The organism is Variovorax sp. 770b2, from assembly GCF_900115685.1.
GTDB lineage: Bacteria > Pseudomonadota > Gammaproteobacteria > Burkholderiales > Burkholderiaceae_C > Variovorax.
This window is the reverse complement of sequence record NZ_FOXJ01000001.1, coordinates 229153-282479: the sequence shown is the minus strand read 5'-3', so window position 1 is coordinate 282479 and position 53327 is coordinate 229153. Positions and strand designations below refer to the sequence as shown.

Annotated in this window: 64 protein-coding genes (2 of these 64 only partly in view); 25 read left to right on the top strand and 39 right to left on the bottom strand. The window is 68.0% G+C overall.

What is annotated here, in order from left to right:
- From BM133_RS01245 to ylqF, 6 genes are all read right to left on the bottom strand, one after another.
- On the bottom strand, positions 1-1139 hold the 5' portion of the coding sequence (locus BM133_RS01245) for an ABC transporter permease subunit (protein ID WP_093434941.1). Its footprint begins 343 nt before the window's first position; 1139 of the gene's 1482 nt are visible here — the first part of the coding sequence; its start codon is at positions 1137-1139; its stop codon lies beyond the left edge, outside the window.
- 16 nt (positions 1140-1155) lie between these two features.
- Positions 1156-2556: an ABC transporter permease subunit gene (locus BM133_RS01240; protein WP_177224680.1), complete on the bottom strand. Its 1401-nt coding sequence runs from the start codon at positions 2554-2556 to the stop codon at positions 1156-1158.
- Positions 2557-2558: 2 nt separating this feature from the next.
- Entirely contained in the window at positions 2559-3266 is a 708-nt protein-coding gene (locus tag BM133_RS01235) for an ABC transporter ATP-binding protein (protein WP_093431086.1), read from the bottom strand.
- A gap of 127 nt (positions 3267-3393) precedes the next feature.
- Complete coding sequence (ykgO, locus tag BM133_RS01230; protein WP_013542562.1) at positions 3394-3543, bottom strand: type B 50S ribosomal protein L36; 150 nt, start codon at positions 3541-3543, stop codon at positions 3394-3396.
- Between the two features lie 91 nt (positions 3544-3634).
- A complete protein-coding gene (locus BM133_RS01225) occupies positions 3635-4084 on the bottom strand; it encodes a Fur family transcriptional regulator (protein ID WP_093431085.1) in 450 nt (149 codons plus the stop codon).
- Positions 4085-4139: 55 nt separating this feature from the next.
- Entirely contained in the window at positions 4140-5096 is a 957-nt protein-coding gene (ylqF, locus tag BM133_RS01220) for a ribosome biogenesis GTPase YlqF (protein ID WP_093431084.1), read from the bottom strand.
- Between the two features lie 226 nt (positions 5097-5322).
- Between ylqF and bamE the strand changes: the two genes are divergently transcribed.
- The 3 genes from bamE (at position 5323) to BM133_RS01205 (ending at position 6974) form a co-directional block, all read left to right on the top strand.
- Positions 5323-5922 carry an outer membrane protein assembly factor BamE domain-containing protein gene (bamE, locus tag BM133_RS01215; RefSeq protein ID WP_093431082.1) on the top strand — a complete coding sequence of 200 codons (600 nt, stop codon included), beginning with the start codon at positions 5323-5325 and terminating at the stop codon, positions 5920-5922.
- A gap of 134 nt (positions 5923-6056) precedes the next feature.
- A complete protein-coding gene (locus tag BM133_RS01210; RefSeq protein WP_093431080.1) occupies positions 6057-6485 on the top strand; it encodes a CBS domain-containing protein in 429 nt (142 codons plus the stop codon).
- A gap of 129 nt (positions 6486-6614) precedes the next feature.
- Positions 6615-6974 (top strand): HPF/RaiA family ribosome-associated protein, encoded by a 360-nt coding sequence (locus tag BM133_RS01205; protein ID WP_093431078.1) that lies wholly within the window; start codon positions 6615-6617, stop codon positions 6972-6974.
- Positions 6975-6984: 10 nt separating this feature from the next.
- Here the strand turns inward: BM133_RS01205 and BM133_RS01200 are convergent, their stop codons facing one another.
- From BM133_RS01200 to BM133_RS01180, 5 genes are all read right to left on the bottom strand, one after another.
- Positions 6985-7464 (bottom strand): MerR family transcriptional regulator, encoded by a 480-nt coding sequence (locus BM133_RS01200; protein ID WP_093431077.1) that lies wholly within the window; start codon positions 7462-7464, stop codon positions 6985-6987.
- Positions 7454-7876: a nuclear transport factor 2 family protein gene (locus tag BM133_RS01195; RefSeq protein WP_093431075.1), complete on the bottom strand. Its 423-nt coding sequence runs from the start codon at positions 7874-7876 to the stop codon at positions 7454-7456. Before BM133_RS01195 ends, BM133_RS01200 begins: the two co-directional genes overlap by 11 nt.
- Positions 7877-7975: 99 nt before the next feature.
- Complete coding sequence (locus tag BM133_RS01190; RefSeq protein WP_093431074.1) at positions 7976-8902, bottom strand: SDR family NAD(P)-dependent oxidoreductase; 927 nt, start codon at positions 8900-8902, stop codon at positions 7976-7978.
- Positions 8903-9021: 119 nt separating this feature from the next.
- Positions 9022-9402 carry a response regulator gene (locus BM133_RS01185; RefSeq protein WP_093431072.1) on the bottom strand — a complete coding sequence of 127 codons (381 nt, stop codon included), beginning with the start codon at positions 9400-9402 and terminating at the stop codon, positions 9022-9024.
- Between the two features lie 223 nt (positions 9403-9625).
- The gene (locus BM133_RS01180) at positions 9626-10540 is read right to left on the bottom strand and encodes a LysR family transcriptional regulator (protein ID WP_093431071.1); all 915 of its coding nucleotides are present in this window, start codon (positions 10538-10540) and stop codon (positions 9626-9628) included.
- Positions 10541-10642: 102 nt separating this feature from the next.
- On the opposite strand from BM133_RS01180, the gene BM133_RS01175 reads away from it, so the two are divergent.
- Complete coding sequence (locus BM133_RS01175) at positions 10643-11665, top strand: aldo/keto reductase (protein ID WP_093431069.1); 1023 nt, start codon at positions 10643-10645, stop codon at positions 11663-11665.
- A 103-nt stretch (positions 11666-11768) separates the two neighbouring features.
- The gene (locus BM133_RS01170; RefSeq protein WP_093431068.1) at positions 11769-12659 is read left to right on the top strand and encodes a cyclase family protein; all 891 of its coding nucleotides are present in this window, start codon (positions 11769-11771) and stop codon (positions 12657-12659) included.
- Positions 12660-12680: 21 nt separating this feature from the next.
- On the opposite strand, the gene gshA is transcribed toward BM133_RS01170, so the two are convergent.
- The 3 genes from gshA to BM133_RS01155 form a co-directional block, all read right to left on the bottom strand.
- Positions 12681-14237: a glutamate--cysteine ligase gene (gshA, locus tag BM133_RS01165; protein WP_093431066.1), complete on the bottom strand. Its 1557-nt coding sequence runs from the start codon at positions 14235-14237 to the stop codon at positions 12681-12683.
- A 171-nt stretch (positions 14238-14408) separates the two neighbouring features.
- Entirely contained in the window at positions 14409-14720 is a 312-nt protein-coding gene (locus BM133_RS01160; RefSeq protein WP_093431065.1) for a putative quinol monooxygenase, read from the bottom strand.
- A 63-nt stretch (positions 14721-14783) separates the two neighbouring features.
- The gene (locus tag BM133_RS01155) at positions 14784-15446 is read right to left on the bottom strand and encodes an alpha/beta hydrolase (protein WP_093431063.1); all 663 of its coding nucleotides are present in this window, start codon (positions 15444-15446) and stop codon (positions 14784-14786) included.
- 134 nt (positions 15447-15580) lie between these two features.
- Between BM133_RS01155 and BM133_RS01150 the strand changes: the two genes are divergently transcribed.
- Complete coding sequence (locus BM133_RS01150) at positions 15581-15889, top strand: hypothetical protein (protein ID WP_143100049.1); 309 nt, start codon at positions 15581-15583, stop codon at positions 15887-15889.
- 9 nt (positions 15890-15898) lie between these two features.
- Here the strand turns inward: BM133_RS01150 and BM133_RS01145 are convergent, their stop codons facing one another.
- The 4 genes from BM133_RS01145 to BM133_RS01130 form a co-directional block, all read right to left on the bottom strand.
- On the bottom strand, positions 15899-16894 hold the full coding sequence (locus tag BM133_RS01145; RefSeq protein WP_093431060.1) for a Bug family tripartite tricarboxylate transporter substrate binding protein: 996 nt from the start codon (positions 16892-16894) through the stop codon (positions 15899-15901).
- Positions 16895-17006: 112 nt separating this feature from the next.
- Positions 17007-18182 (bottom strand): FAD-dependent oxidoreductase, encoded by a 1176-nt coding sequence (locus tag BM133_RS01140; protein ID WP_093431059.1) that lies wholly within the window; start codon positions 18180-18182, stop codon positions 17007-17009.
- 11 nt (positions 18183-18193) lie between these two features.
- Positions 18194-19129 carry a tryptophan 2,3-dioxygenase gene (locus tag BM133_RS01135; RefSeq protein WP_093431057.1) on the bottom strand — a complete coding sequence of 312 codons (936 nt, stop codon included), beginning with the start codon at positions 19127-19129 and terminating at the stop codon, positions 18194-18196.
- A gap of 146 nt (positions 19130-19275) precedes the next feature.
- Positions 19276-20262, bottom strand: a complete 987-nt coding sequence (locus BM133_RS01130; RefSeq protein ID WP_093431056.1) for an AraC family transcriptional regulator — start codon at positions 20260-20262, stop codon at positions 19276-19278.
- Positions 20263-20387: 125 nt separating this feature from the next.
- Here BM133_RS01130 and BM133_RS01125 point away from each other — a divergent pair, with 125 nt between their 5' ends.
- Entirely contained in the window at positions 20388-20864 is a 477-nt protein-coding gene (locus tag BM133_RS01125; RefSeq protein ID WP_093434937.1) for a Fur family transcriptional regulator, read from the top strand.
- Positions 20865-20870: 6 nt separating this feature from the next.
- On the opposite strand, the gene zigA is transcribed toward BM133_RS01125, so the two are convergent.
- The 3 genes from zigA to BM133_RS01110 all read right to left on the bottom strand — a co-directional run bounded on the left by zigA (position 20871) and on the right by BM133_RS01110 (position 23971).
- Entirely contained in the window at positions 20871-22064 is a 1194-nt protein-coding gene (zigA, locus tag BM133_RS01120) for a zinc metallochaperone GTPase ZigA (protein WP_093431054.1), read from the bottom strand.
- Positions 22065-22159: 95 nt separating this feature from the next.
- Positions 22160-23059 (bottom strand): SDR family NAD(P)-dependent oxidoreductase, encoded by a 900-nt coding sequence (locus tag BM133_RS01115; protein WP_093431053.1) that lies wholly within the window; start codon positions 23057-23059, stop codon positions 22160-22162.
- A 42-nt stretch (positions 23060-23101) separates the two neighbouring features.
- Entirely contained in the window at positions 23102-23971 is an 870-nt protein-coding gene (locus BM133_RS01110) for a helix-turn-helix transcriptional regulator (protein ID WP_093431051.1), read from the bottom strand.
- 68 nt (positions 23972-24039) lie between these two features.
- On the opposite strand from BM133_RS01110, the gene BM133_RS01105 reads away from it, so the two are divergent.
- A complete protein-coding gene (locus tag BM133_RS01105) occupies positions 24040-24699 on the top strand; it encodes a glutathione S-transferase (protein WP_093431050.1) in 660 nt (219 codons plus the stop codon).
- Here BM133_RS01105 and BM133_RS01100 read toward each other — a convergent pair.
- A complete protein-coding gene (locus BM133_RS01100) occupies positions 24696-25598 on the bottom strand; it encodes a LysR substrate-binding domain-containing protein (RefSeq protein WP_093431048.1) in 903 nt (300 codons plus the stop codon). The genes BM133_RS01105 and BM133_RS01100 overlap by 4 nt on opposite strands.
- A gap of 158 nt (positions 25599-25756) precedes the next feature.
- On the opposite strand from BM133_RS01100, the gene BM133_RS01095 reads away from it, so the two are divergent.
- Both BM133_RS01095 and BM133_RS01090 read left to right on the top strand, forming a co-directional pair.
- Positions 25757-27070, top strand: a complete 1314-nt coding sequence (locus tag BM133_RS01095; RefSeq protein ID WP_093431047.1) for an MFS transporter — start codon at positions 25757-25759, stop codon at positions 27068-27070.
- Between the two features lie 38 nt (positions 27071-27108).
- Positions 27109-28212 carry a M14 family metallopeptidase gene (locus BM133_RS01090; protein WP_093431045.1) on the top strand — a complete coding sequence of 368 codons (1104 nt, stop codon included), beginning with the start codon at positions 27109-27111 and terminating at the stop codon, positions 28210-28212.
- 16 nt (positions 28213-28228) lie between these two features.
- Here the strand turns inward: BM133_RS01090 and BM133_RS01085 are convergent, their stop codons facing one another.
- From BM133_RS01085 to BM133_RS01065, 5 genes are read right to left on the bottom strand one after another with little or no spacing between them, the layout of a single operon-like run.
- Positions 28229-29026: an enoyl-CoA hydratase/isomerase family protein gene (locus BM133_RS01085; protein WP_093434935.1), complete on the bottom strand. Its 798-nt coding sequence runs from the start codon at positions 29024-29026 to the stop codon at positions 28229-28231.
- Positions 29027-29086: 60 nt separating this feature from the next.
- A complete protein-coding gene (locus BM133_RS01080) occupies positions 29087-29515 on the bottom strand; it encodes a hypothetical protein (protein ID WP_093431044.1) in 429 nt (142 codons plus the stop codon).
- A 57-nt stretch (positions 29516-29572) separates the two neighbouring features.
- The gene (locus BM133_RS01075) at positions 29573-30397 is read right to left on the bottom strand and encodes a hypothetical protein (protein ID WP_093431042.1); all 825 of its coding nucleotides are present in this window, start codon (positions 30395-30397) and stop codon (positions 29573-29575) included.
- A 2-nt stretch (positions 30398-30399) separates the two neighbouring features.
- Positions 30400-30672, bottom strand: a complete 273-nt coding sequence (locus tag BM133_RS01070; protein ID WP_093431041.1) for a DUF2164 domain-containing protein — start codon at positions 30670-30672, stop codon at positions 30400-30402.
- Complete coding sequence (locus BM133_RS01065) at positions 30669-31178, bottom strand: GNAT family N-acetyltransferase (RefSeq protein WP_093431039.1); 510 nt, start codon at positions 31176-31178, stop codon at positions 30669-30671. The genes BM133_RS01070 and BM133_RS01065 overlap by 4 nt, the downstream gene beginning before the upstream one ends.
- Positions 31179-31286: 108 nt before the next feature.
- On the opposite strand from BM133_RS01065, the gene BM133_RS01060 reads away from it, so the two are divergent.
- Positions 31287-32492: a lactonase family protein gene (locus BM133_RS01060; protein WP_093431038.1), complete on the top strand. Its 1206-nt coding sequence runs from the start codon at positions 31287-31289 to the stop codon at positions 32490-32492.
- A gap of 31 nt (positions 32493-32523) precedes the next feature.
- On the top strand, positions 32524-32736 hold the full coding sequence (locus BM133_RS01055) for a hypothetical protein (RefSeq protein ID WP_093431036.1): 213 nt from the start codon (positions 32524-32526) through the stop codon (positions 32734-32736).
- 65 nt (positions 32737-32801) lie between these two features.
- Here BM133_RS01055 and BM133_RS01050 read toward each other — a convergent pair whose 3' ends face one another.
- The 3 genes from BM133_RS01050 to BM133_RS01040 all read right to left on the bottom strand — a co-directional run bounded on the left by BM133_RS01050 (position 32802) and on the right by BM133_RS01040 (position 35022).
- Positions 32802-33710: a DUF808 domain-containing protein gene (locus BM133_RS01050; protein WP_093431035.1), complete on the bottom strand. Its 909-nt coding sequence runs from the start codon at positions 33708-33710 to the stop codon at positions 32802-32804.
- A 93-nt stretch (positions 33711-33803) separates the two neighbouring features.
- Complete coding sequence (locus tag BM133_RS01045) at positions 33804-34487, bottom strand: PepSY-associated TM helix domain-containing protein (RefSeq protein WP_371286326.1); 684 nt, start codon at positions 34485-34487, stop codon at positions 33804-33806.
- Positions 34488-34503: 16 nt separating this feature from the next.
- Entirely contained in the window at positions 34504-35022 is a 519-nt protein-coding gene (locus tag BM133_RS01040; protein WP_093431032.1) for a GNAT family N-acetyltransferase, read from the bottom strand.
- Between the two features lie 86 nt (positions 35023-35108).
- On the opposite strand from BM133_RS01040, the gene BM133_RS35065 reads away from it, so the two are divergent.
- From BM133_RS35065 to BM133_RS01030, 3 genes are read left to right on the top strand one after another with little or no spacing between them, the layout of a single operon-like run.
- A complete protein-coding gene (locus BM133_RS35065) occupies positions 35109-35258 on the top strand; it encodes a hypothetical protein (protein ID WP_013542593.1) in 150 nt (49 codons plus the stop codon).
- Positions 35255-35557 (top strand): VF530 family protein, encoded by a 303-nt coding sequence (locus tag BM133_RS01035; protein WP_093431030.1) that lies wholly within the window; start codon positions 35255-35257, stop codon positions 35555-35557. The genes BM133_RS35065 and BM133_RS01035 overlap by 4 nt, the downstream gene beginning before the upstream one ends.
- Positions 35554-35835 (top strand): 2Fe-2S iron-sulfur cluster-binding protein, encoded by a 282-nt coding sequence (locus BM133_RS01030; RefSeq protein ID WP_093431029.1) that lies wholly within the window; start codon positions 35554-35556, stop codon positions 35833-35835. Before BM133_RS01035 ends, BM133_RS01030 begins: the two co-directional genes overlap by 4 nt.
- Here BM133_RS01030 and BM133_RS01025 read toward each other — a convergent pair.
- Complete coding sequence (locus BM133_RS01025; RefSeq protein WP_256219028.1) at positions 35832-37133, bottom strand: MFS transporter; 1302 nt, start codon at positions 37131-37133, stop codon at positions 35832-35834. The two genes, BM133_RS01030 and BM133_RS01025, sit on opposite strands and share 4 nt — an antisense overlap.
- 91 nt (positions 37134-37224) lie before the next feature.
- Here BM133_RS01025 and BM133_RS01020 point away from each other — a divergent pair, with 91 nt between their 5' ends.
- Entirely contained in the window at positions 37225-37887 is a 663-nt protein-coding gene (locus BM133_RS01020; protein WP_093431026.1) for an RluA family pseudouridine synthase, read from the top strand.
- Here BM133_RS01020 and BM133_RS01015 read toward each other — a convergent pair.
- From BM133_RS01015 to egtB, 5 genes are all read right to left on the bottom strand, one after another.
- A complete protein-coding gene (locus BM133_RS01015) occupies positions 37874-38314 on the bottom strand; it encodes a universal stress protein (protein WP_013542598.1) in 441 nt (146 codons plus the stop codon). The two genes, BM133_RS01020 and BM133_RS01015, sit on opposite strands and share 14 nt — an antisense overlap.
- 128 nt (positions 38315-38442) lie before the next feature.
- A complete protein-coding gene (locus tag BM133_RS01010) occupies positions 38443-39198 on the bottom strand; it encodes a 2OG-Fe dioxygenase family protein (RefSeq protein WP_093431024.1) in 756 nt (251 codons plus the stop codon).
- Positions 39195-39476: a DUF427 domain-containing protein gene (locus BM133_RS01005; protein ID WP_093431023.1), complete on the bottom strand. Its 282-nt coding sequence runs from the start codon at positions 39474-39476 to the stop codon at positions 39195-39197. Before BM133_RS01005 ends, BM133_RS01010 begins: the two co-directional genes overlap by 4 nt.
- 375 nt (positions 39477-39851) lie before the next feature.
- Entirely contained in the window at positions 39852-40748 is an 897-nt protein-coding gene (egtD, locus tag BM133_RS00995; RefSeq protein WP_256219184.1) for an L-histidine N(alpha)-methyltransferase, read from the bottom strand.
- A gap of 113 nt (positions 40749-40861) precedes the next feature.
- Complete coding sequence (gene egtB / locus BM133_RS00990; protein WP_093431018.1) at positions 40862-42136, bottom strand: ergothioneine biosynthesis protein EgtB; 1275 nt, start codon at positions 42134-42136, stop codon at positions 40862-40864.
- 155 nt (positions 42137-42291) lie between these two features.
- On the opposite strand from egtB, the gene BM133_RS00985 reads away from it, so the two are divergent.
- Entirely contained in the window at positions 42292-43638 is a 1347-nt protein-coding gene (locus BM133_RS00985) for an NAD(P)/FAD-dependent oxidoreductase (RefSeq protein WP_093431017.1), read from the top strand.
- A gap of 18 nt (positions 43639-43656) precedes the next feature.
- Positions 43657-43908, top strand: a complete 252-nt coding sequence (locus tag BM133_RS00980) for a hypothetical protein (RefSeq protein ID WP_093431015.1) — start codon at positions 43657-43659, stop codon at positions 43906-43908.
- 18 nt (positions 43909-43926) lie between these two features.
- Here BM133_RS00980 and BM133_RS00975 read toward each other — a convergent pair whose 3' ends face one another.
- Positions 43927-45864: a PhoX family protein gene (locus BM133_RS00975; protein ID WP_093431014.1), complete on the bottom strand. Its 1938-nt coding sequence runs from the start codon at positions 45862-45864 to the stop codon at positions 43927-43929.
- Positions 45865-46054: 190 nt separating this feature from the next.
- Here BM133_RS00975 and BM133_RS00970 point away from each other — a divergent pair, with 190 nt between their 5' ends.
- Entirely contained in the window at positions 46055-46498 is a 444-nt protein-coding gene (locus BM133_RS00970; protein WP_093431012.1) for a VirK family protein, read from the top strand.
- A 373-nt stretch (positions 46499-46871) separates the two neighbouring features.
- On the opposite strand, the gene BM133_RS00965 is transcribed toward BM133_RS00970, so the two are convergent.
- The gene (locus tag BM133_RS00965) at positions 46872-47402 is read right to left on the bottom strand and encodes a thermonuclease family protein (RefSeq protein ID WP_093431011.1); all 531 of its coding nucleotides are present in this window, start codon (positions 47400-47402) and stop codon (positions 46872-46874) included.
- Between the two features lie 79 nt (positions 47403-47481).
- Positions 47482-49173 (bottom strand): long-chain fatty acid--CoA ligase, encoded by a 1692-nt coding sequence (locus BM133_RS00960; RefSeq protein WP_093431009.1) that lies wholly within the window; start codon positions 49171-49173, stop codon positions 47482-47484.
- A gap of 284 nt (positions 49174-49457) precedes the next feature.
- Here BM133_RS00960 and BM133_RS00955 point away from each other — a divergent pair, with 284 nt between their 5' ends.
- The 6 genes from BM133_RS00955 to BM133_RS00930 form a co-directional block, all read left to right on the top strand.
- Positions 49458-49910 carry a CHRD domain-containing protein gene (locus tag BM133_RS00955; protein WP_218158338.1) on the top strand — a complete coding sequence of 151 codons (453 nt, stop codon included), beginning with the start codon at positions 49458-49460 and terminating at the stop codon, positions 49908-49910.
- Between the two features lie 183 nt (positions 49911-50093).
- Positions 50094-50534 carry an OsmC family protein gene (locus BM133_RS00950; RefSeq protein WP_093431006.1) on the top strand — a complete coding sequence of 147 codons (441 nt, stop codon included), beginning with the start codon at positions 50094-50096 and terminating at the stop codon, positions 50532-50534.
- A 41-nt stretch (positions 50535-50575) separates the two neighbouring features.
- A complete protein-coding gene (locus BM133_RS00945) occupies positions 50576-51553 on the top strand; it encodes a Bug family tripartite tricarboxylate transporter substrate binding protein (RefSeq protein ID WP_093431005.1) in 978 nt (325 codons plus the stop codon).
- A 137-nt stretch (positions 51554-51690) separates the two neighbouring features.
- On the top strand, positions 51691-52464 hold the full coding sequence (locus BM133_RS00940; protein ID WP_093431003.1) for a GntR family transcriptional regulator: 774 nt from the start codon (positions 51691-51693) through the stop codon (positions 52462-52464).
- Positions 52461-53261, top strand: coding sequence for a transporter substrate-binding domain-containing protein (locus BM133_RS00935; protein WP_093431002.1), 801 nt, complete (start codon positions 52461-52463; stop codon positions 53259-53261). The genes BM133_RS00940 and BM133_RS00935 overlap by 4 nt, the downstream gene beginning before the upstream one ends.
- Positions 53262-53276: 15 nt before the next feature.
- Positions 53277-53327, top strand: partial view of an amino acid ABC transporter permease gene (locus tag BM133_RS00930; protein ID WP_093431000.1) — the beginning only. The gene runs 612 nt beyond the window's last position; 51 of the gene's 663 nt are visible here — the first part of the coding sequence; it begins with the start codon at positions 53277-53279; the stop codon falls past the right edge of the window.

Here is a 53327-nt window from a genome sequence, read left to right as displayed (position 1 = left end):
CGTGCCTGCTGCGCATCGAAACGATCGAGCGCCGGGCGGATCGCCTCGTCGACTTCGCGCTCGATCCTGTAGTTGGCCAGCGCGCGGCCGGCGATCTCGATCTTGCCGTTGCGCGGCACGAGGATCGCGCCGTGGCCCACGTGCTGGTACTCGGTGCCCAGCAGGTCCTGGTGGCGCTTCATCGCCTCGGCCGTGACCACGCGCTGGCGCGTGGCGAGCTCGGTGCGCGAAGGCGCCGGCGCGGCCTGCGTGACGGCAAGGTTGAGCAGCACCGGCGCGACCAGCACCAGCATCACCCACGCGATGACCAGCACCATCGCATTGGTCGCCGACGAAGCGCCGAAGGCGTTCACCGCGACCACCAGCGCGAACCAGAAGAGCGCATACGCGCCCACGAGCAACGCCCACCAGAGCGTCGCGCCGCCCATCTCGCTGGACGCGCCGGCGAACCCCGCATGGCGCGCGATCCACAGCACCGTCACCGGCAGCAGCACGGCGGGCCCCAGCAGCACCGCGGCGCGCACCGTGAGCTTGCCCGCGAGCAGCGTGCGCAAGCGCAGCGGTTGCGAGAGAAGCAACCGCAAGGTGCCGTTCTCGCGCTCGGCCGACAAGAGGTTGTAGCTGAGCGCGAAGATCAGCAGCGGCAGCAGGTACACGATGACGAAGGCCAGGTCGAAATGCCCGCTCAGCAGGTGCCACGGGTTCTCGATGTCGCTGGGGTTCATGAACACCACGCGGCTCTGGTTCGTGACCTTGTACTGGCTCGGGAACAGGTCGCTCTGCCCCAGCGCGACCGGGCCCAGCGGCGCGGTCGGCAGCAGCGCGTGCTGGCCGCCGTAGCCGCTCGCCATGCGCGACGGATCGGCCGGGTTCTCGAACGGCGTGGGCTGCGCGGTGCCGGCGAGGATGGCCTCGAGCTGCACGCGCTGGCCGGCGCGGGTGTCGCGGTCGGCCTGCGCGACGGCCGCCTGTGCGCGGTCGCGCTTGGCGGTCTGCACGAGGCCGTTGGCGAGCGCATAAGACACGAGCAGCAGGAACAGCGCGCCGACGATCCAGAGGCCGCGTTCGGCGAGCATCAACCGGATTTCCTGGCGCATCACGGCCAGCAGGCGGCGGCCTTGCGGAGGATGGATGGACATGTGATTCATCCCTCTCTCAGAGCGCGCGCTGGCGCACGGTGGCGAAGGCCGCGAACGCGACCGCCAGCAGCAGGCCGACGCACAGCACCGCAAGGCTGCGCGCCTGGTGCATCAGCGCCCATCGCGCGCCCGGCGGGTGGTAGTCGAACGGCGGCACGGTGGCCCAGAGCTCGGGCGTGGCCTGGTAGGAGAAGTGGCGATCGCCCAGCGGATCGGCGTGCGCCACCAGGTCCTTGCTCATCAGGTCCTGGATGTTGCGGCGATGCAGTTCGGCCGCGGTCGTGAAGCGGCGGTGGTGCGAGAAATCGGTGCCCGCCATGCCCATCGAGAAACTGCGGATCGCGAGGAGCGGCAGCACGAGGCCGCTCCACTCCTGCACGGCCTGCTGCTGCTCCCAGGTGTCCCAGAGGCGCCCGTAGTGGCGGTCGTACACGGGGTACGAGGCCTGGTCGTCCAGCCGCAGCGCGATGCCCCATTTGCTGAGCGGCACGTCGCGGCCCCAGCGCTCGGTGGTGCCAAAGTTCTCTTGCCAGACCTTGTCGGACACCGTCTTCAGGTCAGCGCCGAGCTGCTGGTTGAATTCCAGCCGCGTCGGGCTCGGGAACCAGCTGCGCGAGAGCTCAGAGAGCACGCGCGGCGCCATCACTGCCTGCCCGATCCACAGCGCCAGCAGCACGGTGATCGCGGTGCGCGAAGTGGCCGACATCGCCGACACGCCCAGCACGAGGAACACGAAGATGCCCAGGTACACCGCGTAGCCGAGCGCCCATGCGGCCAGCCGCAGCAGCGCGTCGATCCGCTCGCCTTGCCCCGCGCCCGCGGCCACCGCGAGGGCCGCGACGATGGCGGCCGGCACGAGCAGCACCGCGAGCGAGGCCGACAGCGCCAGCGCCTTGCCGGCCAGGAGCCGCAACGGCGCCACGCCCAGGCTCAGCGTCTGCCGCAGGATGCCCTGCTCGCGCTCGCCCGCGAAGGCGTTGAAGCCGAGCACGATCACCAGCAGCGGCCCGAGCACCTGCAAGATCCAACCGACCGAGAGATTGCCGAAACGCTGCAGGCCGGTCGCGTCCTGCGCGGCGTTGAACTTCACCTCGCTCTGCCGGTGCGCCTGCAGCCACACGGTGCTGCCGATGAAGGGGTTGATGCCCGGGTCGACCATCGACAGCGGCGGCTCGGGCTTGAAGGCGTGCATGCCTTGGTGGGCGGCATCGTGCGGATGGCGCTTGTCCTGGTGCAGCCAGTCGCGGTAGTCCATCGCCTGCGCGGCGACCTGCTCGGCGTGGGCATCGCGCTGGTGGGCCCAGCCCACGGCGAGCGCGGTGAAGAGCAGCACCACCACCAGCCCGCCGGCCCAGTAGAGGCGGCCGTCGCGCAGGCGTTCGAGAAATTCGCGTCGTGCGATCCAGTGCAGCAACATGGTCAGGCCCTCATGTGCTGCAGGTAGAGCGCCTGCAGGTCGGTGTGCACGATCTGCACTTCGCCATCGAGGCTTTCGACCAGGCGCCCTCGCTTCATGATGCCGACGCGCGTGGCGGTCTGCTGCGCGTGGAACAGGTCGTGCGTGGTGGTGAGCACGGCCACGCCGTTGTCTGCGGCGCGACGCAGGAGGTCCGAGAACTCGGCGGCCGCGTGCGGGTCCAGCCCCGAGGTCGGTTCGTCGAGCAGCAGCGCCTTCGCCTCCTTGGCGATCGCCACAGCGATCCACACCTTCTGGCGCATGCCCTTCGAATACGCGGAGACGCGCTTGTCCGCGGCCGCGTGATCCAGCCCCACCTCGGTCATCAGCTCGAGCAGGCGCGAGCGCGGCAGTTCGCGGCCGAGCGCAAGGCCCGCGAAGAAGCGCAAGTTCTCCAGGCCCGAGAGCGTGCCATACAGCGTGACCTGCTCGGGGATGTACGCCACGTCCTGCTTGGTCGCGACCGGGTGGCGCGTGACGTCCACGCCGTTGATCTGCACCGTGCCGGCGGTCGGCACGATGAAGTTCAGGAACAGGTTGATGGTCGTCGTCTTGCCCGCGCCGTTCGCGCCCAGCAGGCAGTAGATGTCGCCGCCGCGGATATCGAGGTCGAGGCGGTCGAGCGCGGTGTGCGCGCCGTACTGTTTGGTGAGGCCGATGGCTCGGAGCATGGACAGGGTTCCCGTGAAAAGAAAAGACGCGCGCAGGCCTGCGGCGGCGCGGGGTGCGCCGATGCAGATCGGTTCAGTCGTGGGGATGTGCAGGCGGGAGGCACCCCGCCTTGCGGTCAGCGCCGCTTCAGCGCTTGTTCTTGTTCTTCGCGCCGCCCTGCCGCGCCTTGAAGCGCGGGTTGGACTTGCAGATGACGTAGGTGCGGCCGCGCCGCGTCACCACCTGGCAATCGCGGTGACGCTTCTTCGCTTCCTTGAGTGAGGACAGGACTTGCATAGGGGTCGATCGGAAAGGTTCGGACCCGTGACTATACGTTATTGAGAATTCATTCTCAATAACATCGCGAAGCTGGCGGCAGCCTGACGCTTCAGTGCGCCTTGCGCCCGCCCGCCTTGTCGCCGGCCTCGACGCACGTTGCGCACAGCCCATGCAGCGTCACCTCGTGGCTCTTGACCTGAAAGCCCTTGGGCGCGAGATCGTCCATCGGCCCCGGGCATGCGTGCAGCAGGAACACCTGTCCGCAGCCCGAGCAATGGAAATAGTGATGGTGGTGGTCGGCCTCTTTGCCGTCGTGGTGCGCGTGGCGGTGCGCGGCGGGTTTGCAGGCCACTTCGTAGCGTGCCGGTTCGCCCGGCAGTTCGACCTTTGCGATCTCCCCGTCGGCCAGCAGCAGGGAGACCTGGCGGTACACGGTGGAGAGGCTGATCTCGGGCACGATCTCGCGTGCGTGCTCGAGGATTTCCGGTGCGGTGAGGACGCGGCCGGCGTCGCTGAAGGCGGAGAAAACGGCGTTGCGCTGGCGCGTGAGGCGTTGCATGTTTCGATGATAGTGAGCGGTGCGTTTCCGTTCAGCCGGGGGCTTCGATGCCCGTTCAGTCCGCAGCCGCGGGCTCGTCGCCGGACTTGCGCTTCTTCCCGCGCGCCGCCTTCTTCGCCGCACGCTCCGCATCGACACGCTGCCCTTCGGCCAGCCACAGCGCGAACTCCTCGGGCGTCTCCAGCGTGATGCGGCCCAGGTTGCCCGCGCGGAATTCGTGCATCACGATTTCCGCCGCCTTCTGCAGGTTGACCCGGCCCTTGCCCAGCAGCGCGCCGCGCTTGCGGCCAATGGTGTCGAGCACGTCCTCGTCCTTCATGCCGGCGATGGTCGCGGCGTCGAGCTCGACCAGCTTGAAGCGCTCGGCAATGCCCGCGGCGTAGTGCGTCTTCAGGTAGCCGAGGAGTTCGAGCGCCACTTCCTCTTCGTCGAAGGCATTGCGCCCCACCGCACCGCTGGCCGCGAGGTTGTAGCCGCTCTTGGGCACCACGATGCGCGGCCACAGCATGCCGGGCGTGTCCCACAGGTAGAAGTCGTCGGCCAGCGTGATGCGCTGCTCCAGCTTGGTGATGCCGGCCTCGTCGCCGGTCTTGGCCTTGCGCCCGCCGGTGAGCGTGTTGATGAGGGTGGACTTGCCCACGTTGGGAATGCCGCAGATCAAGACGCGCATCGGCTTGGCCATGCCGCCGCGATTGGGCGAGAGCGCGTGGCAGGCCTTCACGATCTGCTGCGCGGGCATGGTCTGGCTCGCATCGAGCCCGATGGCGCGCGTGGCGGGCAGCGCGTTGTAGTGCGCGAGCCAGAGCGCCGTGCGCGCGGGGTCGGCCAGGTCCTGCTTGTTGAGCACCTTGAGCGTGGGCCGGCCGGCCGTGAGCTCGGCCAGCATCGGGTTGGCGCTGGAGCCGGGCAGCCGCGCGTCGAGCAGCTCGATGACCACGTCGATGTCCTTCACCCGCTCGGTGATGGCCTTCTGGGTCGTGTACATGTGCCCGGGGAACCACTGGATCGCCATCGATGGATGCTCTTTCTTTCGCGCTCTTTCGCGCTGACTGGGAGGGGTTTGGCAGAGAGCCGGCCCGCAGGCCGGACGGGCATTGTGAACCGGGAACCTGAACGGCTCCGCGCCGCTATCTTTTCCATAGCTGTAAACCCTATTCTGCCTTCGCCTGCCCCGGCTTCGCCCCTAGAATCCGCGCGCTGCGACCCCGCAGCCATTCCAACAACACCGAGGGAAATCCATGTTCAAGCGCCTTGCCGCTGCCGCCGTGCTGGCAGCCACCGTCGTGCCCGTGTCCGTCGTCCACGCCCAGCGTCCTTCGCCGCCGCCCGGCCCGCTGATCAACGGCTACCTGTGCTGCAACATGCGCACCTACGGCGACTCGATCAGCGACATCAACTACGACGAGCAGGGCACGAGCATCGTCGCCGTGGGCACCCCGGCGCGCATCACGGCCTACGACTTTCGCTTCTTCAATCTTGAGCTGGCGGGCAAGCCCCAGCGCATCAAGAACGACTACAGCCGCAACATCCCGCTGATCGACTTTGCCAAGCGCTACGTGGTCACCGAGGATCCGAAGCAGAAGATGGCCGCCTTCCCGCCCGCGGTCAGCACCGCCATCCGCGCCGGCAAGGTGATGCCCGGCATGACGCGGGAGCAAGTTCTGATGGCCATCGGCTACCCCGTGGCCGGCGAGAACCCCAGCCTGGACGCCACCACGTGGCGCTACTGGCGCGACAGCTGGTCCGAGTACCAGGTGAGCTTCGACGACAAGGGCCTGGTGAAGGGCGTGGTGGGCGACCCGGTGGCGCTCAGCCGCGTGCTGGCCGCGACGCCTTAAGTTCTCGCGCGTGGGCACACGCGCAATCCCCTAGAGGGTTTTGCATCGCGGGGGGCTTGTCCGCCCCTATGATTTGACCGAGTGCGGCGCCAGCGGCGTCGGTCGAATCAAAACTTTTTTGTGGAGTGACCGCGATGAAACCTGTCTCCGAACTGCTCAAGCGCCACGACTCCGCCGCCTGGCGCACGGCGCCCGACACCAGTGTGTTCGATGCGCTGGCCACGCTGGCCCGCTTCGAGGTCGGCGCGCTCATGGTGATGGACGGCGAGAAGCTCGTGGGCTTTCTCTCCGAACGCGACTACACCCGCAAGGTCGCGCTGCAGGGCAAGAACTCCAAGGAAGTGAAGGTCTCGGAGATCATGACGCCCGACGTGATGACCGTCACACCGCAAACCCGCACCCGCGCCTGCATGGCGCTGATGAGCCAGCGCAAGTTCCGCCACCTGCCGGTGGTCGACGGCGACAAGGTGGTGGGCATGATCTCGATCCAGGACCTGATGGACGACATCATCAGCGAGCACGAGCAGACGATCACCCAGCTGACCAGCTACATCCAGAGCTGAGCCACTGCCCCGGCATTGCCGCATTGCGGACCCTGCCCGGCGCGTGGGTAGGGAATAGACCTACGCACGGCACGGCGTCGGAGGGCGCACAGTGGGCTTTCGTTCATCCATCCAGCAGAGGGACATTGCATGCAGATTCAGGTCAACACGAGCAACGGTATCGAGAACAAGGACACGCTGGAACGCTGGGCCGACACGGAGATCAAGCAGCAACTGAGTCGTTTCGTCGAAGACGTGACGCGCATCGAGGTGCACCTGAGCGACGAGAACCACGACAAGGCCGGCGGCGGCGACAAGCGCTGCGTGATGGAGGCCCGCCTTGCCCACCACCAGCCGCTGGCAGTGACACAGCACGGCAACACGCTCGACGAGGCCTTCCGCGGCGCGGCCGACAAGCTCAAGCGCCTGCTCGACAGCACGCTGGGACGCCTGAACAACCATCGCGACCGCGATTCGATCCGCAAGGACAGCGGCTTCGTCGCGGAATAGCAGCCGGCGTTCAGGGCGCCTTGCGCCGTTTCGGCGGTGCGGCGCGCGGCGTGTCCGCGGGAATCAGCGGCGGGCGGTGGCCGCTGGCCATCCACGCATCGTAGAAATCGATCTTGCGATCGACCAGCGTGAGCGCCTTTTTCCAATCGGCAATGGTTTCCGTCACGCGCGCGCGGTGCGCAGCGAGCATGTCGCGGCGCTGCTGCAGCGTGGCCTTGCCCTGCAGCGCGAGCGCGGTGTATTCGCGCATCTCGGCGATCGACATGCCGGTGCGGCGCAGGCGCTCCATCAGGTCGAGCCAGCCGACGTGCAGCTCGCCGTAGAGGCGGCGGCCGCCATCGTCGCGGGCCACGCCGGGCACGAGGCCCTGCGTCTCGTACCAGCGAATGGCGTGCACCGTGCGGCCGGTGCGCGTGGCCAGCTCGCCGATGTGGAAGGGCGTGCCCTTCACGACCGGTGCCGCAGGTGTAGCCGGCGCGCTAGCCGGCATGCGCGGCAACCGGCGGCGCCTGGAGCGCCTCCTGGACCAGTGCGGTGTCGAAGTACTCGGTCAGCTCTTTCACCTTGCCTCCTTCGAGTCGGTAGACGTAGCAGTAGCGGTTGTTGTAGCGCTTGCCGGCCTTGGTGGGCACGTCGCCGCTGAACAGCACCACCACCCGGTCGCCCTCGGCAATGATGCGCTCAGTCTTGCTCGCGTACGGCGCGGCGAACTGCGCGAAGAGCGGCGCGATCAGCTCCTCGCGGATGGCCGCCTTGCCCGCGTAGGTGCGCGACCAGGGCGTGGTGCCCTCCAATGTCCAGCTGGCGTCGTCGGCCAGGCTGTCGATGAAGGCCTGGCCGTTGCCCCTGTCCAGCTCCGCGTGGATGTGCTGGACCAGGGCCTTGTTGTCGATCGTGTTCATGGCTTTTCCTTGGCAATTGAATGAACCGGAAGTCCCGGTGAATTCATTGGAAATGCTCGAGTGCGCTCCAGGTCAAGCGCCATGAACAGGGTCGCTCGCTCAGCCTCTCTTGGCGTTCGCCATGGCCTTGGCGACTTCGTTGCCGCCCTGCGCGGCGCCGCTCTGCGGCACGGCTTCGTCTTCGCGCGAGGTCACCTTGGCCAGCCGCGCGGCCAGTTGCTCCGCCGCGTCCGGGCCGTTGCCCAGCCACACGCCCTGCGTGAGCGTGATATGCGCCGCCTCGAACACGCCGGCGCCCGCGCAGAGCACCGTGCGGTTGGGCGCGTCCTGCGCGGCCAGCACCAGCATCGCGGGCACCACGGCCTCGGGCTGGAAAGCCTCGAGCATCTCCTTGGGGAACAGGTCCTCGGTCATGCGGGTGGCGGCGGTGGGCGCCAGGCAGTTCACGCGGATGTCGTTCTTGGCGCCCTCGATGCTCAGCGTCTGCATGAGGCCCACGAGCGCGAGCTTGGCGGCGCCGTAGTTGCTCTGGCCGAAGTTGCCGTACAGGCCCGAGGACGAGGTGGTCATCACGATGCGCCCGTACTTCTGTTCGTTCATGAGCGCCCAGACCGCCTTGGTGCAGTTCACCGCGCCCATCAGGTGCACGTCGACCACCAGCTTGAAGTCGGCGATCTCCATCTTGGCGAAGCTCTTGTCGCGCAGGATGCCGGCGTTGTTGACCAGGATGTCGACGCGGCCCCAGGCCTCCACCGCCTGCTTCACCATGGCCTGCACGGCCTGGAAGTCGGTCACCGATGCGCCGTTGGCAATGGCCTGGCCACCGGCCGCCACGATCTCGTCGACCACCGCCTGCGCGGCGCTCACCGAGCCGCCGGAGCCATCGCGCGCGCCGCCCAGGTCGTTGACCACCACCTTGGCGCCGCGGGCTGCCAGGGCCAGCGCATGCTGGCGGCCGAGGCCGCCGCCCGCGCCGGTCACGATGGCCACGCGGCCCTTGAAGTCGATGGTGTTGCTGCTGCTCATGGGTGGGGGTCTCTCTTCGCTGCTTTCGTTGGGGAGTGCTCAGGCCTTGCCGCTCGGCGGCAGCGTGGCGTTTTACCCCAGAAAAGCGCCGCGACGCCGCTGCGCGCGCGCGGCCCCAGTCACCCGTGCGACGGCTGCATGGTGGCGCAGTACGCCACCAGCTGGTCGAGCTCGGCCGATTTGTCGAAGAAGGCGTCGGCACCCAGGTGCGTCGAGCGATCGCGCATGTCGGCCGTGGCGTAGTTGCTGAGCACCACCACCTTCTGGTGCGGTGCGCGGTTGCGGCAGGCCTTGATCACGCCCAGCCCGTTGCCCCGCTTGAGGAACAGGTCGACGATGGCCAGGTCCCAATCGTCGCGATGCTGGCGCAGCCAGCCGACCGCCTCTTCCTCGGTGCTGGCCGAGGCCACGACCTGGGCATCGGCGACGTCCTCCAGGAATCCGACGAGGTTCTCGCGGATCACGGGACTGTCCTCCACGAGGTAGGCCTTGAAAGTCATGATGAAACCGATGGGTCGGAGCTTGTGCGGTGCATGGCGTCATCCTCGCAGCGCAGCAGAGGCGCGCGGTGAGCCATGCAGGCCAATGCCTGTAGGCGTTCTGCCCCCGCGCTTGTCGTCTGCGGGCGGCGCGTTGCGAAGTCTCGGCAATTCACGCGCAGCGCCGCGGTCGCGGTGGCCGCCGTGCCGCATCGTTCGAAGCCCGTGCTGACGGGCAGACGCGCTACAGGGCCGGCCTGCTCTCCGGCCGGGCGCCCTCCAGCAGCGTCATGCGGAAGACCTCGACCAGCGGCCGCAGGTTGACGTTGTGCCAGGCCGCCCACAGCGGCGTCCTGTAGGTGAACCATGGCAGCTCGCGCAGCACCACGCCGGCCGGTGCGTGCCGACGCAAACTGCTCTGCACCATCGCCACGCCCAGGCCCGCGGCCACCAGCCCCAGCGCGGTGAGCGGCTCGGCGGCCTCCATCGAGATGTTCGGCGTGAAACCCGCCTTGGCGCAGGCGGCGACGAAGCCGTCGTGCGTGAGCGCGCTCTCCTTGTGCTGCACCGCGATCCACTCCAGCTTGCCGAGTGCGGCCGGTGTCAGCTTCGCGGCCGAGGCGAGCGGATGCGAATCGGGCAGCGCCAGCAGCATCGGGTCGCTCATCAGTTGCGCGCCTTGCAGGTCGGGATCGCTCGCCAGTGGCGGCTCGCACACCAGCGCGATGTCCAGGCTGCGCTGGCGCAGCCCCTCCAGCTGGTCCGCCGACTGCAGGTTGTAGAGCGCGACGTGCACCGCCGGCCGCGTGGCACGCAGGGTGCGCAACGCATCGGACAGCACGCCCGAGTGCATGGCGTTCTCGATGTAGCCGATGCACAGCCCGCCTTCGTCGCCGCGCCCCAGCCGGCGCGCCAGCGACTCCAGGCGGTTGGCGTGCGTGAGCAGCGCGCGCGCCTCCGCCAGGAAGGTGCGGCCGTCGGCCGTGAGGCGGATGCGCTGCTGGCTGCGCTCGAACAGCGTGAGCCCGAGCCGCTCTTCCAGCTGCGCGATCTGCCGGCTCAGCGGGGATTGCGAGATGTGCAGCCGCTCGGCGGCACGGCCCACATGCTCGTCTTCCGCGACGGCGACGAAATAGTGAAGTTGGCGGATGTCCAGCATTTAAGACCTGTTGAGACTCAAGTTTCACCAATTATGTCTTGGACAGACTCAACTCGGAAATCTACAGTGAACCCAGCCGACAACCAACAAGGACTTTCTTTCATGAGCATCAAGGACAAACTCCCCGGCCTCCTGGGCTTCGGCACCGCACCGCTGGGCAACATGTTCCGCAACATCCCCGAGGCCGAAGCCCTCGCCACGGTCGATGCGGCCTGGGACCACGGCATCCGCTATTTCGACACGGCGCCCTTCTACGGCGCGGGGCTGGCCGAGATCCGCCTGGGCGCGGCGCTCGCGAAGCACCGGCGCGACGACTACGTGCTCAGCACCAAGGTCGGCCGCCTCGTGCTGGACGAAACCGAAGAGACGGCCACGCGCGACCTCGGCGAAAAAGGCGGCCTCTTCGAGTTCGGCCGGCCGAACAAGCTGGTCAACGACTATTCGGCGGACGCCACGTTGCGCTCGATCGAGGACAGCCTCGAGCGCCTGGGCACCGACCGGCTGGACATCGTCTGGGTGCACGACATCGCGCAGGACTTCTACGGCGACGAATGGCTCGCGCAGTTCGAAATCGCCCGCAAGGGCGCCTTTCGCGTGCTGACGCGCCTGCGCGAGGAAGGCGTGATCAAGGCCTGGGGCCTCGGGGTCAACCGCGTGGAGCCGTGCGAGCTGACGCTGGACCTGAACGAAGCAAAGCCCGACGGGTTCCTGCTGGCCGGCCGCTACACGCTGCTGGACCACGCGCGCGCCCTGCAGCGCCTGATGCCGGCCGCGGCGAAGCAGGACGTGGACATCGTCGTGGGCGGCCCGTACAGCTCGGGCATCCTGGCCGGCGGCACGCACTTCGAGTACCAGAAGGCATCGCCGGAAATCATCGCCAGGGTCGAGCGCATCAAGGCCGTGGCCGAGCGCCACCAGGTCGGCATCAAGGCGGCTGCGCTGCAGTTCCCGCTGGCCAATCCGGCGGTGGCTGCGGTGATTCCCGGCGCGAGCCGCCCCGAGCGCATTGCGGAAGACCAGGCGGCGCTGGCCGCGGTGATTCCCGCGGCGTTCTGGGACGAGATGCGCGCGCAGAAGCTCATCGCAGCCGATGCGCCGACGCCGGCGAGCCGCAAGGAGAACTGAGAAGCCCGCCTGCTGCCGCCGTCCTACACGCCCGGCGCGGGCGCTTCGGTACGGTGGATCAGCCGCTGGACACCCGTCCCGCGAACAACCTGGAAAGCTACGCATGACAAAGACTGAACCGAGCGCCGACTGGTATCCCTCCGTCTATGGCGCGGACGACGAGATCGGGGCGGCGAACCTGTTGACGCCCGACGTTCTCTTGCAGGCCGTCGGGCTGGTCAGGAAAGGAAAGGCCCTGCCGCTGGCGGTCGAGGTCAACCGGCAGACGCCGGCCTTCCGCCACCGCAGCTTCAAGCTCTTCAACGTCCAGCCCGGGCAGCAGGCGGGCCTGTCGAGCGGCCCCAACAAGTTCACCTTCAACGACGAGCTCGTGGAGGGCTGGACGGGCGTGGGCACGCAGCTCAACGGCATCGGCCACATCGGCATCGACAACGTCTACTACAACGGCAACAAGGCGGCCGATTTCGTGACCATCGAGGGCGTGAAGAAACTGGGCATCGAGAAGGTGCCGCCGCTGGTCACGCGGGGCGTGGTGCTGGACATGGCCGCGCACTACGGCCAGCCCATCGTTGCGGAGACCACCGAGTTCAGCGTGGCGGACATCCAGGCCGTGCTGAAGAAGGCCGGCCTGACGCTGAGAAAAGGCGATGTCGTCCTGTTCAACACCGGCTGGCTGGAGTTGATCGGCAAGGACGACAAGCGCTTTCTCGAAGCCGAGCCCGGCATCGGCATGGAAGCCGCGCGCTGGCTCGCGGAGCGGCAGATCGTGGCCTTCGGCGGCGACACCTGGGCGTCCGAAATCTATCCCGGCAAGAGCGGGGAAGAATTCCCCGTCAACCAGTTCATGCTGGCCAGGCATGGCATCTACAACCTCGAACTGATCGACACGCGGGCGCTGCTGCGCGAGGGCGTGCGCGAGTTCCTGTTCGTGCTGGGCCAGCCGCTGTACACCGGCTCGACGCAGGTGAACATCAACCCGGTGGCGATCTTCTAGAAGATCGCGGGCTTCCTCCCGCTAGGCAGCGACCGCCATGCGGCCCCGGGCGATGCCCAGCCGCGCGGGCGAGACGTACTGCTCGCGGTAGATCTCGAAGGGCATGGTGTCGGCCGCCTCGATGCGCTTTTGCTCCTGGATCGACTCGGCGGTCATGCGCTCGAACCCGGCCTGCTGCTCGGGCGAGAACGGCAGGGCCAGCAGCGCGGCGCGGGTCTGTTCCGACTGGGCGCGCACGAAGCCGATGAACGAGTTGCCGTGCTGCTGCTCGATGGCCGCGAGCACGCGGGCCGAGGGCAGGCTGTCGGGGTTCCGCAGCGCGGCCCGGGCGGCTTTCACCGCGTCGGTGTGCTGCGTGCCGCCCTGCGCGGCGTCCAGCGCGGCGGCGATGGGCAGGCACTCTTCGACCAGTTCGACGCCCCAGTCGGTCAGCGTCACTTCGCTGCCGGCGCGCGCGAGAAGCAGGCCCGGCTCGCGGCCGCGCGCGGCGGTCAGGTGCTGGTTGCGCGCGAGGTCGGCGATTTCCTCGGGGGTGTCATCGGGGCTGTCGCAGAGGAGGCAGTGCAAGAGGAAGACATCGATGAAGCGCATGGTCTGCGCGTTGATGCCGACGGTCTCGAAGGGGTCCAGGTCCATGAGGCGCACCTCGACGTACTCGACGCCGCGCTCGCGCAGCGCATGCAGCGGGCGCTCGCCGGGGTTGATCACGCGCTTGGGGCGGATGGTGCCGTAGAACTCGTTCTCGATCTGCAGCAGGCTGGTGCCCAGCTGGTTGTAGTCGCCGCCCAGGTTGCGGATGCCGATGGCCTCGTAGCCCGGCCAGGGCCGCGTGAGCGCGTCCTGCAGCGAGGCGCCGTAGCCGTCCAGGCTGTTGTAGCTCACGGCCAGCGAGGCCTGCGCGTCGCTCTGGTAGCCCAGGCGCCCCATGCGCAGCGAGGTGCCGTGCGGCATGAACATGCTGCCGTCGCCCAGCGGCTGCAGCTCGTGCGGACGGCCCGCGACGAAACTCGAACACAGCGCCGGCGAGGCGCCGAACAGGTACAGCAAGAGGAAGGCGTGGCGGCGGAAGTTTCGGATCAGCGCGAAGTACTGTTCGCTCGACACGTCGGGCAGCGACCAGTTGTAGTGGATGCCCGAGATGGTCTGCATGCGGCGGCCGTAGCGGTGGCTCAGGCCCATGCGGTAGACGCTCTTGGCGCGGCCCACGTTCGACGAGCCGTAGCGGCCGATGGGAATGGTCTCGTCGGTCGGCAGGCCGCAGGGCATGCTGGAGACCCAGAGGCGCTCGTCGCCCAGCTGGTCGAGCACGCGGTAGGTGAACTGGTGGACCCGGGTCAATTCTTCCAGCGCCGATTCGACGCCGCCGTGCACGCCCGTGATGAGTTCGAGCTGCGATTCGCTGAAGTCGGTGGTGATGTGGGGATGCGTGAGCGCCGAGCCCAGGGCCAGCGGATGCGGCGTCAGCGCGAGCTTGCCGTCGGGCAGCGCGCGCAGGCTTTCCTTCTCGATGCCGCGTCGCATGCCCATAAGGCGTGCGGCCGAAAGGGCACCGAGCCTCTCCTGCAATCTGTTGCTCATATTGTTATGACCCATCAATCTTCTGAGGGGCTGGAAGGTAGCACGGGCGCGCGGGCACTGCTTGCGCAGGGAATCCCGTTTCCGGCTAGGCTCTCGCCCGCTATTTTTTTGATAGCTCCCTGCATAGGCACCATGGGGGCCAAAGGCCTTTTCTGTAGCGAAAAATGCGGGCTAGGCGCGGCCCGCCCGCAGATCGATCTCGTCCGACTGGTAGACGTGGATTTCCGGCGTGCCGTCGGCCATGGCCGCGAGCGCCTTGCCGAAGGCGCGCGAGGCATCGACGCGAAAGTGCGCCTGCAGCGCGGGCATGTCGCTCCAGCGCTCCACGAAGGTCAGCCGCAGCGGGTCTTGCACGTCGGTGGTGACTTCGTGCGAGATGCAGCCGGGCTCGGCGCGCGAGCGCAGCACGTGCTCCACGCTGATGGCCAGCATCGCCTGCAGGGTGTCGGGCTTGGCGAGGGCGTGTCCGATGACCAGGATCATTGGCTGTCTCCTTCTTTGTCTGTCTGTCTGTCTGTCTCGTGGGTTGCCGCAGCGGCCCGTGCTTCAGCCCAGCACGCGCAGCAGGAAGTCGTTCAGGTCGGCCACTTCTTCCATGCAGACCGAATGCGCCATCGCGTACTCGTGCCATTCGACGCCATAGCCGAGGGCGGCGAGCGCGTCGCGCGATTGCGTGGCCCGTGCAAGGGGCACCATCGGGTCCTGCCGGCCATGGCCGAGGAACACCGGCGTGTCGTGGTTGGCTGCATGGCGCTCGGCCGCGGTGCTGGCCGCCAGCGGCAGCCAGCCCGAGAGGCCGACGATGCCGGCCAGGCGCTCGGTGTGGCGCAGCCCGGTCAGGAGCGCCATCGCGCAGCCCTGCGAGAAGCCGGCCACCACGATGCGGTTCGCGGGGATGCCGCGGGCCTTTTCGTTGGCGATCAGCGCCTCGATGGCGGCCTGCGAGCGGCGCAGGCCCGTGGCGTCTTCCTGCACGTTGAAATCGGCGCCGGCGATGTCGAACCAGGCCGGCATCTCATAGCCGTTGTTGAGGGTGACCGGGATCACCGGCGCGTTGGGGAACACAAAGCGCACCGGCCCGACGCTGGACAGGTCGAGCTCGCCGGCGATCGGCACGAAGTCGTTGCCGTCGGCGCCCAGGCCGTGCATCAGGATCACGGAGGCGGTGGGGTTCGGGGCGGTTTCGATTTCTATGGGAAGACGGGACATGGTGGTCGGGCAAAGGTATTCAGGAACGCGAATGGCCGCACCTTAGCGCATTCGGGCGGTCGGCTGACTTGCGCAGCGCGCCTTCGCGCCCAAGATGGGCTGAAACAAAAGGAAAGAAAAAAGGAAAGAAGCGCGTGAGCCATTCCCCTCCCCTGGTCGAAACCAAACTGTCCGGCGTGGTGCTGGTCTGCGGCGATTGCGAAGAGCGCAGCGACGGCCCCACCAAACTCAAGGCCCGGCAAGTCCGCAAGGAATTGAAGCGCGACCTGGTGCATGTGCCGGGGCGCCTGCGCGTCGTGCAGTCGACCTGCCTGGGCCTCTGCCCGAAGAAGGCGATGGCGCTGGTTGCGGTGGCGGGCGGGCATGCGCCGATCGCCGCCGAGGTGTGCCGCGACGACGATGTCGCGGATTTCGCCAAGGCGCTGTCCCGGTCGATCCGTTGATCGACGGCGCTATTCGGCCTTGATGCCGGTGGCCTTCACGATCTGCGCATAGCGCTCGTACTCGGCCGACACCTGCTGCTGGAACTGCCGCTGCGCAAATCCCGTGGCCTCGATGCCTTGCAGCGCGAGGTCGGCGCGGGCCGCGGGCGTCTGCACGATGCGCCCGGCGTCGGCGGCGATGGCATCGAGCACCGGCTGGGGCGTGCGGGCCGGCGCGAACAGGCCGAACCATGTGCCCGAGCGGTAGCCCGCATAGGTCTCGGCGACGGTCGGCACCTCGGGCAGCAGCGCATGGCGCTTCTCGCCGCTGGTGCCCAGCGCAACGAGCTTGCCGGTGCGGATGTGCTGCAGCGCCGGGCCGACGGCAATGAACATCACGTCCACCTGCCCCGCGATCACGTCCTGCATGCCCAGCGGGCCGCCGCGGTACGGAATGTGGGTGACGTAGATGCCTGCCTTCTGCTTGAGCAGCTCCATGCTGAGCTGCTGCGGACTGCCGTTGCCGGCCGAGGCGTAGTTGATGCGCCCTGGCTGCGCCTTGGCGGCGCGCACGAAATCGGCCACGGTGCGAAAGCCCGTCTTCGGATTCGCGACCAGCACGAAGTCGATCTGCCCGAGCGACACCACCGGCACCAGGTCGCGGCGCGCGTCGTAGGGCAGGCCCGCCTGGAGGTTCGGGAGGATGGTGATCGGCCCGTCGGCCCCCACCAGCAGCGAGTAACCGTCGGCCGGCGCTTTAGCGAGCCCATCAGCCGCCAGGATGCCCGCCGCGCCGGCGCGGTTGTCGACCACCACGGGCTGCTTCCATTGCTCAGAGAGGCGCTGCGACAGGTAGCGCGCGAGCACGTCGGGCGAACTGCCGGGCGTGTTGGCGACCGTGATGTGCACGGCCTTCGACGGATAGGCCGCTGGCGCTTGTTGCGTTTGCTGTGCCTGCGCGCCCAGCGAGAACAGCGCACCGGCCCACAGTGCGAGGAACGGTTTCAGCAAGGGGTGGACGCGCATGGGAGGACTTTCGGTTGCAAAAGACAAAGCGCGCGATTCTGTCGCGCGCCCGCCTTCGCGCGAACGACCCATTCGTCAGATGCTTAGCTGCATCCGGGCATAAGCACTTTCTCTAGGACGGCACCGCGCGCAGCGCATCGAGCTCGCGGTAGAAGGCGTCCACCTGTTGCTGGGCCATCTGCTGCATCGCCGTGTTGCGGCGCGCGCAGCTCGCGGCGTCTTCCACGGCGCCCGCTTCGCCCACCTTGCGGGAGGCGTCTTGCACGAACCGGCACATCGGAAAGCGGCGCTCGCCGAAGGCCTTCAGGGTCTGTTCGCCGATGCCATCCGAGGCGAGCATTTCGGCGAGCACCACGGCGTCTTCCACCGCCATCGCGCCGCCCTGCCCCATGAACGGCGTCGAGGCGTGCGCCGCATCGCCGATCAGCAGCACGCGGCCCGCGTGCCAGGGCAATGGGGCCTGCACTTCCTCGACCGCGGTGTAGAGCACTTCCGAATCCGCCGAGAGCTGGTCGAGAAACTGCCGCGCCGGCCCGCCGAATTCCGCGAACCGCTCGCGCATCAGCGCGGGCCATCGCGCTCGCGGATACCAGCGGTCCGCAGGCTCGCTCACCGTGCCGAAGATGTAGAGCCTGTCGTCGCTGATCGGCATGATGCCCAGACGCTTGCCGATGCCCATCATCATGATCTTCGCGTCCAGCGTGCGCGGCCGCGCGTGCACGCTGCGCCACACGCCAAAGCCGGTGTAGCGCGGCGCGATAGGTCCGCACACGGCCTCGCGGACCTGCGAGCGGATGCCGTCGGCGCCGACCACCAGGTCGAAGCGCTGCGTCGATCCATCGGAGAGCGTGACCTCCGCGTGATCGCTGCCGCCTGGGGAATGGATCTTCGCCACCGTCGTCGCCAACCGGATATCGACGCCCAGCGCACCGAGCCGGCCCGCGAGGATGCGGTGCATCTCTGCGCGCCTGATGCCCAGGATCGGCATCGCGCCGCCGTGCGAGCGCGGATAGAACACATCGACGATCGGCGCCCCGTGATGGTCGAGATAGACGTTGCGCCCGTCCGCGATGCCGAAGCCCGCATCCAGGATCTGCGGCAGCACGCCGATGCTGCGCAGCGCCTCCAGCCCGTTGCCGTAGATGAAGATGCCCGAGCTCTGGAAGCGCCATTGAGCCTCTTTCTCGACCAGCGTGACATGCATGCCCTTGTCGGCCAGCGCAATGGCGGCCGAGCAGCCCGCGATGCCGGCGCCGACGATCAGCACCCTGTTGTGCGTTGCATTCATGAGTGGGCGCCTCAGAGTTGCGTGCGCACGGACCACAGCTCCGGAAAGAACCGGTGATCGACCACGCTGCGCAGCCACCCCACGCCGGCCGAGCCGCCCGTGCCCGGCTTGAAGCCGAGGATGCGTTCGACCGACACGAAGTGCCGCCAGCGGTACTGCGAGAACACGTCGGCGATGTCCATCAGCGCTTCGCCCAGGCGGTAGAGATCGTTCTCCGGCGTCGGGTCGCCGTACACCCAGAGCCACGCGGCCTCCACGCCCGGGTTCACCACGTAGGGCGCCGACCAGTCGCGCGACAGGGCCTCGGGCGGCACCGCGATGTCGCGGCGATGCAGCAGCGCGAGCACATCGTCGTAGAGGCTCGGCGAATGGAGCGCGCGCTCCATGCAGGGCCACACGTCGGGGTTGTTCGCATGCGCGCGCGCCAGCGGCACCGACTTGTTGCCCAGGATGAACTCCACGTGCCGGTACATGTACGACTGCTGCCCCGAGGCGACGCCCAGCGTGTTGCGGAACTGGTTGAACTCGTGCGGCGTGATGGTGGAGAGCACGTCCCAGGTCTTTCCCAGGAACTCGAGCAGCGCGCGCACCCGTGGCACCAGCTGCAGCGCGCCGGCCACGTCGTCGGCGCGCACGCGCGCCTGCATGTTGACCAGCTCGTAGTGAAGGGCCTTGAAGGTCAGCTCCTTGCAGTGCGTGATGCACATGAAGACCATCTCGTCGTGGCCCTCGCTGCGCATGTGCTGGATGCTCAGCAGCAGGTCGTTGCGCTGGTGTTCCAGGTAGGGGTTGCTGCGGCCTTCGAACTGCAGCAGCGGCTCGCCGTCGGTGTTCTTCACCGTGGCTTCGCGCTGCTGGTTGTCGCCGGACGCGATCGACTTCACGAGGGAGTTTTCGAGCGCCGGATCGCGGACTTCGGGAATGACTCTGTGGCGTTGGATGGGCATGCGCCGATTGTTCGACGCGCCTGCCGCCGCCTCAACCTCCGGCACGCCGGATTTGGGCACCGATCGTCCGGTGCGGCGATTCATGCGGATCGCCACAAACCGTTCGGGCTGAGCTTGTCGAAGCCTTGCGCAGCGCTTGGACAAGCTCAGCGTGAACGGTCTTGGTTATCGGCCGCAGCCTGACGCAAATACGCACTGGGCGTCATGCCCGTCCAGCGCTGGAAGGCGCGCGAGAACGCCTTTTCCGACGCATAGCCCACCGCCTCGGCCACCTGGTGCAGGCTCAGCTGCCGGTTCTTGAGCTTCTCGGCTGCCAGCGTCATGCGGTAGGAGCCCAGGTAGTGCATGGGCGTCACGCCGACCAGCGCACGGAAGCGCTCGCTGAAGATGGTGCGCGAGAGATAACTGGCCTGCGCCAGCGTGGCCACCGACCACGGGTGCTCGGGACGCTCGTGCATCAGCGACATCGCGCGGGCGATGCTCTCGTCGTCCAGCCCGCGCAACTGGCCGGCCTGCTGCGCCTGATCGGCCTGGGGCTGGGCATACAGGTGCTCGCAGAGGATGTGCACCAGCAGCAGGTCGGCCATGCGCGCCGCCGACAACTGCCAGCCCGGCCGCTGCGCGATGGTTTCGTTCACCAGCGACTCCATCGCCTGCGCGAGCGACGCGGTGGTGGGAATCTGCGCCTGCCGCAGCACGATCAGCGGCGGCAGGCTGGCCATGATGGAGCCGAGGCCTTCCGCGGGCATCCACAGGTGCAGCGAGAACAACGCGGTCGCCGCGCCGCCGCCACCGTGCGAAAAAACGATCGGATGGTCGCCGTGCCGGCCGACCGAGTGCGCGGAGATGAGATCGCGAAAGGGCTCGGCTTCGAGGCCCGGCGCGGACGACACGGTGTGGGCGCTGCCCTGCGGCAGCATCGCGATGTCGTGCGGCGCGACGGCCACCGGCTGGGCGCCGTCCACCGCGATCCAGTACGGCGCGCCGGTGCACATGCGGATCAGCGGGCCGGCAACACCGCTCGAATGCAGCGCCCACGGCGCGGAGAGCGCGAAGCGGGCCGTGACCGCCCGCTCGGACCTGTACGTCGCAAGCACGTGGCTGAGTACGTCGCCGCCCCGCTCTGTGTCCATGCTGTTCGTGCCGCCCGGTGATCTGGAATGCCGGCGATTATCTTGCATGGCAACCGGGCGGATCACCGGCGATTTTTCGTTGCTTTGCACAATGGGCCCGGGGATGCAACACAATGGCGTTTCCCATGAAGACCCCGACCCCGCACCCGAAGCCCCCGCTTGCCGCCGCTGCCTTCGACAGCGAAACCCTGTTGCGCGAAAGCGGCCTGCGCGTGACACGCGCCGCCCAGACGGTGCTGGAACTGCTCAGGCACACCTCCCAGCCCCTCACGCACGAGGAAGTGGCCGCGGCCTACACCACCGCCACCGGCGAGGCGCCCGACCGGGTGACCATCTACCGCGTGCTCGACCGCCTCGTCGAAGCGGGCCTGTGCGACCGCCGCGTGGGCGCCGACCGCGTCAACCGCTTCGCGCGGCATGTCGAAGCCGCCTCGGGCAACATCTTCGAATGCGACCAGTGCCACAAGGTGCTGGCGCTGCCGTCGGACCCCGAACTGCCCAAGGTGATGGGGCGCCTGGGCAGGGCGCTGCGCAAGCAGGGCATCGATACGCGCCATACCGCGCTCACCCTGCACGGCACCTGCGGCGACTGCGCGCGCTGAGCGCGTTCAGGCGTTCCAGGACGGGAACGGATCGGGCAGGTTCTGCCACCACGAGGCGCCAAAGCGCATCTCGTCGTCCGTGAGCAGACACGCATCCAGCCGTGCACGCAGCGCGGCCTCGTCCATGCCGATCCCGATCAGCACCAGTTCCTGCCGCGCATCGCCGGTCGCCGGGTCCCAGTTCTTGTGGATCACCTCCAGCGCCTCCGGCTCGGTCGGCCAGTGCTCGCGCGGCACGGCCGCCCACCAGAAGCCCGCTGCGCCGTAGCGGCAGGCGCCGCCGGCCTGCGACCACGAGCCCGCGCGCGTGGCGCGGCTCGCGAGCCAGAAGAATCCCTTGGAGCGCACCACGCCCTCCCACTCGCCCTGCACCAGGTCCCAGAAGCGCTTCGGATGGAATGGCAGGCGCGAGCGATACACGAAACTGCGGATGCCGTATTCCTCGCTCTCGGGCACGTGCTCGCCGCGCAGCTCGGCGAGCCAGCCAGGCGCCTGCTCGGCCTGCTCGAAGTCGAAGAGGCCGGTGTCCAGCACGCGGTCGAGCGCGACGCGCCCGAACTGCGACACCTCGATGCGCGCGCGCGGGTTCAGGCTCCGCAGGATCGCCATCAGCCGCTCGCGTTCTTCCGGCGTCACGAGGTCTGTCTTGTTGACCACCAGCACGTCGCAGAACTCGATCTGCTCGATCAGGAGATCGACCACCGTGCGCGTGTCCTCGTCGCCGAGCGACTGGCCGCGCTGGCCCAGGCTGTCGGCCGAGCCGTAGTCGCGCAGGAAGTTGAAGGCATCGACCACGGTCACCATGGTGTCCAGCCGCGCCACGTCGGCCAGGCTCTTGCCGTCCTCGCCCGCGAAGGTGAAAGTCTCGGCCACGGGAAGCGGCTCGGAGATGCCGGTGGATTCGATCACGAGCTGGTCGAAGCGCCCCTCTTTCGCGAGTCGGTTCACCTCGACGAGCAGGTCTTCGCGCAGCGTGCAGCAGATGCAGCCGTTGCTCATCTCGACCAGTTTCTCTTCGGTGCGCGAGAGCTTGGCGCCGCCATCCCGCACCAGCGCCGCGTCGATGTTGACCTCGCTCATGTCGTTGACGATGACCGCCACGCGGCGCCCTTCGCGGTTGTGCAGGATGTGGTTGAGCAAGGTGGTCTTGCCTGCGCCGAGGAAGCCGGACAGGACGGTGACGGGGAGCCGTGGGGTCATGGAGCGTGGCCTATAGATGCAACAGCATTGCATTATATGGACCAATCGCAACAAGGTTGCACTTGATGCAACCAGCCATCCCGGCGCTCGCGCCGCTACATCTCGAACGCCTTGACCTGCCGCCCGTCGATGTCGGTGAAGCCGTATTCCTTCGCCAGGTCGGCCACACGCAGCACCTCCCCGGTTTTCTCCAGCACCTTCGAGTCACCTGCCAGCGCCGCCACCGCGCGGCCCAGGTAGCGCGGCGATTCGGTGCCCGCGAGCGCCGGCCGCTCCTGCCAGTGCGCCTCGTCGGTCTTGTGGCCGGCCAGCACGAACTCGGTGCGCATCCAGCCCGGCGACACGGCGACAGAGGCCACGCCGTGCGGCTTGAGCTCCTGCGCCATGCCGAAGGCCAGCCGCGTCATCGAGGCCTTCGCCAGGTCGTAGAAGAGGTTGCCCTTCATGTAGTGGCCGCGGTCCCAGAAGGTGGTGGTCACGATCAGGCCGCGCCTGGCGCGCACCATCGGCGGCGCGGCCGAGCGGCTGGCCACGAGGTGGTTGCGCACGCCGCGGTCGAACATCGAATCCCAGTTGGCGAGCGGGTGCTCCCAGAAGGGCGCATCGAACACGCCGTTGAAGGTCTCGTGGCCGCCCCACGCGTTGTTCACGAGCAGGTCGATGCGGCCCGCCTCGCGCGCCACCTGCGCGAAGAGCGCCTTCACGTCTTCTTCGCGGGTGTGGTCGCAGCGCACGGCGATGCCGCGTCCGCCCATGCGGGTGACTTCGTCGGCGGTGTCGTCGATGGTGCCGGGCACCGCCGCCATGTCCGACAAGGCCAGCAATTGGCCGTAGGTGCCTGCAGGTTGCGCGCGTGTGCTGCGGCCGGTGACGTACACCGTGGCGCCGGCCGCGCCCAGTTCCATCGCAATGCCGCGCCCCGCGCCGCGGCTGGCCCCCGTGACCACCGCCACGCAATCCTTCAGCGGGCGGCTCGTGTTCTCGTTCTGCGTCATCCGGTGCTCCTTGGTTTGAACGCCGACGAAGATAGTGCGCCCTCAACCGGGCGTCTTGGAAGAACCCGAAATCGCATGCCCCATGAACTCGGTCGGCGTGACGCCGCAGAGCGCGCGGAATTCGTTGACCAGATGCGACTGGTCGTAGAAGCCGCTTTCGACAGCGACATCGGCCCAGGCCGGAGCAGGTTGCAACCGCAGCGCGCGGAGGCACTCGTGCAGCCGCGCGAGCCGCGCCCAGGCGCGTGGCGACAGTCCGACGTGCGCGTGAAAAAGCTGCTGCAGCCGCCGCTCGCCGACACCGACGGCCGCCGCCACATCGCGCAAGGGTTGCCGGCCGCCCGACCCGGCGATGAGGCGGGCCGCGTGCACCGCAGCGTGGTGCGCGGTGCCCCGGCTTTCGAGCAAGCGACGCTCCAGTGCGGACTGAAGCAGCGCAGCGCGCGCGACATCGCCGGGCGCGTCGGCCAGGTGCTCGAGCAATGCGGCCGCGCCGCCTTGCCAGAGCGCGTCCAGGTGCACGGCCTGGCCCGTGATTTCGCCGGCCGGCAGGCCCAGCAGCGCAGCCGCCGCGCCGGGCCGCAGCGTGACGGACATGCCCTCCACCTTGTCGCGCATGCGCACCACGACCGGCGCGGCCGATGCGCCGATCGCCGCCACGGGCTGCCCCGCGCCTTCGCCCGCGGAAGGCGCGTCGCCGAGGTTGAAGACCAGGCGCACCGCGCCATCGGGCAGCACGCGCTCGTGCACCTCGTGCCCTGCGGCGAAGGTCTCGCGGTACAGCAGGATGTGCGAGACATGCGGGCGCAGCGCCGCGCTCACCGGCACTGCGCGCAGCGTGCCGGCGGGCACGCCCGATTCCGGCCCGTGCAGCGGGTCGTCGTCGAGCCGGAGGAAGAGGCGTTCGCCCATCGGCCCATTGTGTTGAAAAACCCGGCCGGGCGCGAGCCGGCCGCGCTGGCGGAAAATCGGCCGCTCGCATGCCTTCCGCCACCACCCTCCCCGTTCTCTATTCGTTCCGCCGCTGCCCCTATGCGATGCGCGCCCGGCTCGCGTTGATCGCGAGCGACACCCGCTGCGAACTGCGCGAAGTCGTGCTGCGCGACAAGCCCGCCGAGATGCTGGCCGCCTCGCCCAAGGGCACCGTGCCCGTGCTGGTGCTGGCCGACGGCGCGGTGCTGGAGCAGAGCCTGGACATCATGCTGTGGGCCCTGCGGCGCAACGATCCGCAGCGCTGGCTGCAGCCCGACGCCGGCACCGCCGACGACCTGCTCGCGCTGGTGACTGCGTGCGATGGCGACTTCAAGCCGCAGCTGGACCGCTACAAGTACCCCGGTCGCTTCGACGATGCAGAGCACGCAGCGCGCGAGCGCGGCGCGGCGTTCCTGCGCGACCTCGAAGCCCGGCTCTCGGCCTCGCCGCACCTTGCGGGCACGCACGCGACATGGGCCGATGCAGCCTTGATGCCTTTCGTGCGCCAGTTCGCCATGGTCGATGCCGCCTGGTTCGACGCCCAGCCCTGGCCTCGCCTGCATGCCTGGCTGTCCGCATGGACCGCGTCGGACCTGTTCGCCCGCGCCATGCCCAAGTACGCGCCCTGGAAGACGGGCGCGCCGGGCATCGGCTTTCCGGGCGATTAACCGCCCATCGCAGCCGCCGAGGCGCGTTGGATGCACTCGATGAAATGCTGCGCCGCCGGTGTGGGCAACTGGCCGCGGCGCCGGATCACGCACACGTTCAGCGTCGGCAGCGATTCGACGACATCGACCCGACGGATGCCGTGCCGCTTGAACGTCAGCTTGACCAGCGGCTCGACGAACAGGCCGATCAGGTCCATGTGGCCGACCAGCCCCAGCGCCACCGTGACCGACTGCCCCTGGATGATGCGGGCCGGCGGCGGCAGGCCCAGCGGCGTGAAGAGCGGCGAGACCGCATCGCGCCCGCGGTAGTCGTCGCCCGGCAGGATCCACTCGGCCTCGCAGAGCGCCAGCAGCGAACGGCTCGCCCGCAGCGGATGGCGCTCGCGCATGCCCACCACCAACTGCACCGGGAAGAGCTCGAGCGCCTCGAACTGCGCATCGAGCGTGCCGGGCACCACGTGGGCCACCGCGAAATCCAGGAACCCGTCGCGCAGCCGCGCGAGCATCCATGGCAGCACCGCCTCGCTGAACTGAACGTCGACCGCGGGCAGGCGCGTGTGGAAGTCCTTGAAGGCCGCGGGCAGCACGGTGAGCGCGAACGACGCGCTCACCGCCATCGACACCGTGCCTGTCGCGCCATCGCGGATCTGGGCGATCTCGTCGCGGGCGCGCTGCATGTCGGCCAGCAGCAGCCGGGCGCGCGGCGCGAAGGCCTTGCCGAACTCGGTGAGCCGCACGCCCTTGACGCTGCGCTCCACCAGCGGTGCGCCGACCTCGCGCTCCAGCTCGCGCACGATCTTGGTCACCGCCGGCTGCGACAGCCCCAGCACGCGCGCGGCGGCACGGATGCTCATCTGCTCGACCACCGCCACGAAGGCGTGCAACTGATTGGGTTTCATCGGGCGTTTTAGTGGGCGTTGTATCGGCGTTTCTGATGACAACCAAAAGTTATCGTTATCGCCCAATTATTGTCTTTTCATGACAGCATCGAGTCTCTAGCATCCGCCGCGGTCGAGCGACTTCCAACCAGCCCCCACGCAAGCACACCTGGACAGACATGAGCACCCCACGCACGCAGCCCTCGTCCGCCCGCCGGCGCCAGACCATCGTCGCCACCACCATCGGCAACGGGCTCGAGTTCTTCGACTTCACGGTCTACGGGTTCCTGGCGCTCGTGATCGGCAAGCTCTTCTTTCCGACCTTCAATTCGTATGGCCAGCTGCTGCTGACGGTGGCGAGCTTCGGCGTCGGCTTCATCATGCGGCCGCTGGGCGGCATCGTGATCGGCGCCTACGCCGACCGCGCGGGCCGCAAGAAGGCCATGACGCTCACCATCTTCCTCATGGCACTGGGCTGCGCGCTCATCGCCTTCACGCCCACCTACGCGGCCATCGGCGTCGCGGCGCCGATCGTCATCGTGCTGGCGCGGCTCATCCAGGGCTTCTCGGCCGGCGGCGAAGTGGGCGCATCGACCACGCTGCTGGTGGAGCACGCCACGCCCGCCAACCGCGGCTACATGGCGAGCTGGCAGTTCGCCAGCCAGGGCCTGGGCGTGATGCTCGGCGCCATCGTGGTGGGCGCGCTCACCTTCTCGCTGACGCCCGAGGCCATGCAGAGCTGGGGCTGGCGCGTGCCCTTCGTCATCGGCATGCTGATCGCGCCGGTGGGCATGTACATCCGCCGCCACCTGGAGGAGTCGTTGCACATCTCGCCCGAGCAGGCCGCCGCGCCGCGCGAGAGCAGCCTGAAGATCGTCTGCACGCAGCACGGCAAGACGGTGCTGGCCGCGATCCTGGCGCTCGTGGGCGGCACCACGGCCGCGTATGTCGTGACCTTCTACATGCCCACGTATGCCGTGCGCGAGTTGGGCCTCACGCCCTCGGTGGCGCTGTTCGGCGCCGCGCTCACGGGGCTGATCTCTTTCGGGTTCGCGCCGTTCGTGGGCAAGCTCTCGGACATCGTGGGGCGCAAGACGCTCATCTTCTGGAGCCGCGTCGTGATGGCGATCTTGATCTACCCGGGCTTTCTCTGGCTCAACGCCTCGCCCACGCCCGCGGTGCTGTTCACCGTGCTCGGCGTGCTGAGCATCGGCCTGGTGGTGCAGACGGTGCCGGGCATCACGATGCTGCCGGAGATGTTCCCCAAGCGCGTGCGCGCGAGCGGCATGTCGCTGGTCTACAGCGTGGGCGTGGCGCTGTTCGGCGGCTTCGCGCCTTTCATCAGCACCTGGCTGGTCAACGCCACGGGCAGCAAGCTCGCGCCGGCCTGGTACCTGGTCGCGATGACGGTGATTTCGCTGCTCGGCCTGATCTGGCTGCGCGACCACACGGGCCGCGACATCGACGCCGCGGGTGCCCACGCGCCGGCCTGAAGAAAACTTCCCCAACGATTCCGTACAGGAGCCCATCGATGCAAGCACAACCCACTGCCGCCACGCGCCACTTCTCGGGCACGTATGCCGAAGCCCGCGCCAAGTTCCTCGACGCCGCAGCCCAGCGCGGCGCGGCCATCGAATCGTTCGTGCATCCCGCGCACCGGGGCGCCCTCGGCGAAGAACTTGCCACCGACGTGGCGCTGATCGGCGCGAAGGACGCGAAGAAGGTCTTGCTCGTCACCTCGGGCACGCACGGCCCCGAGGGCTTTTGCGGTTCGGGCGCGCAGGTCGCGACACTCAACGACACCGACCTGCTCACGCGGCTCGAACAGGCCGGCGTGGCGCTGCTGCTGGTGCATGCGGTCAACCCGCACGGCTTTTCGCACCTGCACCGCACGAACGAAGACAACATCGACCTGAACCGAAACCACATCGATTTCAATGCGCCGCTGCCGGTGAACGCCGAGTACGCCGATGTCGAGCCGCTGGTGCTGACCGCGACCTGGCCGCCGACGCCGGCCGATGAAGCCGCCGTGGCCGCCTATGTCGAGAAGCACGGCATGCGCGCCTTCCGCGCGGCCGTCACCAAGGGCCAGTACGTATCGCCCGACGGTTTGTTCTACGGCGGCACCGCGCCTTCGTGGAGCAACGGCACGATGCGCGCCGTCCTGCGCAAGTACGCGGCCTCGGCCACGCACATCGGCTGGATCGACATCCACACCGGCCTCGGCCCGTATGGCCACGGCGAGAAGATCTACCCGGGCCGCAACACGCCCGCCGACCTCGCGCAGGCGCACGCCTGGTGGGGCGCCGACGTGTTCGCGCCCTTTGCCGGCGACTCGGCTTCGGCCGACGTGTCGGGGCCCGTGGTGTCGATCGCGTACGACGAATGCCCGAACGCGAGCATCGCGCCCATGGGCCTGGAATTCGGCACGCTGCCCGATGGCGAGGTGCTGACCCGCCTGCGCGCCGACACCTGGCTGCGCCGCCACCCCGAGGCGCCGGATGCGCAGAAGCGCGAGATCCGCCAGGGACTGCGCGACGCGTTCTATTGCGACAACGACGAGTGGAAGGGCATGGTGCTCGGGCAGACGCGCGTCGTGCTGCTGCAGACGCTGCAGGGCCTGAAGAAGGCCTGATCCGGCAAGCCGGACTTCAGCCGAAGTTCGGCGCGCGCCGCTCGCGCAGCGACGCCACACCCTCGCGCACGTCGGCGCCCGCGAAGCCCATGAATTCGAGCGCCAGCGAAGCGTCGAAGGTCGGCCCGGCCTGGCGCAGCCAGTTGTTGAGCGCGTACTTGGTGAAGCGGATCGCGCTCTGGCTGCCGGCCGCGAGCCGGTCGGCCACTTCGTAGGCGCGCGGCAAGAGGTCGGCCTCGTCCACCGCGAGCGACACCAGGCCGATGCGCTCGGCCTCCTCGCCGCTCACCGGCTCGCACAGCAGCAGGTGGTACTTGGCCTTGGCCATGCCGCACAGCAGCGGCCAGACGATCGCCGCATGGTCGCCCGCCGCCACGCCCAGGCGCGTGTGGCCGTCGACGATCTTCGCGCTCTTCGCGGCGATGGAAATGTCGGCGAGCAAGCCGGCCACCAGGCCCGCGCCCACGGCGGGGCCGTGCATCGCGCTCACGATGGGCTTGTCGCAATTGATGAGGTTGTAGACGAGGTCGCGCGCCTCTTTCCACACGCGCTGGCGGATGGCGTCGTCGGTGGCCATGTCCTGCACCAGCGCGAGGTCGCCGCCGCCCGAAAAGCCCAGCCCTTCGCCCCGCAGCACCGCGCAGCGCACGCTGTCGTCGGCCGAGACGTCGCGCCAGATCTCGGCGAGTTCGCGATGGCCGTCATGGCCGGCGGTGGGCAGCTTGCCGTTGGCCGCGCGCATCTGGATGTCGAGCACGGTGCCGTTGGCGCCGCGGCGCGTGATGGCGAGGGTCTGGTAGCGGGTGTAGTCCATGGTGTCTCCGTCCTGCATCAGAAAGACGAGGACTTTCTTCTTCGTTGAAGGATCGGACGGCTATTTTCGCGCCGCCATCTCGCGGCAGCGCTGCACATTGGCATCGAAACGTGGCGCGAGGCCGGGCTCGCAGACCTCGTCGCCGGGTGTGAGCCTGCACATGCCGACGACCACGTAGTCCATCACCGCCGAGGTGCACATCGGGTAGGCCGCGAGGTCCGGATTGGCCTTCACCTTGAAGCCCCAGCGCTCGGAGAACTGCACCGTGCGGGTCATCGCGCCGTGGAAGAAGCTGCGGTCCCTGGCAGCGATGGCGGCCTCCATGCGGGGCAGTTCCTCGTTCAGGTAGCCGGCGGCGTCCAGGGGGAATGCCGAGGGCGGCTCCTGCTGGGCGGCTGCGAGGGATGCGGCCAGCACGAGCGGCACGAAGACCAGCGTGCGCAGCAGCGAAGAAGGCGAAAAGCGGGTGGTCAGGCGGTGGAGTTGCATGGCTTGGGATTCTGCAACGTTTGGAAGCATCTTTGAATGGCGAGCGATGCGTGCGCGCTACGGTGCGGCTTCGACGAGGCGCAGATCGAGTCCTTCGCAAACGCAAGGGGAGAGCCGCAACTCGCCCTGCACCTCGCTTTCCAGCCACTGCCGCTCGAAGAGAAAAGCCCTGGCCATGGACATCGATCGGACGCCGAAGACCAGCGCTTCGACAGTCGCGACATCACGCGCCCCAGGCACGAAGTGCAGCGCAATGTCGGATGTCAGCGCGATGGCGTCCGAGCCCGAATCCGTCAATGCCCGCCACGCCTCGGTGGCCGCCCGGACATCCGGCACCGCCAACCGCACCTCAGCCAATCCAACCAGACCCAACGCACCGCCTGCGCACCGGGCGAACGCAGCCTCGTCCCGGGCCTTGCGCTGAACGGCACTCAACTTCTCTTTCCATGGATAGATCGTTCCCTCTGCATCCCACGCGCAGAAGAATACGCAACACGCATCGGAGGAGACGTCGAGCACCACCGAGTTGGTGAAGTTGTTGACCCAGACACCGTCTTGCGTCTGCGTACGAAAGGCCTTGGGCGCCTTGCACGCGATGCCCCGCTGTGCCAGTTGCGAAATGCTGTCTTGCAGATCCGCGGGATCGAGCGCAAGGCCCTGGACAAGGGGCAGCGGCACATCCATAGGCAGATCGCCATTGCTCGCCGCCGCCCAGATTTCGAGATTCGTGTTGCCTGCATTCACCCAGCCGAAGCTCGCGAAGCCGCTGTGCTGCAAAGGCCAGGACACGGGCAGCCCGAAAGCTTCGCTGAACAGCGCGAAGAGAGGCTCGGCGGCCTCCACCCGGATCACCACGTGGTCGAGGCTGCGGTAAGGCTGCATGCCTACTTGCCCTTCTTCTGCCTGTCGAACTTGCGCCAGTACTGGAATTCGTCCTCATGCACTTCGAGATCGACTTCCGAGATGCGCGACTGCAAGCGCTCCTGGACCTCGGCCACCGCCTTGTTGTAGACGATGGGGCCGACCTCCTCCAGGAAGAAGCCGAGCAGCGCGCCGGCCGCGATGTTGCCGATCTTCTCTTCCATGTTCTCGTTGAAGTAGCGCTCGATCGAGGCGATCGCCTGCTGGCGCGCTTCCTTGGATATCTCGATGGTCATGCGGGTTGCTCTGGGGTGTGGGGGCGAACGATTGTGACGGGCGCCGGCTTTGCCACGAAGCCACGCTCCACGTCGCCGCGAAACCCGACGGACTCGTACAGGCCGTGCGCTTCCTCGCGCGCAACGCCCGACAGAAGCAGCACCTTGCAGCAGCCCTGCGCCCAGGCCAGCGACAGCGCATGCCGCAGCACCTGGCGGGCAAACCCGCGGCGGCGGAAGGCGGATGCGGTGATGACGTGCTCGACGATGCCGATGCGCCGGCCGCCGCTCGCGAGATTGGGAATCGTCGCCAGCATGCAGGTCGCGCCCAGTTGCCCGCTGACTTCAGCAACGACGACGCAGGCATAAGGGTTGTCGACGATCCCGCGCCAGAGCCTGCTTGCGTCCTCCGGCGCCAGCACCGGATCGTCCGGCCTGAGTTCCGCATACAGCGCCTGCACTGCGACGAGCTCGCCGATGACGGCTTCGCGAACGTGCGCACCGGTGTGTCGCGTGAGGGTGTTCATGGCATGAAGAGGGGCAACAGTTTTCCGCATTCTCGCTACCATGCGCTGCCGGCCCCGGAAGCCCGGGAGCCCGCGCGACAACGACACACAACAACGGAGACATGCACCATGAAGTTCCACCCGGCCGCATTGGCCGCCCTTGCGCTGGCCGCGCTGGCCGCCCTGGCCGCGCTCTCGGGCTGCACCAATCTCACCCCCACCGTCCCGCAGCGCCAGCTGATGATCGTGGCCAACGACGAGAAGCAGTCGTGGAGCGACGCAGGCGCCGTCATCCTCGCCCCCATGGGACGCGACACGGTGCAGGTGCTGGACATCGGCACCGACCCGCTCGCGCCCAGGCTCGTCGGCACGCTGCAGCTGGACAACACCATCGCCGGCCCGCCGACCAACCTGGCGATCACGCCCGGCGAAACGCTCGCGCTGGTCGCCAACTCGCTGAACGTGGTCGAGGAAAACGGCGTGAGGAAGCAGGTGCCCGACAACCGCCTCTTCGTGATCGACCTGACCACCACGCCGCCCAGGCTGATCGACACACTCGCCGTGGGCAAGCAGCCTTCGGGCATGTCGATCAACCGCGCGGGCACGCTCGCGCTGGTGGCCAACCGCGCCGACAACTCGGTGAGCGTGCTGCGCATCGCGGGCAAGAAGGTGACGCTCATCGACACCGTGGCCATGAACGATTCGGTGGCGCACGTGCGCTTCACGCCCGACGGCAAGCGGGCGTTGGCCGCCAAGTTCCCGACCCACAAGATCGCGCTGCTCGAAGTGAACGGCGAGAAGGTCAGCTACAACAAGATCGACCTCGCGGCGGGCCTCTGGCCCTACAACGTGGACGTGACGCCCGACGGCAAGCTCGCGCTCACGGCCGACAACGGCAACTCGGGCGCATCGGACGGGCAGGTCGACACGGTGAGCGTGATCGACATGGAAGCCGCGCCGCCGCGCGTGATCGACAAGGTCGTGGTCGGCGACGGCCCCGAAGGCCTCGCGGTGAGCCCGACCGGCCGGCACGCGGTGGCGGTGATCCTGCGCGGCAGCAACTCGGCGAAGAACGCCTATTTCTACAACCGCAACGGCTCGGTGGTGCTGCTGAAGATCGACGGCAAGAAGGTCACGCGCGCCAACGAGGTGGTGGTGCGCGGCCTGCCCGAAGGCGCGGTGTGGAGCGCCGACGGCAAGTACCTCTACGTGGGCAACTTCATCGACCAGGACATCACGATCCTGCGCGTCGATGGGGACACGCTGGTGCCGACGGGCAAGTCGTTTCCGTTGCAGGGGCACCCCGCCGCGATGCGCGGGACAATGACGCACTGACCGCCCGCGCACCCTCACCCGAACAAAAACCATGGCACAACCCCAACGACAACTCCGCACGCTCGAACGCGGCATCCTCTGCCTCGTCATCGGCGCCATCGTTCTCCTGGCGCCGCGCTTCCTGCAGGGCACGCGCTGGTTCGAGATGGTGGCGGGTGCCTACCTGGTCGGCTGGTTCGCGCTGGTGCTGGGGGTGGCGCTGGTCGGCGTCGGCCTGTTCCAGCGCAACAAGCAGCGCCCTTGAAGAAAAAACCCGCCTTGCGGCGGGTTTCAGCGAGAAGAGCCCTGCGTGCTTGCAGAGCAGCAGGCTCAGCCCTTCTTGCCGCGCAGCTTGCCGACGAGTTCCACCACCGCCAGCACGATCGCGCCGGCGACAAGACCCACGACGGCGTTCACGCCCATCGAACCGAGCGTGCCGAACACGCCGCCCGTCGCCTTGGCCCAGTCTTCCACGGCATGGCCGAATGCCGGCACGCCGTGCACCAGGATGCCGCCGCCCACGAGGAACATGGCGGCGGTGCCGGCGACCGACAGCGCCTTCATGAGCCAGGGCGCCGTGGCCAGGATGCCGCGGCCCAGAGCCCGCGCGGCGGCGCTCGTGCGCTGGCTCAGGTAGAGGCCCGCGTCGTCCAGCTTCACGATGCCGGCCACCAGGCCGTACACGCCGATGGTCATGATCAGCGCGATGCCGACCAAAACGCTCAGCTGCGTCGTGAACGGCTGGCCCTGCACCGTGCCGAGCGTGATCGCGATGATTTCGGCCGAGAGGATGAAGTCGGTGCGCACCGCGCCCTTGATCTTGTCCTTCTCGATCGCCACCACGTCGACCGCTTCGTCGGCCACCGCCTTCTCGTGGCGCTCGGTGTCGGCTTCGTGTTCCTTCTTGTGCAGGAACTTGTGCGCGAGCTTTTCGGCGCCCTCGAAGCAGAGGAAGGCGCCGCCGACCATCAGGAGCGGCGTCACCAGCCAGGGCAGCCAGGTGCCGATGGCCAGCGCCGCGGGCACCAGGATGGCCTTGTTGATGAACGAGCCCTTGCAGACCGCCCAGACCACCGGGATCTCGCGCTCGGCCCTGACGCCGGACACCTGCTGCGCGTTGAGCGCCAGGTCGTCGCCGAGCACGCCCGCCGTTTTCTTGGCGGCGACTTTGGTGAGGATCGACACGTCGTCCAGAACGGTCGCGATGTCGTCGAGCAGCAGGAGCAGGCTGGTGGCCATGTGAAAAGGTCAGTCTGAAAAAGAAGCGGCGAGCTTAGCCGCAGCGGCTGCCGGCACCGGCAATAACCGTATGCGGCAGCCCCGTGGCGCCGGTCAGAGCGCGCTGAGCGCGATGGCCAGCACCGCGGCCAGCGACGCGCCGAACAGCGCGAGGCCGACGCGGCGGCGGCGGTGCGTGAGCATCCACAGCGCCACGCCCGAGAGCGACAGGAAGATCAGGCTGCCGGCCAGCGTGTCGACCAGCAGGATCCACGCGAGCGGCATGCCGCCGCCCTTGTGCATGCTGGTGAGCGTGGCGACGAAACCGTTGTGCGTGGTGGCGACGCCGACCGAGCGATTGCCCTGCCAGTAGTCGGCCTGCACGGTCTCGTTCGGCCCGCCGAAGTTGAACACCCAGTGCGCGGGCTGCGTGAGCGCAGGCGCAGTCTTGTCGCTCTTGTCGGCCCAGGCCACCGGCCTGGCCGGTTCGATGCGGGACGAATTGGGCGGCCCGCTCATGCGCAGCGCGCCCTGCAGCCACTGGCTCATCGCCTCGGGCGTTGCGGGCACCGGATCGGGCAGCGCCAGCTGGGCGCGCGTGCGCTCCTGGGCCTGCGGCAGCTTGAGCACGTTGCGGTGGTTGAGCCAGATGCCGCTGAAGCCGAACAGGAGCCCCAGCACCGCGCCCCAGAGGCCGAACCAGCCGTGCGTGCGGCGAATCCATTGCACGAGGGTCGTGCGGCGCCGGTGCGCGAGCACCCGCGCCGCGTGGTTGTTGTGGCCGGCGTCCGGCGCCATCGGCGTCGTCATGCGGTCAGGCGACGGTGCGCTTGAGGCGGATCTCTTCGATGCGCACGGTGCCCAGCAGCGTGGTCTTGGCCGTCTTCATCTCGCGCTTGAAGCCGGCGAGCTCATGAAAGCGCATGGCGCGGTCGTTGCGAATGGGCACCCAGATGGTGACCGTGGTGCAGCCCTCTTCCTCGAGGCCTTCGCGTGCGGCGTCCCAGAGGGCCACGCCCGCGCCCTTGCCCCAGTGCTCGGGCTTGACGTAGATGGCCCAGATCTCGCCCGTGGTGGACGGCGTCTTGGGGTCGCGCGAGCGGTCGTAGCCGACGAAGCCGACGATTTCGCCGTCCAGCGTGGCCACCTGCACCTGCGGTTCGCTGTATTCGATGGCTTCGCGCCACTTGGCTTCGCGGGTGGCCGGCGCCAGCGTGCGCAGCTCTTCTTCGGGGAGGATGCCTTCGTAGGCGGCCTTGGCGGCCAGGGCATGGACTTCGGCGACGGCCTTGGCGTCGCGCATCGTGGCGGGGCGAACTTCGTAATCGGACATGAATGCAGGAAATCGGATGGAACCGGCTATTGTCGCCGCACCGCTAAACTGCCCGCTGCATCCGTAGCATCAACTGGAGAAAAGTCATGGCAAAGAGTCAGCAACGCAGCACCAAGGAAGCCAAGAAACCGAAGAAGGACACCTCGCCGCCCAAGCCCGTGGGCACCGGCGGCATCGAGCCGGTCCGCACGATCACCACCGCGGTGATCCCGCGCGGCAAGCTCAAGAACAAGTGACCGACGAGGCACCGGCCGGGGCCCCGCCGCCCCCGGCTCCGGCCAAGCCCGCGCAGCCCCGCAACCCGCTGCACGGGCTCACGCTGGAGGCCATCGTCACCTCGCTGGCCGACTGGTACGGCTGGGAACACCTCGGCGAGCTCGTTCCCATCCGCTGTTTCCAGGTCGACCCGAGCGTGGGCTCCAGCCTCAAGTTCCTGCGCAAGACGCCGTGGGCGCGCGAGAAGGTCGAGAGCCTCTATCTCTTCATGCTGCGCGAACAGCGCCGCGAGCAGCAACAACAGCCCCCCCAGGAATGAAGGTCCGCCTCGCGCCCTCGGGCCTCGGCTTCGAGACCGAACCGGGCACCACGCTCCTGAAGGCCGCCGAGGCGGCCGGCATCGAACTGCCGAGCTCCTGCCGCAACGGCACCTGCCGCACCTGCATCTGCCAGCTGGTGTCGGGCCATGTGCGGCACATCATCGAATGGCCCGGCCTGAGCGCCGACGAAAAGGACGAGGGCTGGATCCTGCCCTGCGTGGCCGAGGCGCTGGACGACCTCACGCTCGACGCGCCGAAAGCCTTTTCGGTTTTCTAGACCGGTCCCGCAGGCCTGACGGGCGCGACCGGCGCGACGGTCGCGGGCATCGCCACCACCAGGCGGTCGCGCTGCGCCAGCGACGGGAACAGCTTGAACCACGTCAGCGCCACCAGCATCGTCCCCACGCCGCCCACCACCACCGACCCGACGGGCCCGAGCAGCGCCGCCGTGGCGCCCGATTCGAATTCGCCCAGCTGGTTGCTCGCGCCGATGAAGATCGAATTGACCGCGCTCACCCGCCCGCGCATGGCATCGGGCGTCTCCAGCTGCACCAGCGTCTGGCGGATCACCACGTTGACCATGTCCGCCCCGCCCGACACAGCCAGCGCGATCAGCGAAACGATGAAGCTCTTCGAGATGCCGAACACCACCATGCAGAGGCCGAAGAGCCCGATGGCCAAGAGCAGCGTGCGCCCCACGTTCCGCTCGACCGGCCGCCGCGTGAGCGCGATCGACATCACCAGTGCCCCCACGGCGGGCGCGCCGCGCAAGAGGCCGAGCCCCCAGGGGCCGGTGTGCAGGATGTCCTTGGCATAGATCGGCAGCAGCGCCACCGCGCCGCCCAGCAGCACCGCGAAGAGGTCGAGCGACACGGCGCCGAGCACGGGCTTGCGCTTCCAGATGAAATCGACGCCCGCGAACACCGTGGCCAGCGTGACTGGCTCGCGCGCGGCCGGCGTGTAGGCATAGCGCAGCCGCAGCACCAGCACGCAGGCGACGACGAAGAACGCCACGCTCGCGCCGTACACCACCGACATGCCCGCCACGAACAAGAGCCCGCCGAGGGCCGGTCCGCCGATGATCGCGCCCTGCATGCCGGCCGAGCTGAAGGCCATGGCCCGCGCGAGCATCGAGGGCGGCACCAGCAGGGGCGTCAACGCCTGCTGCGCCGGCATCTGGAAGGCGCGCACTGCGCCGAGCACCAGCGAGAGCCCGAGCAGCAGGCCGCGCGTGTCGTGCTTTTCCAGCACGGCCAGGAGCAGCACGAGGCCCACGAGCCCTTGCACCGCGAAGCACGCCGCCACGATGCGGCCGCGGTGGTGGCGATCGACGATGTGCCCGGCCAGCAGCGCCAGCAGCAGCGCGGGAACGAACTGGTAGAGCCCGACGAGGCCCAGGTCCCAGGCGCTGCTGGTGAGCTCGTACATGTGCCAGCCGATGGCCACCAGCAGCATCTGCGAGGCGGCGGTGCCGAAGAGCCGCGCCGTCCACATGTGCATGAACGGGCGCTCGCGCGTCAGGTCGGAAAAGCTGGGCTGGGGGGAGGAAGCGGAGGCGGGAGCGGGGCCGGACATTGTGCGTCGAGGATAGCCGAGGCGCCATGAGCCGCCCGTTAGCAAGGCGCAAGGCCCTGCCTTGCGCGCCCTCTCTACACTCGCTTCCTCCATGACCGCGCCGCTGCTGCACCCCCTCCACGAAGACGCCCATTTGCTGGTGCTCGAGAAGCCCGCGGGCCTGCTCTGCGTGCCCGGCCGCGGCGACGACAAGCAGGACTGCCTGAGCGCACGCGCGATGCGCCAATGGCCCGATGCGCTGATCGTGCACCGCCTGGACATGGCCACCAGCGGCCTCGTGGCGATGGCGCGCAGCCTGGACATGCAGCGCGCATTGAGCGCCGCCTTTGCCGAGCGGCAGGTGCACAAGCGCTACGAAGCCATCGTCGATGGCACGATGCCCGTGCGCGAAGACTGGTCGGTCATCGATGCGCCGCTGATGGCCGACTGGCCGCGCAGGCCGCTGCAGAAGACCGACCCGGCGGGCAAGCCCAGCCTCACGCGCTGGCGCGCGCTGGCGTCATCGGTGCAAGGAGATTCCAGCGCGACCCATGTGCTGCTGGAGCCCGAGACGGGCCGCACGCACCAGCTGCGCGTGCACCTGCTGTCGATCGGTCATCCGATCCTGGGCGATGCGTTGTATGGCGATGCCGCGTTGCAGGCGCGTGCGCCGCGCCTGCTGCTGCATGCGAGCGAGCTGGCCTTCGCACATCCGGCGACGCAGCAGGCCCTTCGCTTCGAAAGCAGGCCGGGCTTTTCGCTCAGCCGCCCTTGACCACGAGCACCGGCATCGTCGCGTCCTGCAGCACGCGCTGCGTGACGCTGCCCAGCAGCAGTTTCTCGATGCCGCTGCGGCCGTGCGAGCCCATCACGATCAGGTCGGCCGCGATGGCGATGGCCGTGTCGACGATGCCTTCGTGCACCACGTGGCCGTCGATCACGCGCTGGTCGCTGTGCAGGCCCTCTGCGGCCAATGCGGCCACGCCGCGTGCGAGGGCCGCATTGGCGCTCGCGGTGGCGGCGGCCAGGTATTCGTTCTGGCCGAGCGCGTAGTCCGCGCCCACGCCGATGAAGGGGTAGTTGTCGATCACGTGAATCAACGTGATGCGGCTTCCGAAAGCCAGTGCGAGGCCACTGGCCTTGCTGACGGCGAGCATGGAAGTTTCAGAACCGTCGATGGGAACCAGGATGTGATTGAACATGGCGGACCTCGCTTTCGTTCGCAGACAGACACGGCTCGAAGTCGAACCGGGTCCCGAATTTAACCGCTACGCCGTTGGGTGGCTGTAGGACTCGTGCCAGCGACACCCGCAAGTGCCGCCAAAGCGCTTCAATCGCCTTGGAAACCCTGCGATCGGCAGGTGATCACGAGCGTATCGCGCCAGCCCGCGCCGCCCTCTTCGAGCGGCTGGATCGGCGTGGATTCGTGAATGACGCGTGCGTCGTCGAGCACGAGCAGCGTCCACGGTTCGGTCATGGTGAAGCGCTCGCCGCGCCGGCCGTTGGCCTCGAACACGCGCGTCTCGCCGCCCTTGATGCCTTGACGGCCGACCAATGCGACGGCCACGAGATCGACGCCGTCGCGGTGCGCGCCTTCGGGGGTCGGACGGCCGATGCCGCCCGCGGTGTCGATGCGGAACTGGTGCGCCTCGACGAACCATTTTTGCGGCGCACCGCGCATGTCGCTCGCCGCGGTACCCAGGTGCTGCAGCAGGCGCTGCCACACTGGCTGCACGATGGTCTCGGCAAGCATCGGCGCGAACCAGCGCTGCATGCCGCCGTGCAGCGCGTTGTACTCGACCGGCTGCCAGTGCGCGCGATGCGGCACCTGCTGCAGCGTGGCGTTGTCATCGGCCTGGACGGTGAAACACGCATGGCGGCGCGTGCGGTAGCGGCCGCCGTCCTTCAGATACTCGTCGGGCGGAAGGTCGTTCCAGTCCGCGTGCAGTGCCTCCAGCTGCGAGAGCGGTGCGCCCAGCCAGTCGCCAACGCCCTGCGGGCTCAGCACCGCGTAGCCCTGTTCGCGCAGCGCGGCGGGCAGTTCGGCAGGATCGATGAAGGGCGGCGTGAAGGCGGCGGTGGTCACGCGCTGACCTTCACATCCTTCCAGAACGCGACGCGGTCGCGAATTTCCTCGGCTTCGGGCTTCGGGTCGGCGTAGTACCACGCGGCGTCGGTGTTGAGCTCGCCGTTGACCAGCAGCGAGTAGTAGCTCGCGGTGCCCTTCCAGGGGCAGGTGGTCTTGTGGTTGCTGAAGGTGACGTGATCGCGGTTGAGCGAACTCATCGGGAAGTAGTGGTTGCCTTCGACGAGCACGGTGTCGTCGCTTTCGGCGACGGTGACGCCGTTCCAGGTTGCTTTCATTTGTCTTGGTCTCCAAGGGAGGGGTGCGGGGGGCGCTGGCCGTTGCGATGGCCTTGGTCGCTGGGCGCACGGGGCTTGGGTATTGTGCCGTTGCTCGGCTTGCGTGATTTCTTCGGGGATGTATGAACGTTATTGAGGTGGTTTTTGTCCCGAGGCCGGGTCTCGCCCCGGCAGGCGACCTACGTTTCTTTGCTTCGCCAAAGAAACGTAGGCAAAAGAAAAGGCGACCCTGCTGTCTGCGACCCTTCGCTTCGCTACGTAGCGCAGCGAAGGGGTCGCAGACAGTGGGGTCGCCTTTTCTTTGCTTACTTTCTTTTGGCGAAGCAAAAGAAAGTGAGTCGCCCGCCGGGGCGAGACCCGGCCTCGGAAAGAAAACTAGGCAGCCAGCCAGTGAACGCTGAAGAGCTTCTCCGGGTCCGTCCAAACCGCCCCCGGCCGGAAGCCGGCACGAACAGCCAGCGCACGAAGCCCATCCACAGTGAACTTGTGCGAGTACTCGGTGTGAATGGTCTCGCCCTCCTCGAACCCAAACCGTTCCCCATTCAAGGAAACGCTCTGGGCCTTGCGGCTCACCAGATGCATCTCGATCCGCTGCCGAGGCGCGTTGTAGAACGCCGCATGCGCAAAACCATCCAGATCGAAGTCCGCATCCAGTTCGGCATTCGCACGCCGAAGCAGATTCAGATTGAAGTCCGCAGTCACCCCTTGCGCATCGTTGTAAGCCGCATGCAAGCGCTCCGGCGCCTTCACCAGATCGACCCCGATCAGCAGCCCGCCCCCACGCAGCATCCGCGCCGCGAGCTGCAGGAAAGCCAGCGCCTCCTCAGGCTCGAAATTGCCGATCGTCGAGCCCGGGAAAAAACCGACGCGGCGACCGGAACCCGCCATCGGCGCAGGCAGCACCAGGGGCATCGTGTAGTCCGCGGCAATGGGCTGCACCACGAGCGCCGGATAGTCCGCCTTCAGCCGCTGCGCAGCCGCCTCCAGGTGCTCCCCCGAAATGTCGATCGGCAGATAGCGCTTGGGCGTTTCGAGCGCATCGAGCAGCAGTCGCACTTTCGTGAGCGAGCCAGCGCCGAACTCCACGATCTCCGCGTTCGGTCCGACCTGCCCGGCGATCTCGCCCGCGCATTCACCCAGGATGCGCAGTTCGGTGCGCGTCGGGTAGTACTCGGGCAAGTCGCAGATGCGGTCGAACAGCTGCGAGCCCGCCACGTCGTAGAAAAACTTGGGCGAGATGCTGCGCGGCGTGCGCGCAAGACCTGCCTGCATCTCCCGTCCGAATTCGGACAGCGGCACGACAGCCGCCGGCGAGCGGGGCGTCTTGGCCGACTTCGAGGCAACGAACGAAGACAGCGACGAGGAAGAAGTTGGATTGCGCATGATCAAAGGTCTTTCGCGAGCCGCAGCCCCGAGAATTGCCAGCGCGCTGCCGGCGGAAAGAAATTGCGATAACTGGGCCGTGCGTGCCCGGCCGGCGTGGCCACGCTGCCGCCGCGCAGCACCAGTTGCCCCACCATGAACTTGCCGTTGTATTCGGCCGCGATGCCGGGCATCGGGCGAAAGCCCGGGTACGGGTCGTAGGAGGAACGCGTCCACTGCCAGACGTGGCCGGTCATCTGCGTGATGCCGGGCGCGTCGAACGCGGCCTCCCATTCGAACTCGGTCGGCAGCCGCGCGCCGGCCCATTCGGCATAAGCGGCGGCTTCATAAAAACTCAGCTGCGCCACCGGCGCATCGGCCTCCATCGGCCGCACGCCGTGCAGGCCGAACACCTGCCAGCCGGCACCCCCCTGCGGCTGCTGATGGGGGTGCTGCGGATCGAGGCCCAGGCGCGGATCGTCGGCCGCGAGCCAGTACGCCGGATGGCGCCAGCCATTGGCCTGCACCGCGGCCCATCCATCGGAGAGCCACAGCTCCGCACGCTGATAGCCTCCATCGGCGATGAACTGCGCGTAGTCGCCGCAGTTCACGAGCCGGTCAGCAATCGCATACGGCCGCAGCAGCGCCTGGTGTCGCGGCGTCTCGTTGTCGAAGGAAAAACCGGAGCCCGCATGTCCCACCTCGGCGATGCCGCCGGGCTGCGAAAGCCACCGTACAGGCTGCGGTACTGCGGCCAGGCGCAACGCGGGCCCGCTCGCAGGCTTGTACGCGGGCAGCAGCGGATTGCACGAGAGCGCGTGCAGGATGTCGGTCAGCAGCAGCTCCTGGTGTTGCTGCTCGTGGTTCAAGCCCAGCGTGACGATGGGCTCGATGGCGGCCCAGTCCTGCGCCTGGATGCCGCCTTCGAGCAGCGCCAGCACCGCCTCGTCCACATGCCGCCGGTACGCATGCACCTCGTCCACCGACGGCCGCGTGAGCAGCCCGCGCTGCGGGCGCGGATGCCGCGGCCCGAGCGCCTCGTAGTACGAGTTGAAGAGGTAATGGAACCGTGTGTCGAAAGGCTCGTAGCCCTGCGCATGCGGCTGCAGCAGCACGGTCTCGAAGAACCACGTCGTGTGCGCGAGATGCCACTTGGTCGGGCTCGCATCGGGCATCGACTGGATGCACTGGTCTTCGGCGGAAAGCGGGGCGGCCAGGGCCAGGGTCGTGGCGCGCACGTCGCGGAATCTGTCGCGCAGTGTGCTCGCCGCCTGTGTGATCGGCCGGGAAAGCGTCATGGGGTCTCCAGTCGGGTCAGCCGCAAGTTTTAGCCCATCCGGGTCGGCGCCGTCCGTAGGACAAAACGCCGCAGGGCTGCCGCCGGAAATTCGACGGGCAGCCACTGTGGCACAAGATGGCGGGGTGTGCAGGGCGGCTGCGTATCATCCGTTCGATGCAAACGAACACCTCCCCGGCCAGGCCCAAGGTCGTCATCGTCGGCTGCGGATTCGGCGGACTCGAGGCGGCCCGCAAGCTGCAGAGCGCCGACGTCGATGTCACCGTGATCGACAAGACCAACCACCACCTGTTCCAGCCCCTGCTCTACCAGGTGGCGACCGCCGGGCTCGCCGCGCCCTCCATCGCCGCGCCGGTGCGCGCGCTGTTTCGCAAGCAACCGAACATCACGACGCTCTTGGGCGAAGTGAGCGCCATCGATCCGGCCGGCCGCACGGTGCAGCTGGCCAGCGGCACCAGCGTGCCCTACGACCACCTGGTCGTCGCCGCCGGCGCCACGCACAGCTATTTCGGCCACGACGAATGGGCGCCCGTCGCGCCGGGCCTGAAGACGCTGGCCGATGCCTTCGAGATCCGCCGCCGCGTGCTGCTGTCGTTCGAGACCGCCGAGACCACCACCGACCCCGCGCTGCGCCGCGCGCTCCTCACCTTCGTGGTGATCGGCGCCGGCCCGACCGGCGTGGAGATGGCCGGCACGCTCGCCGAAATCGCCAAGCACACGCTCTCGGGCGAGTTCCGCCACATCGACCCGAGCAGCTCGCAGGTGCTGCTTGTGGAAGGCGGCCCGCGCGTGCTGCAGGCCATGCCCGAAAGCTTGAGCCAGAAGGCGCTCGAGCAGCTGGAAAAGCTCGGCGTCGAAGTGCGGCTGAATGCCCGCGTCACCGCCATCGATGCGACGGGGCTCGAAGTGCAGACCGGCGGCGGCGCGGATGGCGCACCGGTCGCGAGCTACCGGATCGACAGCAGCTGCGTGGTCTGGGCCGCGGGCGTCGCGGCCTCGCCGCTGGGCCGCATGCTCGGCACCGCAACCGGCGTCGAATGCGACCGCGCGGGCCGCATCAAGGTCGAGCCCGACCTCGGCCTCGCGGGCCACCCCGAAATCAGCGTGGTGGGCGACCTCGCCGCCGCCATGAGCCATGCGCCCGGCAAGGAGCCCAAGCCGGTGCCCGGCGTGTCGCCCGGCGCCAAGCAGATGGGGCGCGCCGCGGCGTCGAACATCCTGCGCCGCATCGCGGGCCAGCCGACCGTGCCGTTCCGCTATGCGGACTACGGCAACCTGGCCACCATCGGCCGCAATTCGGCGGTGGTGGACCTGGGTACCCCCTTCGGCCCGCTGCGTTTCAGCGGCCGGCTCGCGTGGCTGTTCTGGCTGTTCGCGCACGCGTACTTCCTCATCGGCTTTCGCAACCGCGTCGTCGTGATGATGGACTGGGCGGGCGCGTACTGGAGCTTCCAGCGCAATGCGCGCGTGGTGGCCGACGTGCAGGGCAAGAGCGAATCCTGAAACAGAGGAGCCGAGGCCATGTTGTCGCTGATCTGGTGGATCGCCATTCATGCGCTCGAAGCGCTGTTCCTGGTCTGGGTGCTGCGCTGGGGCGGCGCGGAGCGGATCGAGGGCACGTGGGCCTCGGGTTTCATCAGCGGCTTCGCGCCGCGCTGGAACGCCGAGGGACTGCGCATGGCAGCGCTGATCCTGCTGGTGTTCTGCGCCATCACCTTCGCCCTGGGCCTGTTCATGCCCTCGCTGCGCTGCTGGAGCAGCGGCGCCTGCTGAGCGCCGCCGCTCCCGGCATCAGGTCCCGATCACGCCGCCGTCGTTCTTCGTGATGGCGACGGTGGCCGAGCGCGGGCGCCCCGCGCCATCGGGCCACTTGGACACCGCGAGCGGACGCTCCGGGTCGCTGCGCTCGTTGGCCGGCTCGCCCGGATGCTGGATGTTGATGAACAGCGTGCGCAGGTCCGGCGTGGCCGTGAGGCCGGTGATCTCGCAGCCCGAAGGGCCGACGAGGAAGCGCCGGATCTCGCCCTTCGTAGGGTCGCACGCCAGCATCTGGTTGTTCGGCAGGTTGCCGTACTCGCCCTTGCCGAGCGTGGAGGTCGACACGTCGGTCTCGATCCACAGCACGCCGCGCGCATCGACCAGCAGGCCGTCGGGGCTGCCGAAGGTGTCGCCCTTGATGTTGCCCTGCGCCTCGTAGCGCGACTGCTTGGGGTCGCCCGCGAGCACCAGGTGGCTCCAGTCGAACTTGGTCGCATCGAGGTCGCCGCTTTCCTTCCAGCGGATGATCTGGCCCATCGTGTTGTTGGAGCGCGGATTGGCCGCGTCCATGAAGGGCTGGCCCGGCGCGCCGCGGTTGCTGTTGTTGGTGAGCGTGCAGTAGACCTCCTTCGTCAGCGGATCGACGGTGGTCCATTCGGGGCGGTCCATCTTGGTGGCGCCCAGGAGGTCGCTCGCCTGGCGCGCCTTGATGAGCACGTCGCCCTGGCTCGCGAAGCCCTTGTCGGCGACGAGCCCGTTCCGGCCCTGGATGAGCGGCAGCCACTCGCCCGTGCCGTCCACGTCGAAGCGGCCGACATACAGCGTGCCGTGGTCCAGGAGTTCGCGGTTGGCGGCGGCGCCGCCGGGCTGCACCTTGTCGCGGCTCACGAACTTGTAGATGTATTCGAAGCGCGAGTCCTCGCCCATGTAGACGACGGCGCGGCCGTCGTTGGTGAGCGCGACGGCGGCGCCTTCGTGCGCGGCGCGGCCCATGGCGGTGCGCTTGCGCGGGGTCGATGCCGGGTCCTGCGGATCGATCTCGACCACCCAGCCGTAGCGGTTCGATTCGTTCGGATGCCTGGCCACGTCGAAGCGCTCCTCATGCTCGTGCCAGCGGTACTTCGCGCCGTTGCCCTTCCTGATGCCCCAGCGCTTCTGGTGGGCGTCGGGGGTGTCGGTGCCTTCGAAGTAGTCGGCGAAGTTTTCCTCGCAGGTGAGGTAGGTGCCCCACGGCGTCTGGCCGTTGGAGCAGTTGTTGTAGGTGCCCAGCACCTGCGTGCCGCCCGGGTCGCCCGCGGTGCGCAGCATCGGGTGGCCGGCGGCGGGGCCGGTGAGCGTCATCGGCGTGAGCGCGGTGATGCGGCGCGCGAAACGCGAGGGCAGCACCTGCGACCACTTCGCGCCCTCGCGCTGCAGCTCGATGACCGACACGCCGTGCGCGTGCATCGACTTGCGCACCTTCTCGGGCGTCCAGGTCTTCATGCCGTCGGTGTGCAGCAGGCCGTCGTCGACGTATTCGTGGTTCAGCACCAGGAGGCCGCGGTTCGATCCGTCGATCGGAAAGAAGGCCATGCCGTCGTGGTGCATGCCGGCCTGCAGGGCCTGTTCGTCGGCGGTGTTGGAGCCGTCGGTCTTGAAGGCGGGCATGCGGCCCGCGATGCCCGTGGCGTCGCCCCAGCGGTAGAGCACCTGCGCGCTGTAGCCCTCGGGCACGACGACGCGATCGACGGCAGCCATGGGCACGCTCTTGAAGCCGATGGCGCGGCCCAGCGTGCTCACCGACGCACTGCCGCTGGTGGTGGTGGTGGTGCAACCGGCCAGCGCGCCGGCTGCGAGCGGCCCGAAAAGCCCGGCCACCGCCGCCGCGAGACCGCCGCGCACGAGCACCCGGCGCTTCGGGTCGGACACGTCGTGGATCGTGGGGTTGGCGGAAGGGTTGGAGTCCTCCATCCGGTCGAAGTCTTTGGCCATTTCTCTGATCTCTTTGTCATGGGGGTTGTTAGAACTTTCGATGTTCGCGTGAACCCGTGAATCTCCCATGACATCGGGAACCCTTTTGGATGACAGGCTTCCGTAATTTAATTCCAATGGCTGAATTGAAATTTCATCGATTTTTTGCAATTCTTGAGGCTTATTTTTAAATTCGACTCCAGGAATTGCAATGACCTGTTTCCTACGTAAATACGTAGCCGCCGCGGCCTGCCTAGCCGCGCCGCTCTTCGCCCATGCCCAGTCCATTCCCCTGGACGACGTGCCCGCGCTCACCAGGGCGCTGATGCGCGGCCAGGCCGTGCGCACGAGCTTCGACCTCTCCAGGTGCAGGAACGACAGCTCCGGCGAGCCGAGCCCGGCCGTGAGCGGCGGGCTGGTCATCGATCCATTCAATCTCCTGCCCAACGGAACGATCGCGTTCTCGAACACCCATTTCACGCTCGGCCCGGGCAACCAGCCGGTGAACGAGATCATCCGTTTCCGCGTGAATACCGACCGTTCGATTCAATTGACGATCACGACGCTTTCCATGCCGAATTACCAGCCATTGCGCAATATTGCATTGACCTGCGAGGTGGGAAACAGCGTGAATTTCTTCGTCCAGCTTTTTTAATTCTCCGGACGCGCGAATTCAATTCGGGAAGCAATTGCGACGAAATACTGGCGCTGGGGGCCTGGCAATTCTTTCGGCCTGTGCGGAGCGTTCGGGGCCGGGTGTTCGGGGCGGCGTGCACAGGCCACCGGGTACTCCCCTCCGCGAATGTCCCCCGGGCTTCGCCCTCCTCCTTAATTTCGCTGCGGGGAGCACCCGATGCCCTGCGCACTGGGCACGCTCAGCGTGAACCGCCGATCAACGACTGCTCTGAAGCGCTCGCGCCGATGGTGGGCTCTGTTTCGCGAAATCAAGGGGGAGGCCGCAGGCCGGAGGACATTCGCGAAACAGAGCCCACCGTCGGCGCGAGTGCCGCCCTGAACAAGGACGGACCTTAGAAGAAGCCTTCACCCCAATGCGACTCGCGCGATTCACGCTGCTGCTTGCGCCAGTCCCACGGCGCCACCGGCTTCGCATCGGCCCACAGTCCCAGGTGCCGCGAGCGCGCGCTGTCCTGCAGCTTGAACAAACCGCCGCCGCGCTTCGTGGCGATCTTGTTGTAGTCGTACACCCAGGCCCAGCCCTCGGACACCATGCGGCTGCCGGCGTCCTCGCCGTTGCACGACACGTCGGCCACGGTGCGGCCGTAGCGGTCGGTGTCGCGCTCGGTGATGACCGCCTTCTCGGCATGGCAGAGGCGGCTGAGCGCCTGCCGGCTTCGTTGGCCGTAGGGCTGCTTTTTCTCAGGGGCGTCGATGGCGGCGATGCGCACCTTGACCTGTTCGTAGGACCCGATGTGCCCGCAACGCGCGGTGAGCGTGTCGCCGTCGGTCACGCCGACGACAAGGCAGGTGCGGGGTGCGGCTTGCGCCAGCAGTGGAAGAAGGGAGAAGAAAACGCAAGGAAGGAACGAGCGAAAGCGCATGCAGGAATGGAACGGACGCGTTGCGAGAAGAGAGAGGGGAAAGATTCTCGACGCGAAGCGCCCGCGCCATCCGGCCGAATCATTTGTTTTCGTCTTCCTGCAACAACCGCCACATCACCTTGCCGCTGCCGCTCTTGGGGAGCGCCTCCACGAACTGCACCTTGCGCGGGATCTTGTAGACCGCCATGTTCTCGCGGCACCAGTCGATGATCTCCTGCTCTGTCGTGTCCTTGTGCGTCGCGCGCAGCACCACCACGGCCTTGACCGATTCGCCGCGGTAGTCGTCCTTGGTCGAGATGACGCAGGCCTCCTGGATCGCGGGGTGGCGGAACATCAGCAGTTCTACTTCGGCCGGCCACACCTTGAAGCCGCTCGCGTTGATCATGCGTTTCAGGCGGTCGGTCATGAAGAAGTAGCCGTCCTCGTCCATGCGGCCCATGTCGCCCGAGCGGAAGAAGCGCTTGCCCTCGAACTCGACGAAGGCGGCCCGGGTGGCGTCGGGGCGCTTCCAGTAGCCCTGGAACACCTCGGGGCCGTGGATGATGATCTCGCCCGATTCGCCGATGGGCATTTCCGCGAGCGTGTCGGGGTCGACCACGCGCGCATCGGTGCTCATGAACGGAATGCCCAGGCACTGCTGCTTGGGGTTGTCGAAGGGGTTGGTGTGCGAGGGCGCGGCGGTTTCGGTGAGGCCGTAGCCTTCCAGGTACTTCAGGCCGTACTGCTCGAACAGGCGCTGCGCCACGGCCTGCGGCATCGCGGCGCCGCCGCCGCCGATGTGGGTCATGCTCGACAGGTCGTAGCTCGCGAAATTGGGGCTGGCCATGAGGTCGATCACCATGGTCGGAATGTTGGTCCAGCTCGTCACCTTCCAGCGCGAGATCAGCCGGCCGGCCACGTCGCGGTCCCAGCGCGGCATGATGACCAGCGTGGCTGCCGCGAGGATCGAGGTGTGCAGCATGCTCACCACGCCGGTGATGTGGAACATGGGCACCACGGCCAGCACCACCACCTCCGATGTCGCCTGGCTCCAGAGCTGGCCCGACACCGCGTTGTGCATCAGGCTCGAATGGTGGTGCACGCAGCCCTTGGGCAGGCCGGTGGTGCCGCTGGTGTAGGGCAGCAAGGCCATGTCGTTGGCGCCCACCACGTGCGCGGGGGCCGGGCGGCCGGCTTCGAGCGCATCGGTCCACGCCATCACCTGGCCGCCGGCGAGCGCGGGCAGCGGGTGGCGGGTGCCGAGCCAGGCGGTCCACGCGGGGGCCGGCGCGTCGTCGCCGGAAACATCGGCGTCGAAGGCGTCGGTGAACTGGGTCACGATGATGTGCGCGAGCTGCTGCGCGGCCGGCAGCGCGTCGCTGGCCTTGGCCAGCTCGGCGGCGAGGTCGCCGGTGGTGAGCGCCACCTTGGCGTCGGGGTCGACGATGTAGTGCTTGAGCTCCTCGGCCCGGTTCATCGGATTGACCGGCACCACCACCGCGTTGGCCCGCAGGATCGCGAAGTGCGCGACGACGAGCTGCGGACAGTTCTGCATGTTCAGCACCACGCGGTCGCCGCGCTGCACGCCCAGCGCATGCAGCGTGCCGGCCAGCCGCTCGACCTGCTCGGCCAGCTCGCGGTAGCTCATCACGCGGCCGAAGAACACGAGCGCGGCCTTGTCGGGATAGCGGGCGGCGGAGGTCGCGAGGTTGTGCCACAGCGACGTGGCGGGAACGGTGAGCGAATGCGGGAGGCGTCTGGGCCAGAACTTGTAGTGCGGGCGTTGTTGCATGGTGAGAACAGGCGGGAGGGAACGGGCGGATGGGATGAAGGCACGCCAGCCTAAGCGGCCCGGGCCGCGCCTCCCATCGGGGAAGCCCCCGGAACGTCACATTGGCGACGCGCTTTTTTCGTACATCCGGGCCATCGGCTATCGTGCGGACCCCGGGGCCGCGCGCCCGCAGACAAGTCCTGCCCTTCATGCTCGAACCCGCACGAAAAACATTCCGCCGACGGTCCCTCCTCCTCGGTGCCACGCTGGCCGCCTCGGGCTGCGCGCTGGTCTCGGGGATCGGATTGCCGGACGAGACAGCGGCCTTGCCGCGCGATCCGCCGGAGTGGGTGCCGATCGACTGCTGGCTCGGCACCGAGGAGGTGGTCCCGCGCCACGCCGGCAGTGCCGGCGGCTCGATGTTCGGAACGCTGACGCTGGCCACCGGTGCGTTCGCGTGGCGCGTGAACTACGCGCGCCTGAGCGGGCCGGCGACGCTCGCGGGCTTCTATGGCCCTGCCGCCAAGGGCAGCAACGGCCCGCTGGCGATCCAGTTGCCGCCGCACAGCCAGGGCGTACAGCACAACCCGGGCTCCGACGCCGGCTACGAGCTGACCGGCCGAAGCACGTTGACGAAGGCGCAGGTGGCCGACCTCATGGCCGGCCTCTGGTATGTCAGCGTATCGACCGCCGCCTGGCCGGCGGGCGAAGTCCGGGGGCAGCTGAAGCTCAGCACGGCCGGCGTGCACGGCGGCTGACGTCGGCCCCGGAGGGCGGCGCGGGCGGCATCGTCATGGGCGATGGGCGATGGGCGATGGGCGATGGGCGATGGGTGATGGGTGATGCGCGATGCGCCCTGCGACTACAGACAGGCGCGGCTTTCGGAGCGATACCTGCGGTTCTCCCTCCAAGCAACCCACAACCCGACCGAAGGAATTTCCATGGCAGCAGACAAGCACGCAAGCGTTCACTGGGAAGGCGCCGGCAAGACCGGCAAGGGCCTGGTCAGCACCGAGACCGGCGCCTTGAAGGACTACCCCTACGGCTTCGCCAGCCGCTTCGAGGACGACAAGCGCGGCACCAACCCCGAGGAGATCGTCGGCGCGGCCCATGCGGCCTGCTTCACGATGGCCTTCGCCTTCGCGCTGGAAGCGGCGGGCCTCGCGGCCACGCGCATCGACACCAAGGCGGCCGTGCGGCTGGCCAAGGACGGCGCCGGGTTCAAGATCGATCGCATCCAGCTCGAACTGGACGCGGCCGTACCCAACCTGGATGAAGCGAAGTTCCAGGAGCTCGCAGCCGCCGCCAAGGCCGGCTGCCCGCTGTCCAAGGCGCTCGCGAGCGTGCCCGAGATCACGCTGAAGGCCACGCTGGCCGGCTGAGCGCGCTGCTTATGATCGTCTCCACAACAAGGAGACGGATCATGAACAAGCCCAACCGGACCGCGCTGGCGGTCCTTTCTTTCGCGCTCGGCGCATTCGGCACGACGGCGGCCATCGCCGCCTACCCCGACAAGCCGATCAAGGTGGTCATCGGCTTTCCGGCCGGCGGCCCGCTCGACCAGCATGCGCGCCTGCTCACCGACAAGCTGCAGGCCGTGCTCGGCCAGCCGCTGATCGTCGACTACAAGCCCGGCGCGGGCGGCTCGGTCGGTGCGGACGCGGTCGCCAAGAGCCCGGCCGACGGCTACACGCTGATGCTGGCCAACACCGGCGTGGCGGTGATCAACGGCGCGCTCTACAGCAAGCTGCCCTACAACACGCAGCGCGACTTCGTGCCGATCGCGCGCACCGCGATGCAGCCGCTGGCCTTGCTGGTCACGCCCAAGCTGCCGGTGCAGAACCTGAAGCAATTCATCGACTACGCCAAGGCGCGCCCCGGCCAGGTCAACTACGGCTCGGCCGGCAACGGCGGCATCAGCCACCTGGTGCCCGAGATGTTCAAGACGGCGACCGGCCTCTTCATGGTGCACATCCCCTACCGCGGCAGCGCGCCGGCCTTCACCGACCTGATGGGCGGGCAGGTGCAGTTCATGGCCGAGTCGATCCCGCAGGCCGCCAACTACCACAAGCAGGGCAAGGTGCGCGCACTGGCCGTGACCAGCCGCGAGCGCAACCCCGCGCTGCCCGACGTGCCGACGGTCATCGAGTCGGGCGTCAAGGGCTTCGAGGTGGTGGGCTTCTACGGCTTCCTCGCGCCGAAGGACACGCCGAAAGACGTGGTCGCCAAATTGAGCGATGCCTTCAGGCAGGTGCTGACCAGCCCCGAGGTGCGCGAGCGCATGGTGAGCCAGGGCGCGGACCCGGCCTACCTGGGCAGCGAAGACTTCGCGCGCTTCCTCGCGACGGAAACGCCGCGCTGGGACAAGGCGGTGAAGGCTTCGGGCGCGCGGATGGATTGAGCGTCGGGGCATACGCCACGCGACGCACGCCTGCGGCGCAAGCGCGCCCCGAACAAAAGCATTCGCCCCACACCGATCCATTTCGGTGCACACGCCTTGCATACCAGTTGGCACAAAAGCTGCTGGTATGCAGGCGAATGTCTACATCCGCATCCGAAATCAGTGCGCGCATCGTCGAAGCGGTGATGGCGCAGAAGCTCGCGCCGGGCTCGCGCCTGGGCGAGCAGCAGCTGGCCATGCTCTTCGACTGCAGCCGCACCATCGTGCGCGAAGCCCTCACCCGGCTGGCGGCGCGCGGCATCGTCACCGTGAGCGCGCGGCGCGGCTGGTTCGTGATCGAGCCCTCGCAGGAAGAAGCGCGCGAGGCCTTCGAGGCGCGGCGCGTCATCGAGCTGGGCCTCATCCGCAGCGCGGGCAGCACCGGCAAGATCGACAAGGCGGCCCTGCGCCAGCTGAAGGCGCACCTGCAGCGTGAAAAAGCGGCACTGAAAGAGAGCGACGTCGGCAACCGCAGCTTTTTGCTCGGCGACTTCCACGTGTGCCTGGCCGAGTGCCTGGGCAACACGCTCCTGGCCGACACGCTGCGCGACTTCACCGCGCGCACCACGCTGATTGCCATGCTCTACCAGAGCACGCACGACGCGGTGCAGTCGTGCGAAGACCACGTGCAGATCGTCGCGGCGCTGGAGCGCGGCGACCACGCGCGCGCCGAGGCGCTGATGGCCGAACACATCGGCACGGTGCAGTCGGCGCTGCGCGTGCAGGCGCCCACCGATCCGCTCGCTCAACTTCGCGATGCGCTCGCGCCGCTGCAGAACACGGCAGCCGCTTCTGCCAAACCCAAACGCCGCAAGCCCGCGTCATCCCCCGACGACACCGATTCATCGACTTACCTAGGAGCCCTGCTATGACTTTCTCTGCATCGAAACGCCACATCGCCCTCGCGTTCGCCTCCGTCGCCCTGCTGGCCGCGGCCGGCGGTGCCCACGCCCAGAACGCGCTGGACAACGTGCTCAAGGCCAAGACCATCAAGATCGCCGTGCCGACCGACTATCCGCCGTATGGCTCGGTCGACAAGAACATGAAGCCGCAAGGCCTGGACGTGGAGATGGCCGAGCTCATCGCCAGCAAGCTGGGCGTGAAGATCGAGCTGGTGCCCGTCACCAGCGCCAACCGCATCCCGTACCTGCAGACGCGCAAGGCAGACCTGGTGATCTCCACGCTCGGCAAGAACCCCGAGCGCGAGAAGGTGATCGATTTTTCGTCGGCCTACGCGCCCTTCTTCCAGGCCGTGTACGCCGCCAAGAGCATGAAGCTCACCAACTTCTCCGAGATGGCCGGCAAGACCGTCGCCGTGACGCGCGGCGCGATGGAAGACCAGGAGCTGAACAAGGTGGCGCCGCCGAACGTCGACTACCGCCGCTTCGAAGACAACAACGCGACCATCGCGGCCTTCGTGGCCGGCCAGACGCAAACCCTCGCGACCAGCGCGGCGGTCGCCGGCGACATGCTCGCCAGGAATCCGAAGGTGAGCGCCGAGTTCAAGCTGCTGCTGAAAGACAGCCCCTGCTTCGTCGGCATCGCCAAGGGTGAAACCGCATTGAAGACCAAGGTCAACGAAATCATCGCCGCCGCCAGGAAGGACGGCACGCTGGACGCCATGTCGAAGAAGTGGCTCGGCAAGGCAGCCGGCGATCTTCCGGTCTGATCGAATCACGCGGCCATGAACATCGAGTTTGACTTTGGCGCGGTGCTCGCCGAATGGCCGCTGCTG

Coding starts and splice junctions, on each gene's coding strand:
- BM133_RS01055 (WP_093431036.1), top strand. CDS start 32,524: ATGGCACAACCCCAACGACAACTCCGCACGCTCGAACGCGGCATCCTC.
- BM133_RS00935 (WP_093431002.1), top strand. CDS start 52,461: ATGACTTTCTCTGCATCGAAACGCCACATCGCCCTCGCGTTCGCCTCC.
- BM133_RS01005 (WP_093431023.1), bottom strand. CDS start 39,476: ATGAAAGCAACCTGGAACGGCGTCACCGTCGCCGAAAGCGACGACACC.
- BM133_RS00985 (WP_093431017.1), top strand. CDS start 42,292: ATGCAAACGAACACCTCCCCGGCCAGGCCCAAGGTCGTCATCGTCGGC.
- BM133_RS01160 (WP_093431065.1), bottom strand. CDS start 14,720: ATGATCCTGGTCATCGGACACGCCCTCGCCAAGCCCGACACCCTGCAG.
- BM133_RS01025 (WP_256219028.1), bottom strand. CDS start 37,133: ATGTCCGGCCCCGCTCCCGCCTCCGCTTCCTCCCCCCAGCCCAGCTTT.
- BM133_RS01040 (WP_093431032.1), bottom strand. CDS start 35,022: ATGTCCGATTACGAAGTTCGCCCCGCCACGATGCGCGACGCCAAGGCC.
- BM133_RS01140 (WP_093431059.1), bottom strand. CDS start 18,182: ATGAATGCAACGCACAACAGGGTGCTGATCGTCGGCGCCGGCATCGCG.
- BM133_RS00950 (WP_093431006.1), top strand. CDS start 50,094: ATGGCAGCAGACAAGCACGCAAGCGTTCACTGGGAAGGCGCCGGCAAG.
- BM133_RS01020 (WP_093431026.1), top strand. CDS start 37,225: ATGACCGCGCCGCTGCTGCACCCCCTCCACGAAGACGCCCATTTGCTG.
- BM133_RS01190 (WP_093431074.1), bottom strand. CDS start 8,902: ATGAGCAGCAGCAACACCATCGACTTCAAGGGCCGCGTGGCCATCGTG.
- BM133_RS00970 (WP_093431012.1), top strand. CDS start 46,055: ATGACCTGTTTCCTACGTAAATACGTAGCCGCCGCGGCCTGCCTAGCC.
- BM133_RS01085 (WP_093434935.1), bottom strand. CDS start 29,026: ATGGACTACACCCGCTACCAGACCCTCGCCATCACGCGCCGCGGCGCC.
- BM133_RS01030 (WP_093431029.1), top strand. CDS start 35,554: ATGAAGGTCCGCCTCGCGCCCTCGGGCCTCGGCTTCGAGACCGAACCG.
- BM133_RS01015 (WP_013542598.1), bottom strand. CDS start 38,314: ATGTTCAATCACATCCTGGTTCCCATCGACGGTTCTGAAACTTCCATG.
- BM133_RS01115 (WP_093431053.1), bottom strand. CDS start 23,059: ATGACGCAGAACGAGAACACGAGCCGCCCGCTGAAGGATTGCGTGGCG.
- BM133_RS01180 (WP_093431071.1), bottom strand. CDS start 10,540: ATGCTGGACATCCGCCAACTTCACTATTTCGTCGCCGTCGCGGAAGAC.
- BM133_RS35065 (WP_013542593.1), top strand. CDS start 35,109: ATGGCAAAGAGTCAGCAACGCAGCACCAAGGAAGCCAAGAAACCGAAG.
- BM133_RS00965 (WP_093431011.1), bottom strand. CDS start 47,402: ATGCGCTTTCGCTCGTTCCTTCCTTGCGTTTTCTTCTCCCTTCTTCCA.
- BM133_RS01210 (WP_093431080.1), top strand. CDS start 6,057: ATGAAACCTGTCTCCGAACTGCTCAAGCGCCACGACTCCGCCGCCTGG.
- BM133_RS01175 (WP_093431069.1), top strand. CDS start 10,643: ATGAGCATCAAGGACAAACTCCCCGGCCTCCTGGGCTTCGGCACCGCA.
- BM133_RS01090 (WP_093431045.1), top strand. CDS start 27,109: ATGCAAGCACAACCCACTGCCGCCACGCGCCACTTCTCGGGCACGTAT.
- BM133_RS01185 (WP_093431072.1), bottom strand. CDS start 9,402: ATGACTTTCAAGGCCTACCTCGTGGAGGACAGTCCCGTGATCCGCGAG.
- BM133_RS01045 (WP_371286326.1), bottom strand. CDS start 34,487: ATGGCGCCGGACGCCGGCCACAACAACCACGCGGCGCGGGTGCTCGCG.
- BM133_RS01195 (WP_093431075.1), bottom strand. CDS start 7,876: ATGAACACGATCGACAACAAGGCCCTGGTCCAGCACATCCACGCGGAG.
- BM133_RS01100 (WP_093431048.1), bottom strand. CDS start 25,598: ATGAAACCCAATCAGTTGCACGCCTTCGTGGCGGTGGTCGAGCAGATG.
- BM133_RS01235 (WP_093431086.1), bottom strand. CDS start 3,266: ATGCTCCGAGCCATCGGCCTCACCAAACAGTACGGCGCGCACACCGCG.
- BM133_RS01135 (WP_093431057.1), bottom strand. CDS start 19,129: ATGCCCATCCAACGCCACAGAGTCATTCCCGAAGTCCGCGATCCGGCG.
- BM133_RS00940 (WP_093431003.1), top strand. CDS start 51,691: ATGTCTACATCCGCATCCGAAATCAGTGCGCGCATCGTCGAAGCGGTG.
- BM133_RS01075 (WP_093431042.1), bottom strand. CDS start 30,397: ATGCAGCCTTACCGCAGCCTCGACCACGTGGTGATCCGGGTGGAGGCC.
- BM133_RS01155 (WP_093431063.1), bottom strand. CDS start 15,446: ATGTCCCGTCTTCCCATAGAAATCGAAACCGCCCCGAACCCCACCGCC.
- ykgO (WP_013542562.1), bottom strand. CDS start 3,543: ATGCAAGTCCTGTCCTCACTCAAGGAAGCGAAGAAGCGTCACCGCGAT.
- BM133_RS00945 (WP_093431005.1), top strand. CDS start 50,576: ATGAACAAGCCCAACCGGACCGCGCTGGCGGTCCTTTCTTTCGCGCTC.
- gshA (WP_093431066.1), bottom strand. CDS start 14,237: ATGAGCAACAGATTGCAGGAGAGGCTCGGTGCCCTTTCGGCCGCACGC.
- egtD (WP_256219184.1), bottom strand. CDS start 40,748: ATGCAGGCAGGTCTTGCGCGCACGCCGCGCAGCATCTCGCCCAAGTTT.
- BM133_RS00960 (WP_093431009.1), bottom strand. CDS start 49,173: ATGCAACAACGCCCGCACTACAAGTTCTGGCCCAGACGCCTCCCGCAT.
- BM133_RS01080 (WP_093431044.1), bottom strand. CDS start 29,515: ATGCAACTCCACCGCCTGACCACCCGCTTTTCGCCTTCTTCGCTGCTG.
- zigA (WP_093431054.1), bottom strand. CDS start 22,064: ATGACCCCACGGCTCCCCGTCACCGTCCTGTCCGGCTTCCTCGGCGCA.
- BM133_RS01060 (WP_093431038.1), top strand. CDS start 31,287: ATGAAGTTCCACCCGGCCGCATTGGCCGCCCTTGCGCTGGCCGCGCTG.
- BM133_RS01105 (WP_093431050.1), top strand. CDS start 24,040: ATGCCTTCCGCCACCACCCTCCCCGTTCTCTATTCGTTCCGCCGCTGC.
- BM133_RS01065 (WP_093431039.1), bottom strand. CDS start 31,178: ATGAACACCCTCACGCGACACACCGGTGCGCACGTTCGCGAAGCCGTC.
- BM133_RS01110 (WP_093431051.1), bottom strand. CDS start 23,971: ATGGGCGAACGCCTCTTCCTCCGGCTCGACGACGACCCGCTGCACGGG.
- BM133_RS01225 (WP_093431085.1), bottom strand. CDS start 4,084: ATGCAACGCCTCACGCGCCAGCGCAACGCCGTTTTCTCCGCCTTCAGC.
- BM133_RS00975 (WP_093431014.1), bottom strand. CDS start 45,864: ATGGCCAAAGACTTCGACCGGATGGAGGACTCCAACCCTTCCGCCAAC.
- BM133_RS00980 (WP_093431015.1), top strand. CDS start 43,657: ATGTTGTCGCTGATCTGGTGGATCGCCATTCATGCGCTCGAAGCGCTG.
- bamE (WP_093431082.1), top strand. CDS start 5,323: ATGTTCAAGCGCCTTGCCGCTGCCGCCGTGCTGGCAGCCACCGTCGTG.
- BM133_RS01070 (WP_093431041.1), bottom strand. CDS start 30,672: ATGACCATCGAGATATCCAAGGAAGCGCGCCAGCAGGCGATCGCCTCG.
- ylqF (WP_093431084.1), bottom strand. CDS start 5,096: ATGGCGATCCAGTGGTTCCCCGGGCACATGTACACGACCCAGAAGGCC.
- BM133_RS01125 (WP_093434937.1), top strand. CDS start 20,388: ATGAAGACCCCGACCCCGCACCCGAAGCCCCCGCTTGCCGCCGCTGCC.
- BM133_RS01205 (WP_093431078.1), top strand. CDS start 6,615: ATGCAGATTCAGGTCAACACGAGCAACGGTATCGAGAACAAGGACACG.
- egtB (WP_093431018.1), bottom strand. CDS start 42,136: ATGACGCTTTCCCGGCCGATCACACAGGCGGCGAGCACACTGCGCGAC.
- BM133_RS01170 (WP_093431068.1), top strand. CDS start 11,769: ATGACAAAGACTGAACCGAGCGCCGACTGGTATCCCTCCGTCTATGGC.
- BM133_RS01145 (WP_093431060.1), bottom strand. CDS start 16,894: ATGCGCGTCCACCCCTTGCTGAAACCGTTCCTCGCACTGTGGGCCGGT.
- BM133_RS01240 (WP_177224680.1), bottom strand. CDS start 2,556: ATGTTGCTGCACTGGATCGCACGACGCGAATTTCTCGAACGCCTGCGC.
- BM133_RS01130 (WP_093431056.1), bottom strand. CDS start 20,262: ATGGACACAGAGCGGGGCGGCGACGTACTCAGCCACGTGCTTGCGACG.
- BM133_RS01050 (WP_093431035.1), bottom strand. CDS start 33,710: ATGGCCACCAGCCTGCTCCTGCTGCTCGACGACATCGCGACCGTTCTG.
- BM133_RS01200 (WP_093431077.1), bottom strand. CDS start 7,464: ATGCCGGCTAGCGCGCCGGCTACACCTGCGGCACCGGTCGTGAAGGGC.
- BM133_RS01095 (WP_093431047.1), top strand. CDS start 25,757: ATGAGCACCCCACGCACGCAGCCCTCGTCCGCCCGCCGGCGCCAGACC.